The sequence below is a fragment of the Cellulophaga geojensis KL-A genome, assembly GCF_000568425.1.
In the GTDB taxonomy this organism is placed as follows: Bacteria; Bacteroidota; Bacteroidia; order Flavobacteriales; family Flavobacteriaceae; genus Cellulophaga; species Cellulophaga lytica.
The window spans coordinates 57,672-98,266 of the sequence record NZ_ARZX01000016.1 but is presented as its reverse complement, the minus strand read 5'-3'; the positions used below and the strand labels follow the sequence as shown (position 1 = coordinate 98,266).

The 40,595-nt window shown below is 32.4% G+C and carries 32 protein-coding genes (1 of these 32 only partly in view); 10 read left to right on the top strand and 22 right to left on the bottom strand.

Features of this window, described 5'->3' with window-relative positions:
• The 18 genes from KLA_RS12325 to cobA form a co-directional block, all read right to left on the bottom strand.
• Nucleotides 1-1,514: Dabb family protein (locus KLA_RS12325; protein WP_034646228.1), on the bottom strand; the 1,514-nt coding region annotated here is incomplete at its 3' end.
• A 1-nt stretch (nucleotide 1,515) separates the two neighbouring features.
• A complete protein-coding gene (locus KLA_RS12320; protein ID WP_034646227.1) occupies nucleotides 1,516-2,055 on the bottom strand; it encodes a GlcG/HbpS family heme-binding protein in 540 nt (179 codons plus the stop codon).
• An 82-nt stretch (nucleotides 2,056-2,137) separates the two neighbouring features.
• Nucleotides 2,138-2,713 carry a Crp/Fnr family transcriptional regulator gene (locus KLA_RS12315; protein ID WP_013620304.1) on the bottom strand — a complete coding sequence of 192 codons (576 nt, stop codon included), beginning with the start codon at nucleotides 2,711-2,713 and terminating at the stop codon, nucleotides 2,138-2,140.
• A 53-nt stretch (nucleotides 2,714-2,766) separates the two neighbouring features.
• Complete coding sequence (locus KLA_RS12310; protein WP_034646225.1) at nucleotides 2,767-4,251, bottom strand: cryptochrome/photolyase family protein; 1,485 nt, start codon at nucleotides 4,249-4,251, stop codon at nucleotides 2,767-2,769.
• The gene (locus tag KLA_RS17845; RefSeq protein ID WP_013620306.1) at nucleotides 4,248-4,376 is read right to left on the bottom strand and encodes a DUF2256 domain-containing protein; all 129 of its coding nucleotides are present in this window, start codon (nucleotides 4,374-4,376) and stop codon (nucleotides 4,248-4,250) included. The genes KLA_RS12310 and KLA_RS17845 overlap by 4 nt, the downstream gene beginning before the upstream one ends.
• A 77-nt stretch (nucleotides 4,377-4,453) precedes the next feature.
• Complete coding sequence (locus tag KLA_RS12305; RefSeq protein WP_034646223.1) at nucleotides 4,454-5,221, bottom strand: zinc-dependent peptidase; 768 nt, start codon at nucleotides 5,219-5,221, stop codon at nucleotides 4,454-4,456.
• A 27-nt stretch (nucleotides 5,222-5,248) separates the two neighbouring features.
• A complete protein-coding gene (locus KLA_RS12300; protein WP_034646221.1) occupies nucleotides 5,249-6,367 on the bottom strand; it encodes an FAD-binding domain-containing protein in 1,119 nt (372 codons plus the stop codon).
• 9 nt (nucleotides 6,368-6,376) lie between these two features.
• Nucleotides 6,377-6,781 carry a DUF2452 domain-containing protein gene (locus KLA_RS12295; RefSeq protein ID WP_013620309.1) on the bottom strand — a complete coding sequence of 135 codons (405 nt, stop codon included), beginning with the start codon at nucleotides 6,779-6,781 and terminating at the stop codon, nucleotides 6,377-6,379.
• Nucleotides 6,782-6,896: 115 nt separating this feature from the next.
• The gene (locus tag KLA_RS12290; protein ID WP_013620310.1) at nucleotides 6,897-8,333 is read right to left on the bottom strand and encodes a rubredoxin; all 1,437 of its coding nucleotides are present in this window, start codon (nucleotides 8,331-8,333) and stop codon (nucleotides 6,897-6,899) included.
• 10 nt (nucleotides 8,334-8,343) lie between these two features.
• Nucleotides 8,344-11,874: a nitrate reductase gene (locus tag KLA_RS12285; RefSeq protein ID WP_034646219.1), complete on the bottom strand. Its 3,531-nt coding sequence runs from the start codon at nucleotides 11,872-11,874 to the stop codon at nucleotides 8,344-8,346.
• A gap of 179 nt (nucleotides 11,875-12,053) precedes the next feature.
• Entirely contained in the window at nucleotides 12,054-12,722 is a 669-nt protein-coding gene (locus KLA_RS12280; RefSeq protein WP_034646217.1) for a response regulator transcription factor, read from the bottom strand.
• Between the two features lie 128 nt (nucleotides 12,723-12,850).
• Nucleotides 12,851-14,134 carry an alginate export family protein gene (locus KLA_RS12275; protein ID WP_034646215.1) on the bottom strand — a complete coding sequence of 428 codons (1,284 nt, stop codon included), beginning with the start codon at nucleotides 14,132-14,134 and terminating at the stop codon, nucleotides 12,851-12,853.
• A 41-nt stretch (nucleotides 14,135-14,175) separates the two neighbouring features.
• Nucleotides 14,176-15,003, bottom strand: coding sequence for an ABC transporter ATP-binding protein (locus tag KLA_RS12270; protein WP_034646213.1), 828 nt, complete (start codon nucleotides 15,001-15,003; stop codon nucleotides 14,176-14,178).
• A 12-nt stretch (nucleotides 15,004-15,015) separates the two neighbouring features.
• Complete coding sequence (locus KLA_RS12265) at nucleotides 15,016-15,861, bottom strand: ABC transporter ATP-binding protein (protein ID WP_034646211.1); 846 nt, start codon at nucleotides 15,859-15,861, stop codon at nucleotides 15,016-15,018.
• A gap of 18 nt (nucleotides 15,862-15,879) precedes the next feature.
• Nucleotides 15,880-16,980 carry an ABC transporter permease gene (locus KLA_RS12260; protein WP_013620316.1) on the bottom strand — a complete coding sequence of 367 codons (1,101 nt, stop codon included), beginning with the start codon at nucleotides 16,978-16,980 and terminating at the stop codon, nucleotides 15,880-15,882.
• Nucleotides 16,981-17,009: 29 nt separating this feature from the next.
• A complete protein-coding gene (locus tag KLA_RS12255; RefSeq protein WP_034646209.1) occupies nucleotides 17,010-18,383 on the bottom strand; it encodes a CmpA/NrtA family ABC transporter substrate-binding protein in 1,374 nt (457 codons plus the stop codon).
• Nucleotides 18,384-18,611: 228 nt separating this feature from the next.
• Complete coding sequence (locus tag KLA_RS12250) at nucleotides 18,612-19,337, bottom strand: Crp/Fnr family transcriptional regulator (RefSeq protein ID WP_013620318.1); 726 nt, start codon at nucleotides 19,335-19,337, stop codon at nucleotides 18,612-18,614.
• Nucleotides 19,338-19,395: 58 nt separating this feature from the next.
• Entirely contained in the window at nucleotides 19,396-20,166 is a 771-nt protein-coding gene (gene cobA / locus KLA_RS12245) for a uroporphyrinogen-III C-methyltransferase (RefSeq protein WP_013620319.1), read from the bottom strand.
• Nucleotides 20,167-20,296: 130 nt separating this feature from the next.
• On the opposite strand from cobA, the gene nirB reads away from it, so the two are divergent.
• The 5 genes from nirB to KLA_RS12220 are packed head-to-tail and all read left to right on the top strand — an operon-like array spanning nucleotide 20,297 to nucleotide 26,079.
• Nucleotides 20,297-22,810, top strand: a complete 2,514-nt coding sequence (gene nirB / locus KLA_RS12240) for a nitrite reductase large subunit NirB (protein ID WP_034646204.1) — start codon at nucleotides 20,297-20,299, stop codon at nucleotides 22,808-22,810.
• A gap of 29 nt (nucleotides 22,811-22,839) precedes the next feature.
• Complete coding sequence (gene nirD / locus KLA_RS12235; RefSeq protein ID WP_174258348.1) at nucleotides 22,840-23,220, top strand: nitrite reductase small subunit NirD; 381 nt, start codon at nucleotides 22,840-22,842, stop codon at nucleotides 23,218-23,220.
• Nucleotides 23,221-23,243: 23 nt separating this feature from the next.
• Nucleotides 23,244-23,831, top strand: coding sequence for a DUF4202 domain-containing protein (locus KLA_RS12230; RefSeq protein ID WP_034646202.1), 588 nt, complete (start codon nucleotides 23,244-23,246; stop codon nucleotides 23,829-23,831).
• A 27-nt stretch (nucleotides 23,832-23,858) separates the two neighbouring features.
• On the top strand, nucleotides 23,859-25,706 hold the full coding sequence (locus tag KLA_RS12225) for an ATP-binding protein (protein ID WP_034646200.1): 1,848 nt from the start codon (nucleotides 23,859-23,861) through the stop codon (nucleotides 25,704-25,706).
• Between the two features lie 10 nt (nucleotides 25,707-25,716).
• Nucleotides 25,717-26,079, top strand: coding sequence for a DUF7009 family protein (locus tag KLA_RS12220; protein WP_013620324.1), 363 nt, complete (start codon nucleotides 25,717-25,719; stop codon nucleotides 26,077-26,079).
• Between the two features lie 9 nt (nucleotides 26,080-26,088).
• Here KLA_RS12220 and KLA_RS12215 read toward each other — a convergent pair whose 3' ends face one another.
• Nucleotides 26,089-26,907: an N-acetylmuramic acid 6-phosphate etherase gene (locus KLA_RS12215; protein ID WP_013620325.1), complete on the bottom strand. Its 819-nt coding sequence runs from the start codon at nucleotides 26,905-26,907 to the stop codon at nucleotides 26,089-26,091.
• A gap of 72 nt (nucleotides 26,908-26,979) precedes the next feature.
• On the bottom strand, nucleotides 26,980-27,729 hold the full coding sequence (locus KLA_RS12210; protein WP_013620326.1) for a DeoR/GlpR family DNA-binding transcription regulator: 750 nt from the start codon (nucleotides 27,727-27,729) through the stop codon (nucleotides 26,980-26,982).
• Between the two features lie 280 nt (nucleotides 27,730-28,009).
• Between KLA_RS12210 and KLA_RS12205 the strand changes: the two genes are divergently transcribed.
• The 5 genes from KLA_RS12205 (at nucleotide 28,010) to KLA_RS12185 (ending at nucleotide 39,042) form a co-directional block, all read left to right on the top strand.
• Nucleotides 28,010-31,234 carry a SusC/RagA family TonB-linked outer membrane protein gene (locus tag KLA_RS12205; RefSeq protein ID WP_013620327.1) on the top strand — a complete coding sequence of 1,075 codons (3,225 nt, stop codon included), beginning with the start codon at nucleotides 28,010-28,012 and terminating at the stop codon, nucleotides 31,232-31,234.
• Between the two features lie 17 nt (nucleotides 31,235-31,251).
• Complete coding sequence (locus KLA_RS12200) at nucleotides 31,252-32,964, top strand: RagB/SusD family nutrient uptake outer membrane protein (protein WP_034646198.1); 1,713 nt, start codon at nucleotides 31,252-31,254, stop codon at nucleotides 32,962-32,964.
• A 116-nt stretch (nucleotides 32,965-33,080) separates the two neighbouring features.
• Nucleotides 33,081-34,634 (top strand): glycoside hydrolase family 10 protein, encoded by a 1,554-nt coding sequence (locus tag KLA_RS12195; protein WP_034646196.1) that lies wholly within the window; start codon nucleotides 33,081-33,083, stop codon nucleotides 34,632-34,634.
• A gap of 4 nt (nucleotides 34,635-34,638) precedes the next feature.
• Nucleotides 34,639-36,090, top strand: a complete 1,452-nt coding sequence (locus KLA_RS12190) for a sodium:solute symporter (protein WP_034646194.1) — start codon at nucleotides 34,639-34,641, stop codon at nucleotides 36,088-36,090.
• Between the two features lie 12 nt (nucleotides 36,091-36,102).
• Nucleotides 36,103-39,042: a glycoside hydrolase family 3 N-terminal domain-containing protein gene (locus KLA_RS12185; protein ID WP_034646192.1), complete on the top strand. Its 2,940-nt coding sequence runs from the start codon at nucleotides 36,103-36,105 to the stop codon at nucleotides 39,040-39,042.
• Between the two features lie 76 nt (nucleotides 39,043-39,118).
• Here KLA_RS12185 and KLA_RS12180 read toward each other — a convergent pair whose 3' ends face one another.
• Nucleotides 39,119-40,003 carry a hypothetical protein gene (locus KLA_RS12180; protein ID WP_034646190.1) on the bottom strand — a complete coding sequence of 295 codons (885 nt, stop codon included), beginning with the start codon at nucleotides 40,001-40,003 and terminating at the stop codon, nucleotides 39,119-39,121.
• 155 nt (nucleotides 40,004-40,158) lie between these two features.
• Nucleotides 40,159-40,595, bottom strand: the final stretch of a protein-coding gene (locus KLA_RS12175) for an ABC-F family ATP-binding cassette domain-containing protein (RefSeq protein WP_013620333.1). 1,474 nt of this gene lie beyond the right edge of the window; 437 of the gene's 1,911 nt are visible here — the last part of the coding sequence; the start codon falls outside the window, past its right edge; the stop codon is at nucleotides 40,159-40,161.

Here is a 40,595-nt window from a genome sequence, read left to right as displayed (position 1 = left end):
TAATAATCCATAACAAAAACATCATCTATTAACGAACCTATATCGTTAATAAGTGCTAAATGTTCTTTATGAACTAAATACACCTCTAGTGCTTTTTCATCTTTAAAAGTAAGCATAAAGCTATGGGTAAACCCTTTACTTTTTCCTTCTTTACTATTGTTAATTCCCCATTCAAAATCTATAATCTCAGGAATTTTATTTTTTAACGCTACAAAATTCTCTACTGCCCTATTTACCTCTTTTGGTGTAGCTGCATCTTTATATTTTAAATTTACAACATGTCTAAGTTTTTTGCCATTTTTTGGCTTAAAATTGACTTTATACGCAAACATCTTTTTTACTTTTGGATCTACAGAACCAGATAAAAAAAAGAAATTCTCTTTAATTTTTATTGATGTTAAACCGTAATAAATAGGGTAGTTAGTATCTAACACGCCAGAAGGTTTTAATACGCCATTTGCGTTTAACTTACATAATTGTATACTGTTATCATCACGTGTACCTATTGCTACTAATGCTTCAGAATCATCAATTTTTAATATTTCAATACGTGTTTGTCCTGCTAATTTTGTGGCAGCATTATTAACTAAAATAGAATGAGGAATAAGCTCTCCTGCCTCATTAACTTTAAAAACGCTTACACCATCACCGTGAAAAATAAAATCTTTCTTCTTTATAAAATTACCTCTTTTATAATATTTATGATGTCTATGCCCTACAACAATATAATGGTTACCTCCTAAAGTAACTCCGTTTACAGGATATGTACCTGTTAAGTAACGGTTGGTGGTATTGTCTGCAATGTTATTTATATTTTTAAAATTACCATTGTTAAAAACCTCAAAACTACTAATACCATTGTCTTGAAAACCACCTGTAATAAGATACGTTTTGCCATTTATTTTATGAGAATACATACCAATTATACCGTCTGTATGCATAAGATCGTCATCTGCAAGCGATTGTATATGACTAAGTTTTCCGTTCTTATGTATTTTAAAACAACTTAAACCAGGTGTGCTCTCTAACCCACCAACAAAAAGGTAAAAATTATTTTTTATATGAATAACCTTAAGGGTAATAACTGTGCCTAAATATGTTTCTGGCGTATCGTTTAAAACAAATGCCCTTTGTAAACTTCCATTATCCTCTATGCTATAAACTTCTACACTGTTGCCTCCTTTATTGCCAACAAACAAATAATCTGTTCCTTTAATATTATGGGCTACCAAACCTCTTGCTGGTCCTTTTTTATTCTGCAACTCATAAGCACCAACTGGCATTAATTCTCCGGTAGCGTTTAATTTAAATACATTTATAAATGCACCATCTCCCCCAGAAAACACGTAATTAACTCCGTTTTTCTTATAAGTAGTAGCTGTTACTGTGTTGTACTTAGTTGTTTTGTAATCTGTTTGTTCTAAAATGGTAAGGTTACCTTTTGTAAGTTGAGCGTAACCAAGCAGGCAATTACAACTTACAATAACAAAAAATATACTTTTAATCCAATTCATTTTATTTTGTTTTTTTCTCTGTTAATATAGATTTTGCTCCGTAAGTCGCTATTTTATGATCCTCTTCTATTGTACCACCACTTACTCCTATGGCTCCTATTATTTTTCCTTTATTGTTTTTGATAGGAACTCCTCCTGGAAAACTGACTAACCCATTATTAGAGAGTTCTATATTGTAAATAATACCACCTGGTTGGGTAAGTTTACCTAAATCTCCCGTAGCGATATTAAAATAACGAGAGGTTTTTGCCTTTTTTATAGCTACATCTATACTACCTAAAAAAGAATCGTCCATACGTATAAAGGCTTTTAAATTTGCTCCTGCATCTACCACTGCAATATTTACCAAAACTCCCATAGTCTCTGCTTTCTCTTTTGCTGCCAAAACAGCACTTAAAGCATCTTTATCTGTAACATCTGTTGTGTTTTGCGCCACTAAAAAAGGTGAGGTAAAAATTAGGAGTGCAAATAAAAGTCTACTGTGTTTTAAAGTTTTTTCTTTTGGTTTAGAGGCAATTTTATGGTTATAAAAATTCATCATTATTGGTTATTACAGTTACAATAAATGCAAATCTCCATAATGAAAATGAAAAAAAAGTTGAACAAGTTCAACTTTAAAAAAATTATTTTTCGCTTTTTTTAATTTTACTCAAAAACTCGTGTCTAATACCAAGGTAACCTGCTATTTGTTTATCTGTTAATTTTAAAGAAATATCTGGATATGTATTTATAAAATACAAATACCTTTCTTTAGCTGTTAGGGAATGGTTGCGTATTAACCTTCTTTGCCATGATACAATTGCTTTTTGAAACATTATTTTGAAAAGCTTTTCTACAATTGGGAGTGAGTTGCATAATGTCTGCTTGTCTTCTCTACTAATTAACAACACCTTACTATCTTCTAAAGCTTGTATATTTAATTCTGATGGAGACTGATTCATAAAACTATCTATATCCATCAACCACCAGTCTTTTGCTGCAAAATACAAGGTATTATCATTACCATTTTTATCTAATGAAAACACTCTAAAGCAACCTTGTACTACAAAACCTTCAAACTTACAAATGCTACCTTGAGTTAATAAAAACTCTTTTTTCTTTATTTCTTTAGTTGTAAAATAAGAACATATTTGTTCTAACTCTTTACTAGAAAGGTCTAAGTTTTGTTTTAAATTATCTTTTAATAATTGGTATGGCATCTTTCAAAAAAAATAGTTTTAATGCTTTTTTTATTCACAGCTAATTAAAGGTACTAATTTAAAGTAGCTAAATACTCTTCTGCATTAGTTAGGTGTGTATTTTGTTTCTCCTCATCCATTTTATCGTACATACGCACTAACATTCCTAATCTAGGATTAGACAAGAAAAAATCTCTGTGTGTATGCATAAATCTCCAAAAGAGTCCGTCCCATATATTTTGCCACTCTCCTTTTTTATAGTTACTCATTTTTACTACATAATTACTGCCACTTATATAGGGTTTGGTTGCCATTAATCCGCCATCTGCAAACTGACTCATACCATACACATTGGGTACCATAACCCAGTCATAAGAATCTATAAACAGTTCCATAAACCACTGGTAAACCTCATCTGGATTAAACTCGCACAACAACATAAAATTACTTAACACCATTAAACGTTCTATATGGTGGCAATAGCCTGTTTGTAGTAGTTTTTTAATAGTTTGGTCTATGGGTGGTATACCTGTTGTTCCGTTATAAAAAGATGCCGGTATTTTACGTGTAAACTTCCAATAGTTGGTAGTGCGCTCTTCTGCACCTCTTGTGATATACATACCTCTAATAAATTCTCGCCAACCTATAATTTGCCGTACAAAACCTTCTGTAGAGTTTATGGGTACATTATTAGTCTTGGCATAATCTAGTGCTTTGTCTATAATCTCTTTTGGTGTAATTAACCCCACATTTAACATAGGTGTTAATACACTGTGGTTAAGTATAGAGTTTTCTGCTACAATGGCATCTTCATACACACCAAACTCCATAAATCGTTGGTCAAAAAATTGTTGCAACCAATCTTCTGTTGCCTTAAAACTAGTTGGGTAAAGAGATTGCTCTGTTAGTTTTCCTAAGTTATCTGCAAAATTTTTATTTACATACTCTTTTGCTTCTTTATAATACTCATCTACATCTGGAAACTGAATTGATGGAGGCGTTTTTTTAGCTGGGTATTTTTTACGATTCTCGGCATCATACGTCCATTTATCACCTTCTGGCTCTCCGTTTTCATCAATAAGAATATCTAATTTTTTACGCTGCTCTTTGTAAAAAGTAGTTTGATGGTATTTTTTTTTGTCTGCTGTAAAAAACGATTCTAAACCATCTTCTGTATTTATAAATAAAGGCGATGTATGTACTGTGGTTTTTATTCCTGCTTTTTCAGCACTTTCTTCAATTCGTTTTTTTAACCAATTATCTGTTGGGTCTATATAATTTATATGCTCAACATTATTGTTTTGTAATTCTTGTATAAATACTCTTATATCAGATTTTTTTTTAATTGATTCTATATATGTTACATCACATTTATGCTTCTCAATTAAAAAATCTTTATACCTCATCATTGTTGCTCTATGAAAAGCAATTTTTTGTTTATGAAAAGAGTACTGTTTAAAAAATAAATATTCTTCTATTAAATAAATGGTTTCATCTTTACCTAATATGGGTGATTTTTTAAATAATTGATGCGGAAAAACAATACTTATACTTTTCATTTATTTCTTTTACAACGTTGACTACAATACTTAACCTCTTCCCAATTTTTCTCCCACTTTTTACGCCAAGTAAATGGACGTTCACAAACAATACATATTTTTTGTGGTAGGTGCTGTTTTTTCATTTTTATTATTTTTTCTTCCCAATTAGTAGTTTTACAACCCAATTAGGTAATGTAGCATTACACAACTATTTTTTTTATTAATTTTTTACACGAAAACAAACTTTAAGCATTTGGTATAAGTCTGGATGTTTTTTCTTCATTAGTTTGGGCTTTTCAAAAAAATATTCTGCAGCTACTGCTAAAAACTCAGCTTCATTGGTTCCTCCATAATTTCTAATATCAGACTTATTATCATTAATGGCTTCCATTTCTTTATGTATAATTTTTAACCAAGGTATAACATTAGGTTCTTGTATTAATCGTTCTGGCACACCATCAATAACACCATCTTGTTTGTCTATTAAATGTACAAACTCATGAATACCTGTGTTATGAACATGTGCTTTTTTTTGAAATCCTTGATGAAGTGCTTTTCTAGATAAAAGCATTTGATTTTTAAATTGCCCACTACCCACCATACCTGCAATATTTCTGTTTTTATCTTTTTGTGCAAAACCCAAATCTTTATTAAAATGGTCTGGGTAAACCAATACTGTACTCAAGTTTTTGTAATACCACTCATTAAAATTAAAAACAGGAATTACAGCACTAGATGCAATTAAAACCCTATCTACATCTTCTAATTTAAAACCTACACTTTCCACATTAACCTCACTTAAAAACAGCATTATACGTGCTTGAAAACGTTGTTGTTCTGCTACAGATAAGTTTTTATAAAACCGAACGTGTTTTAATAAAATAGTATGCCAATTGGCAGGAAAAGCTTGTGCCTTTTTCTTTCTGGTTAACATAAAACCATAAATAATAAAGGCTACTAACAGTAAAAATCCAATAGTATATATCATATTTATAAATTAGGTAAAAGTGCTCTATTAAACATACAGCTCTTTTTTACATTTTTTCCAAAAAGCAAAGAAAGAAGGGTAATAACCGGTAACTGTAAACATCCAATCTCTTGCATCTTGCTCTCCCTTATAGTGTGTTGCTGTTGGATGCTCTTTAAAGTAAATATTCTTGAGCTTATAAGTTGCGACTAAGTCTGCAAACTCCCCAACATAAATTTGTACATTACCTATATTATCTTCTGCTAATTTTAGCATAAAATCTATACTCTTTTTAGATACCGGATACTTTTTAAAGTGAGAAGGCTCTAATAACAAAACTCTATTTACAACTTCTTCTTTTCTCCAATTAGGATCTAGATTGTAAAAATTATAAATACAAGTTGGTAATTCTTCATTTAACTCTATTTGTAAAGGTTTAGGAAGTGCAATTGTTAAATCTATATCTATATTTTTTTCTAGCTCTTCAGGTATTTTTAAGGTCTCAAAAGCACTGTAAGGAATATCTAAAAAAGTATTATTCTGTTCTGTAAAACAGTACTTATTAATATTTTCTTGATTGGCATAATATTTTTTATTGGAATTTGAACCTGCCACCCATTGCCAACTTAAAGCGTTACTTGCCCAATCTGCATCTAACAAGTAATAGTACATCCATTTTGCAGGTAACAACCAATGGCTTTGCCCTATATTACACGCCAAAGATGCTGCATACATACGCAAATGGTTGTGCATATAGCCTGTTTGTTCTAATTTTCTTATTGCGTTATCTACAGCTATTATTCCTGTATTTGCCTCTACAATTGATTTTGGTATTTGTATATTAGATACAGGTGTTTGTGTGTGTTTTAAATCTGCATTAATTTCATCTCCTTTTGCTATCCAAACCTGCTGCCAATAATCTCTCCAAGCTAATTCCTGTATAAATTTTTCAATTTCTAAAGGTTTATGTCCTTGAGATAAAACTTCTTTTAATATATATTTAGTAGAAATTACACCTCTAGAAATATAGGGCGATAAATAGGTTACTGCTCCGTTAATATAATTTCTTGTAGAAGCATATTCAATAGGATTTATTTGATTTACTCGCTTGTAAATTTCATCAATAGTGGTTGAAAAAAAGGCAGATTCATCTTCAAATAACTTCATACTGCGCTGTTATTGTACTTTCTCCCAGATTAGCTCTGCGTTTAAATAAAAACTACCTATAAAATTAAAATTACATTCATTAGGCTTTATAATAGATAAGAAGGTTTCATTATTCTCTCTCTTGTATAAATGATAGGTCTGGCCTACAATAGGTTCAAAAGTAAACTTAGCATCAAAAATTAGTTTGTTATACTCGTATTGCTCTAGCATAGCATCATACTCAGCTTTAAGCTCTAAATACCTTGCCTCTAACTTGTGGTTTACTTTATTTATACTCCTATTTTTCCAGGCTATATTATCTGTAGTGGTAATAACTGGTGCACCAACAGATGTTGCATATGGCTTAAGTGCAGCATCATACTTTTGGTTTTCTACATTAAAAACTACATTATCAGGTTTTTTACTCTCCTTCATTTATAATAACTTGTTTATCAATAACTAAAAAAGAATTAAAAAAAGAAATCCTCTTTTACTTTATAAAGATAAGCATTGTATCATAATTAACAGAACTAAAAGTGAACGGGCGTTCTTACAAAACTGACAGTTCTACACTCTTGTAATTAGATTTTGGAGCATCACAAACCGAGCATTTATAATTTTCTGGCAAGTCTGTAAAAGCGGTATTAGGGGAGATTCCAAAAGTAGTATCTCCGTACTCTTCATCATAAACGGTAAAACAAGAAACACATTGGTGTACCGCTTTTACTAATTGCTCTGCCTTGTTACTATCCTCTACGGCAACAACATCTGTACGTCCTAATTGTTTAAAGTATTTTTTACTAAGTTCCATTAGCAAACCTGGCAGTTCTATTTTATCTACATCTAATGCATAAGCTTTATAAATATGTGTATTTGGGTCAAAATTTTTAAAGTGTAATACATTATACGTTGGCCTAATTACAAAATCTTTAGCTATTGTTGGTGTTGTATTTTTTTCTATAATTACAGATGCAAAATGCGATCTTTTACCAGATTCATTACTTAAGCCAAAGGTTAAACCGTAGGTGCTAATATCATTTTGGTTTAAACTTAATACCAAAAAGTTTTTTAAGTCTAAAGCCTCTATATCATCAACCGGTAAATGCCAATTCATTTCTAATTGAGAATGCCTAATATTTATACCTCTTTGCCCTAAAAAGCGTTCTAAACTTGGCCTACTTTGCTTTTTAATACCCTTTACAATAAGAGATTTCCAAGGAGTTATGCATATTTTACCAATACCATTGTCTAAACAAAAACCACAAAATTCTTTTAAAAAATTAAGGTCATATTTATTATTTCTCCAATACAAACCAAGCCAATATTGGTCTAGTCCCATACGGTTCATCCCCTCATAATACGGAAAAGTAAGGTAAGGCACTTCTAAGTCTTTCTCTATGGTTTTATTATTGGTGTCTAGTTTTTTACTAAGTACAAAAAATAATTCTTCAACACTTTCTACATCTTCATAAATATCTTCTATGGCTTTAGATATAATATTAATATCCCAACTATACACTAATACTGGGTAATAGTCTCCTTTTTCCCACTGTGGCAATTTTATATTTAAATACCAATAATCTTCGCTCTCTGATGCTATAAAATTTAAATTACCACTAAAAATAGGCACTAGACGCTGCTTTGGGTCTGTTATATTTATTTTTAATTTAGGCAGGTAATTAAATCGTTCTAAAATATATAAAAAGGTAGATCCTTTTAACCAAAAGGTCATATCAAAAATATCTGCACATACGTAAGACGACACTATATTTTGGTAAGCTCTTGTACCAATGATATCTGTATTATATTCAGAAATACGCTCTAACTGTTCTTCTTTGGTGTTTTCTAACGGAAACAACAAATCTTGCCTAGAACCAAAATAAACTTCTTTAAGGCCAGCTGCCTCTAACATTGTTATACTATCTTTTAATTCTCCTGGAGAAGTAACGCCACCTTTAATTAAAATTCTATGTAAATCATCATTCATAATAAAACTATTAATTTGCTAGTAAAAGCTGACTATTAAGTATTTCTTTAATTTCTGGCTTGCAGCTACCACAACCTAAACCTGCTCCTGTTTGTGAACACAGCTTGGCAAAATCTGTACAGCCGTCTTTAATTGCATCTGTAACATTACCTTTACCAACTTGACTACATGAACAAACTAATTTACCTTTTAAAGGTACAGAGTTAGAGGCACCTCTTAGCAGCTCATTTCGTTTTTCCGATAGTTCTATTTCCTCTTCAATTAAACGTTTAAATTCTGCAAATTCATTTTTATCTCCCATTAAAATGGCTCCTTTTAATGTATCATCTTTAACAATACATTTTTTATAAAAGCGCTTGCTTACATCCATTAAAATAATTTCTTCATAACTGTTATCACCTGCAGGAGAGTTTACCATACCAATGCTACATAAATCTAAGTTTTCAAACTTTAAAATATTCATTAAAACTGAGCCATTATAAATACTACTGTAATCTCCTAAAATATAATTTGCAGCAATATCTGCCTGTTGTTCTGCGGCAGATGTAATACCAAAAAGTGAGTTGTTAAATTCTGCAATTTCACCCAATGCAAAAATTGATGGATTACTGGTTTGCATATAAGAATTTACCACAACACCACGTCTAGTTTTTAGCCTTGTTTGTTTAGCCAACTCTATATTTGGCCTTGTACCAATAGCATAAACTATAGCGTTACATTTAATAGTTTTTCCTGTTTTTAGGTTTACCAAAATACTATGACTAGTTGTTTTTTCATCAAAAACAGTACTAACTTCATTATCAAAATATAAATTTATATCTCTTTCTAAAACATCTTGCGCTAATAACCTACTTGCAACATTATCTAATTGACGCTCCATTAACCTTGGAGCTCTTTGTATAATACTAATATTTACATTAATTTTTTTTAAAGCAGCTGCCAACTCCAAACCTAAAAGTCCGCCTCCTACTATAACCACGTGTTGTGCATTATTAGGCAAGCCTGTTTCATGCAAGTACTTTTTTAACTTATCTGCATCTCCACGTTCTCTCATAGTAAACCTACCTGGCAGGTTAATTGGCACATCACTAGGTACAAAAGCTCTACTACCAGTTGCCATTATTAGTAAATTGTAATTGTGGGTTACTCCATTAGCATCTGTAACTTGTTTTTTGTCATCGTTTATTTTAGAAACTCCAACTCCAGCATGTAGTTTAATATTTAATTTTTTTAGTTCTCCTTTTTTAAGTTTTTCTAAAGATTGCCATGAGAGCTCATTACTAACATACTCTGGCAATAATACTCTGTTATAAAAAGGATCTTTCTCTTTAGAAAAAACATGCAGTTCATCTACCGTATTTTTTTCTCTATAAGTTTGTATAAATCTATATGCTGCAGCACCCGCGCCAACAATTATAACTTTTTGTTTGGGTTTTACGTATTTTTCTACTTGTACGGCACAGTACTTAAAGTCGGGCTCTTTAGATACTGGGTCTACAATATCATTAGTTAAATTATTTGCCCTTCCAAAATCGTTATTTAATATTTTCCCCCAATGCATTGGTAAAAAAACCACCTGTTCTCTAATATCAAAATTAATAGTTACTTTAACCTGTACTTTACCTCTTTTACTTTTTACTACGGCAATATCTCCTTCTTTTAATTTTCTTAAAAAGGCATCTACCATATTCATTTCTAAATAAGGCATAGGTATGTGCGTAAGCAAACGTTTTACTTTACCCGTTTTTGTTCTGGTATGCCATTGGTCTCTTACTCTACCTGTGTTTAAAATTAATGGATAATCTACACTTGTTTCCTCAGACTGGTTATAGGTTTCTGATGGCGCATTAAAATGTGCTTTGCCATCTTGGGTATTAAAAGCAAAATTAGTAAACAGGCGCGGTGTTCCTAGATGGTTTTTATCTGGTACTGGCCACTGAAAACTTCCTTCGGTTTTTAGCCTATTGTATGATAAACCAGAAACATCTATACTTGTGCCTTTAGTAAGTAAACAGTACTCATCATACACCTCACTAGCATTGTTATAATTGAAGCCAGAGTATCCCATTTCTTGAGCAAAACGCCATAATATTTCTGCGTCTGGCAATGCTTCGCCTGGTGCATTAATAACTTTTGGCAAGTAACTAATTCGTCTTTCAGAATTTGTCATTGTGCCTTCTTTCTCTAACCAACCAGCAGCTGGCAAAAGTAAATCTGCAAATTTTGTGGTCTCAGAATTATGAGAAACATCTTGTACTACAACAAATTTTGCCTTTTTTAGTGCTTGCTCAATTTTAGTTGCGTTAGGCATACTTACCACAGGGTTTGTACAAATAATCCAAATAGCTTTTAAATCACCATTATCTAAAGCATTAAACATTTCTGTTGCGGTGTAGCCTGGTTTTGCTTGTACTTGTTTACCTCCCCAAAAATCCGATACTTCTTTTCTGTGTTCAGGATTATTTAAATCTTTGTGTACTGCCAACAAATTTGCCATACCACCAACCTCACGACCACCCATTGCATTTGGTTGCCCTGTTAAAGAAAACGGACCAGAACCTGGCTTACCAATTTGACCTGTAAGTAGTGATATGTTTAGCAATGCTACATTTTTAGAAACTCCAATTACACTTTGGTTAAGCCCCATTGTCCACATACTAATAAAGCCTTTTGCATTACCAATATATAGTGCTGCTTTTTTTATATCTTCTGCTTTTATACCACATTTTTTAGCAGCAGCATTTAACGTTAATTGAAAAGCACTTGCTTTGCATTCTTCAAAATTTATGGTATGTTTTTTTATAAAACTCTTGTCTATTTTCTTTTTCTCTATAAGCACACGCGCAATAGCATTAAAGAGAATAACATCTGTACCGGGTAAAATTTGTAAGTGCAAATCTGCAGAGGCACAAGTCTGTGTTTTTCTTGGGTCTACTACTATTATTTTTACATTAGGGTTTTCTTCTTTATGCTTCTCTAAACGTCTAAATAATATTGGGTGACACCAGGCAGGGTTTGCACCAGCAATTAAAAAACAATCTGCCAACTCTATATCTGCATATGCAATTGGTACAGAGTCCTCGCCCACTGTTTTTTTATAACCAACAACAGCAGAACTCATACATAAACGTGAGTTGGTATCTATATTATTACTACCAATAAACCCTTTTATTAATTTATTAGCCAAATAGTATTCTTCTGTTAAGCACTGACCAGACACATAAAAACCTACACTATCTGGCCCGTGCTTATCTATAATACTTTTAAAAACTGCTGCTCCTCTTTTAAAAGCATCATCCCAAGAAACTCTTTGTAAAGGGTGGTTTTTACTCCAACGCATTTCTGGATACAAAATACGATCTGTGGTGTCTTGAGCTACGTAGTTTAAATTTTTACCCTTAGAACACAACATACCTTTGTTTACCGGATAGTTTTTATTACCCGATACAGTTAGTACGTTTTTAGCATCTTTTTCTACAATTATTCCGCAACCTACACCGCAATAACAGCAAATAGTTTTATGTGTTGTATTTTTTTGCATAGTTCTAAATAACAGATGTGTAAACATCTTTTTAAACTATGGAAAGATACAGAATTACGTATAAATACGTAGTAACGATATGATAATAATAAGGGGATGAAATTGTTTAATTTACAAATAAACCCCTTAAAAATAGTAGGTTAACTATTGTTGCAGCTTGTTATACGCTGTTGGTAGTTTTAAACTAAATTATACTGTTGTGCTTTTTTAGATAAATCTATAAGGTTTTTAACTTCCATTTTACGCATTAAATTAAACCTATGCGTTTCTACAGTACGTTTACTATTTTGTAGTTTTTCTGAAATTTGTTTGTTAGTTAAACCTGTTAAAACCAATTCTAACACCTGTAATTCTTTACTTGTAAGATCAAAAGGATTACTATTATTTTTAGAAGTTTTTACTGTTTCTGATGCTGTTTTATTATGAAGTAAATTATTAACCAATACATTAGATATGTCTCCGCTAAAATACTTACCTCCTTGTTGCACAGTGTGTATTGCTTTTATAAACTCTACTTTACCTGTATCTTTTAATAAGTAACCGTTTGCACCTGCATCTACAGATTTAAGAATATATTCTTCTGAATCATGCATAGACAAAATAATGGTTTTAGTTGTAGATCCTTTTTTATTTAAAAACTCAACAGCATCTATACCATTCATTACTGGCATTCTAATATCTATAATTAAAAGGTCTGGTTTTTTTTCTTCAACAATATCAATGGCTTCTTTACCGTTAGACACCTCTGCTACTACAACCAAATCTTTTTCTTCTTCTAGTAAAGAACGTATTCCGTCTCTTACTAAAGAATGATCATCTGCCAATACAATACTTATAGTGCTACTCATTCATCAAAATATTTTTACAAATATAATTTAAAAATACGTAGTGACATACGTAATATACTTAGGCAATACTATAAAAAAAGTCGCCACATAATACTGTAGCGACTAGTGAACAGTTATTTAATTGATGATTATTTTGTTGTATTTAAAAATTTTGGTTTGATGGTTAACATTGCCCATGCCCAATTTTGACCTCCAGCAGAAGCATCTTTAGTTGTTTCTTTTAGCTCATACATACCATCATTTGCAAACATTTGAGAATACCCTATAGCCAAACCATACCCTTTAAACTTTTTTGAAAAAACTAGGTCTACCTCTGTACCTAAAGATTTGTCACCACTAGCTAACTCTTGTTCTGCACTAAAATTTAACGCTTTTACCATAAGGCTAGAGGTATCATTTAGTTTAAAATTAGCGCTAATGTGTACATCTAGTAAACCTACAGAATTAGCGTGGTTGCCTACATAAAAATAATCCATAAAGCCATTAAATTTATGATTGGTTCCGTAAAGTGGAAAAAAGGCGCCTGTTTCACCAGCATCTGCATCATTACCACTAATAAGCTCTAAGCCCGCACCTAAAGTAATTTTATCTGATGCTTTTAAGCTAAAATCTAAACTTGCCAAATAAGCTCCTTTTACATCTACTTCTCCTTGTCTTTTACCTGTTTGTAAAAATAGATTACTACTAACACCTAGTTTTCCTTTTTTGTATGCTAAATGTGTACCAAGTGTTAACAAACTACTTGTACCATCTGGTGTTGTTTCATCATCCTCATACTCCTGAAAACCATTATTTAAAAGTAAAAAGCTACCAGAAAAAGCGTCCCATTTTTGCTTTAGATACAAATATTGCATTGTTTTATAAGAGAAAAAACCTGTAGTGCTGTACGCTGTACCAACAGATGAAAAGCCCGATAAGTTTGCCTTATCTTGATTAAATGCCAAACCTACATCCAATAAAAATTTGTCTTTTTTATATTTTAACAATGCTGCATCATGGTTACGTGCTTGCTGTGCCCAACCTACAGAACCCAATATTCTTTGATCGTCATAATCTATTGTTTGCCTTCCTATTTTTGTAGAGAAACCTTCTCCTAAATTTAGCTCTCCCCAAGCTTCAAAAACTGCAAAAGAATTATTAGCATCCGCAGGTAAAAGTTGCCTGTTTTCTCCCCATGTCATTACATCTTGCAGGCTTACATACACCTTGTAAGATTGGTCTGCATAACCAAAATTTATACGTGCTCTAGTAGATATGCCAAAACCAGCATCTGTATCTTCAGAAATTATGTTTCCGTAGCCATGGCGGTACTCTGTTCTTGGCCTAAACTCGCCATCTATTGTAAACTGTGCTGATAAGTATTGCGTTATAAATAAAAAGAGTGCTATTGTTATATATTGATTTTTTTTCATAATCTATTTTTTTGGTGGTGTTATAGTGTTCTTAATTAATTTTAGTGTTCTAAAAAATCTATTAAATGCTTTCTGCAAGCGTAGTAATCCTTATGATCTAAAACAGATTTTCTTGTTCTAGGTCTTTCAAAATCTACAGTTAATACGTCCCCAATTTTTGCCCTTGGGCCACTTGTCATCATAACTACTCTGTCTGCTAAAAAAATAGCTTCATCTACATCATGAGTAATCATTACTGCTGTAATTTTCTCTTTGTTCCATATTTCTATTAAAATATCCTGAAGCTCTCCTCTTGTTAACGAATCTAACATTCCAAAAGGCTCATCTAACAACAATACCTTGGGTTTAATAGCAAAGGCTCTTGCAATACCAACTCTTTGTTGCATACCTTGCGATAGCTCTGTTGCTTTTTTATTAAAAGCCCCATCTAAACCAACCTTATGTAAATAATATTTGGCAATATCTACACGTTGTTTTTTAGGTATATGAGGAAAAACTTGATTTACCCCTAAAAGAACATTTTGTAAGGCTGTCATCCAAGGCATTAAACTTGGCGACTGAAAAATTACTCCTCTATCTGGACCTGGTCCTTTTACAGGATTACCCAAAACAGATATGTTTCCGCCAGAAATAGGATTTAAACCAGCTATCATAGAGAGCATTGTTGTTTTTCCACAACCAGAGTGACCTATAATTGTAACAAACTCCTCTTTCATTATTTGTAAATTTAGGTTCTCAAGAACCACATAATCTCCCTTTGGTGTTGGGTAAACCTTTTTTAAATTAATAAGGTCTAACATAACTTTTGATGGATAGAAAATTCCGTTTTCAAAGTTTGTATTATCTGTTTTTGATATGGTAGAATTCATTTTTCTATAGTTTTAAAATTGACCAACAAAGCTTTTTGGTGTTACATCTGGCAATACATACTCTGTGTTAGAAACGGACTTTCTGTTTTCTCCTATAGCCATTAAATAGGCTATAATTTTATTTCTTGTTTCTATATAATTTATATTATCATTTAATTTGGTTTTGTCCCTTGGACGTTCAATATCAATAGTAAATTCTGGGCCCAATGTAGCTTTAGGTCCTGGTTTTAAAGGAATAATCCTATCTGCCATATAAATTCCCTCATCCACGTCATTTGTAATTAGCAATGCGGTTCTTTTATCTTTACTCCAAATGTTTAATATTTCATCTTGTAAATTACCTCTGGTTAATGCATCTAAAGCTCCTAAAGGCTCATCCATAATTATCATCTCTGGTTTCATAGCCAATGCCCTAGCTACAGAAACTCTCTGTCTCATTCCGCCAGACAATTCTTTTGGCCTTTTATCAATTGCATGAGATAAGCCTACCATTTTTATAAAACTAACAACCCTTTCCCTAATCTCTGTTTTACTTTCCTTTGGAAAAGCCTCCTTAACAGCCATTGCAACATTCTGATATACTGTTAACCAAGGTAGTAGTGAGTAATTTTGAAAAATAACACCACGTTTGTGACTTGTACCAACTACAGGTTCTCCCTTAAAAAGCACCTCTCCACTGGTTGGTTTTATTAAGCCATTAATTAAATTTACTAGTGTAGTTTTTCCACTTCCAGTAAAACCTACAATGGCAACAAATTCTCCTTCTTCAATTTTTAAATTGATGTTAGAAAGTACCTCTGTACTATTGTTACCCTGCCCATATGTTTTACATACATTCTTTAACTCTAAATATGCCATAGTGCTTGTTTTTATAAATTAAATGCCCTCGTTTTTATTAAAAGACACCATTTGTTGTATGGTTAACATTAACCTATCTAACAAAAAGCCTATAATCCCAATAACAAACATTGCCACTATAATTTTGGCATTAGAATCGTTTGCTCCATTCTGAAATTCTTCCCAAACAAACAATCCTAAACCTGGACTTTGAGCCAGTAACTCTATGGCAATAAGAACCATCCAAGCAACAGAAAGTGTAATTCTAAGCCCCGTAAATATTAATGGTAAAGAAGAAGGTAAAATAACTTTAAATACTTTTTGAAAAGTTCCTAACTTTAAAACTTTAGCAACATTTATATAATCTTTATCTACAGAAGAAACACCCATTGCTGTGTTTACTAAAGTTGCCCACATTGCACACAAACCAACACTAACAAAAGAAATTACAAATGCATTATCTGAGCTGGCTCCTATGTATAATGTTTTTACAATCATAAAAACTAACAAGTACCATACTACTGGAGACACAGGTTTAAATATCTGAATAAACCAATTAAATGCACTTCTAAGAGACGGACTTAATCCTATAATAACACCTATAGGAACTGCTATAATAAGCGCAAGCAAAAAACCTGCAAAAACCGTTTTTATACTAGTTAAAACAATGTCTATAAAAGATGCTCTTCCTGTGTAAACAATTGCCTTTTTTCCTTGTGCAATTAACTTTGTATTAGTTGCTTCCATTTTTAAATTAAAAGCCTCTTTTTTAGCCTGTATTAATTGATGATCTGCAATTAAAGACATAAACGATGCCCAAACCTGTGTTGGTGATGGTAGTGTATTTGGCTGACACCTACTTTCGCCAGAAGCTATACAAGCCTTTTCTGCATCTGCAGCAGCTTGGCCTTGTTCTACCAATGCTTTTTCTATTCTGTATGCGGCCTCTTTATTATACAACGCCTTAGAACCAAGATGCCACAACCCTAAAAATAAAAGGATAGAAACAATGGTTATAGCTGTTTTTTTTAGTGATTTTGATACCGCCTCTTTTTCAAATTTAGATTTAACAATTGAAGCTATTTGCTTAAAAAAAGCAAAACCAGAGTGCTGTTTCTTTAATGTAATTTCTTGTTTCATCGTATATTCTTTTTGGGTTGTAGTGGTAGTTAATCTTTATTACCTATTGAAAAACTGTTTATATAACCAATAGGATCTTTTGCATCATAAAGAGTACCATCTATAAAATCTGTTGTTGCTGGCTTATAACCATCTGTATCTGGTATATCTTGTTTTGGTATTTTGCCTTCGGCAACCAATAAGTCTGCAGCTTTTCTCCAAACATCTGGGCGGTAAATTTCTTTTATAGTTTCCTTGTACCAAGCGGCAGGTTTTGCTTCTGAAATTTGCCCCCATCTTCTCATTTGTGTTAAAAACCAAATTCCGTCAGAATAAAAAGGGTAAGTAGCATTGTATTTGTAAAACACATTAAAATCTGGCATAGAACGTTTGTCTCCTTTTTCAAACTCAAAAGTACCCGTCATAGAATTTGCTAAAACTTCTTCTGGCGCTCCTACATACTGTGACATAGACAATATTTTAACGGCCTCTTTTCTGTTGTTAGGATTATCTAACCACTTACCAGCTCTTATTAAAGCTTTTGTAACCGCTACTGCTGTGTTTGGGTTTTCATCTACAAACTTTTTTGTCATTACAAATACTTTCTCAGGGTTATTTTTCCAGATATCATAATTTGTAACAACTGGTACACCTATACCTTTAAAAACTGCTTGCTGGTTCCATGGTTCACCTACACAATAGCCATATATTGTGCCCGACTCTAGTGTTGCTGGCATTTGTGGTGGTGGCGTTACAGATAATAAAACTTCTGCATCAATTTGTCCTTGCACATTGTCTGCTGTGTACATCCCTGGGTGTATGCCTGCTGCTGCTAACCAATATCTTATTTCATAATTGTGGGTAGATACCGGAAAAACCATTCCCATTTTAAATGGTTTTCCGCTGTTTTTATACTCAGCTACTACTGGTTTTAAAGCATCTGCCTTTATTGGATGTATTGTTTTTCCGTTATCATCTAAAGGCACATTTGGTTTCATTTTTGCCCAAACATCATTAGATACTGTTATTCCGTTTCCATTTAAATCCATTGAAAACGGAGTAACTAATTTTGCACGTCTACCAAACCCTACTCCTGCTGCTATTGGTTGTCCTGCTAGCATATGAGAACCATCTAACTGGCCATCTATAACGCGGTCTAAAACATTTTTCCAATTAGACTGTGCCTCAACAGAAACAAAAAGCCCTTCTTCTTCAAAAAAACCTTTTTCCTTTGCTATAGCTAAAGGAGCCATATCTGTTAACTTTATAAAGCCAAAAGTTAATTGTGGTTTTTCAATTTCAAATGCTGACCCTGTTAGTTCTTCTGTTGTAGTAGTACTTGCTTTTTTATCTTTTTCACCACAGGCCGATAGAAAAGCTAGAGCTATTAAATAAAGAAGTACATTGTTTACTGTATTTTTCATAGTTAATTATTTAGTGTGTTCTACGTATTAATACTTAATAAAACAAAAGTATACGTATACTTTGTAAAATTTTATGAAATTACACAGAACAAAACATCCTTTTACACCATTAAAAAACCTGTCTTAAAACATAAAAAAAGCATAATCAACTATTAACAAGCACTTTATAAAAAAACAAAAGCCACGTATAAATACGCAGCTTTTGTTTTTTGTGAATTTTAAATTTATTTATAAATCTAAATAATAATTATGTTCAGATATTTCTTTTTTAAGTAAGGTTATGTTAGTTATTCCTATTTTTTTTCCTTTAGTAAAAATTAAACTTTCCTTTTTTAGGGCAGAAAAAACTCTTATTACTTGTTCTTCTGTAGTACCTGCATAATCTGCATATTCCCTTCTACTTAGTTGCAAGTTTAAAAAACCATTATAGTCTTTAAATTTTCTATGTATGTAAAGTAACGAATCTACCACACGCTCTCTAACCGTCATTTGTGAAATGGTTTTTAATTTTGCTTCACTCCTATTTAGTTCGTTTGCATAAAATAGCATCATATCATAGGTAAAAGTTGCATTACTTTTAAGTTTTTGCTGTAAACTATTCTTAGAATAATAGCATAAAACAGTATCTTCTAGTGCTATAGCTCCTATAGAATAATACTCTTCGGTTCCAAAACCACGGTGACCTATTATTTCTCCTTCTTTAGCAAATCTTACAATTTGCTCTTTTCCATTTATTCCTGTTCTATAAACTTTTACTTTGCCTTTTAGTATAAAAAAGAGACCGTTTACTGGCGCTCCTTCTATTATAAACTGCTGTCCTTTTTTACAACTAATCTCAGTTTTTAATGAAGAAAAAAAATCATCTTGTTCTGTTAAAACACTTCTTTTTACCAAACACTCTGTATTAACACAGTTTTTACAAGAAGTAGCTAAAAATGTATACTTGCCAGACATAATATTTGGTTTAAATTTTTAAATAAAATATGAAAACTACTTTTTAAATTGACTTTACTTATAAGCCAGACTGAAGTACTCGTTGCAATTCTTCTTCAAAAAAGGAGGGGTGTTCTGCAACAACATCACCAATAACTATAACACCAGGAAGCGCAGTATTAATATCCTTTTTAACTGTTTTATAATTTAATAAAGTACCTGTTATACAGGTTTCTTTATCTAAAGTTCCGTTTTGAATTATAGCAAAAGGTGTTGTTTTATTTCTTTGTTTTGCAACTTCTTGCACAATTTCTTCAAACTTACGTATACCCATTAATATTACTAATGTTGCAGAAGATTTTGCTGCTAAAGTTAAATCTCCAGAAAAAGAACCATCTTTTTTTGTAGCTGTCATTACCCAAAAACTACTACTAATTCCTCTGCGTGTAACAGGTATACCTTGACTAGCTGGTACAGAAATAGCACTGCTTACACCTGGCACAACAGTTACAGGTATACCAAAAGACTCTACATACTCTATTTCTTCACTAGCCCTACCAAACACAAAAGGATCTCCGCCTTTTAAACGTACAACGTGTCCGTATGCATACGCATTTTTAACAATCAACTTATTAATATCATTTTGAGTAAAAGAATGTTCTCCACATCGTTTCCCTACGTATATTTTTGGTATTTCTATATCTATTTCATTTAGTAATTCTTTACTTACCAGTGCATCATACAAAACTACAGATGCCTGCTGCAAGACCTTAAACCCTCTACGTGTAATAAGGTCTACACTACCGGGACCTGCACCTACTAAACTAACTTTTGGAGTACTTGCTAACATCATAATATATAATTATTAAAGTCAAAAATTATTAATAACACAACAAAACTACGTATTTATTTTGATAAAAACAGATAAAATATACGTAATAATACGTATGTTTGCTAAGTAATCTGATAAACTCCTACGTATGAAAACCGTAATTGTAATAGGAAATGGAATGGTTGGTTATAAATTTTGCGAAAAGTTTGTAGCCCAAAAAGAATATAGAAATTTTAAGCTATTAGTTTTTGGTGATGAACCAAGACCTGCTTATGACCGCGTACATTTAAGTGAGTTTTTTGAAAACCAAAATGCAAAAGCGTTAGAAATGGCCTCTGAAGATTGGTATACAAAAAACGGAATTGAACTAATGATAAATGAGCGTGTTGCAGACATTAACAGAGATAACAAAACAATTACAACAGCTAACAATCGTAATTTTTCTTATGATTATCTAGTACTAGCAACTGGTTCTTCTGCTTTTGTACCTCCAATAAAAGGGGTAGAAAAAGAAGGTGTTTTTGTATACCGTACTATTGAAGATTTAGAAAGTATGTTGGCCTATGCAGCTAAATTAAAATCTACTAAACCTAAAGCAAAAGCTGCGGTTTTAGGAGGCGGACTATTAGGTCTTGAAGCTGGTAAAGCCGTAATGGATATGGGCTTAGAACCTCATATAGTTGAGTTTGCACCAAAACTAATGCCAAGACAATTAGATAGTAGAAGCAGCCAAGTATTACAATTAAAATTAGAATCTATTGGTTTACATATACACCTTAGCAAAGCTACCAACCAAATACTAGGAGATAAATTTATTACCGGAATGGAGTTTGGAGAAGATGATATTTTAGGTGTAGATATGCTTATAATATCTGCTGGTATTAGACCAAGAGACGAGTTAGGAAAAGCTTGTGGGTTAGAAATTGGTGTACGTGGCGGCATTGTAGTTAACAACAAAATGCAAACCTCTGATGAATATATTTATGCTATTGGAGAAATTGCTCTTTACAACCAAATGATATATGGTTTGGTAGCTCCTGGATATGAAATGGCATCTGTTGCCGTTGACCAAATTATAGGCAATGCAAACAACATTATGTCTGAAAGTATAGATATGTCTACCAAATTAAAATTAATTGGTGTAGATGTGGCAAGCTTTGGAAACCCTTTTATGCCAGCAACTAAAGGACATTCTGTAATATTTGAAAACAAAACACAACATTTATACAAAAGAATTAATGTAAGTCTTGATGGTAAAAAATTACTTGGCGGAATATTAGTTGGCGATGCTACTGATTATAGTATGCTACATCAAATATATTTAAATGGTATGCCTATTCCATCAGATCCATCACAGTTAATACTACCTGCTGGTGATGGTGCAGCTTCTTTTGGTAGCGTTATAGATTTACCAGATGCTGCTGTTGTTTGTTCTTGTGAAGCCGTAACTAAAGCACAAGTTCGTTGTGCTGTAAAAGATAATGGTAAAGAGACAGTAAAAGATATTGCAAAGACAACCAAAGCAACTACTGGCTGTGGTGGCTGTAAACCAATGGTAACAGATTTAATAAACGAAACTTTAAAATCTTTAGGCAAGGTTGTAAAAGAACGTATTTGCGAACATTTTGATTACTCTAGACAAGAGTTATATGATATTGTAAAAATGAAAAACATTAAAGATTATGATGAGCTACTAGATACCCACGGAAAAGGCAATGGTTGCGAAGTTTGTAAGCCTTTAGCTGCATCATTATTTGCAAGTATTTATAATGAAACCGCTAATAGACAAGACACCATACAAGACTCTAATGACAGGTATTTAGCTAACATTCAGCGTAACGGAACCTACTCTGTTGTGCCACGTGTTGCTGGCGGAGAAATATCTCCAAAACAAATGATTGCGATGGGCAGAATTGCTCAAAAATATGATTTATACACCAAAATTACAGGCGGACAACGTATAGATATGTTTGGAGCAAAACTACATGAACTTCCACTTATTTGGGAAGAATTAATTGCTGAAGGTTTTGAAACCGGACAAGCCTACGGAAAATCTTTACGTACCGTAAAAAGCTGTGTTGGATCTACTTGGTGCAGATATGGTATGGATGAAAGTGTAAGTTTTGCCATTGAAATAGAAAACAGATACAAAGGCATACGTTCTCCTCATAAATTTAAAGGTGGCGTATCTGGCTGTATTAGGGAATGTGCAGAAGCTCGTGGAAAAGATTTTGGTTTTATTGCTGTTGAAGGCGGCTGGAATATTTATATCTGCGGTAACGGTGGCGCTACTCCTAAGCACGCTGTTTTATTGGCAGAAAAAGTAGATAAAGAAACTGCTATTAAATATGTAGACAGGTTTTTAATGTACTACATACAAACAGCACAGCCACTAATGCGTACTGCCGCCTGGTTAGAGAAGTTAGAAGGTGGTATAGACTATGTTAAAGATGTAGTAATTAATGATTGCCTAGGCATTGTAGACCAGTTAGACAAGGATATGCAACATTTGGTAGAAACTTACAAATGCGAATGGAAAGAAGCCATAGAAACCCCTGAAATAAGAGCCAAATACACACATTTTGTAAACTCTACAGAAGAGGATGAAAACATTGAATTTGTAGCACTAAGAGACCAAAAAATGCCAACTCCTTGGGTGTAACCATAAAAACAGAACTAAAATATATAACGATGATAACATCAATTTTAAAAGAGTATTCGCCTACTGCATTAGACGATGTAACTACGTGGTTTAAAGCTGCAGAAATAACTAAATTTCCAAAAAACGGTGGGGCCTGTGTAAAATATAAAAACAAACAAATTGCTGTTTTTAATTTTACACGAGAAAACAAATGGTATGCTTGCCAAAACTTATGTCCGCATAAAATGGAAATGGTACTTTCTCGCGGAATGATTGGCGAAGATATGGGCACACCTAAAGTGGCTTGTCCCCTGCATAAAAATACGTTTTCGTTAGAAACCGGAGAAAATTTAAATGGCACCTTAGATGCTATTGCAACATATCCTGTAAAAATTGAAGATGGTTTTGTGTATATTGGGTTTTCTGAATAGCTTTGAAACAAACCTTACCACATATGGCAACAGTAAATAAACTAAAACAAGCTTTTGATCTTTTTGATAAAGCAAACGAACAAGACCCTAATAAAGAAACATACCAAGGTAAAACGTATGCTAAAGAGGTTTTGTATGCTATGCGTATGACAAAAAAATTAAACTCTTTTGCTCCTAATGCTTCAGAAACACTAAAATTAACTGCACGTTGCCAGCATATATGCCGATGGGAAATACCTAGAGATTCTTATGAAATGAACAGAACAGGGTATTTGAAATGGAGACAAGACCTAAAAAAATATCACGCTAAAAAAGCAAGTGAAATTTTAACCGCTGTTGGATACGACCAAAATATCATTGAAAAAGTTGCTTTTTTACTTGAAAAAAAACAATTAAAAAAAAATGAAGAAACACAGACACTAGAAGATGTTATCTGCTTAGTGTTTTTAGAGTATTATTTTGAACCTTTTGCTAAAAAATACTCAGAAGAAAAACTTATTGATATTTTACAAAAAACGTGGCGTAAAATGTCTAAAGAAGGTCAAGATGCTGCTTTAAAATTACCACTATCTAAATCGTCTTTAGAACTTGTAGGTAAGGCATTATCTTAATTACTTTTCCTTTTACAAGACCAATTTATGAGTTATAATAAACTTGAGAAATCTTTAGACAACACCACCTTTTTAAGAATTAGAAAGTGGTACTTATTGGCTTTGTTAGCCATTGCTTTTTCTATAGTATTTTCTCAGGTATTAATACAAATGCATTTGAACTCACAACTAAACGACTCTAGAGTAATAAATGTTGCTGGTAGACAACGTGCTTACAGTCAAAAATTAGTAAAAGACATTTTATTACTAGACAGAACCAATTTAAAAAAAGAAAAAAATCTGGTTTTAAAAAACACAAAAAATACTTTAGACGTTTGGCGTATTTCTCACAAGGCATTACAATTTGGTAATGATTCTATGGGCATACCCAAAGAAGATAATAAAGATATATTAGCATTACTACAAAAAATTACACCACACCACAATGCTATGATTAATGCTGCAGAACGCATTATTACACTTAAAACTAACGCTACAGCAGAAGACACTTTAAGCTTAAGGAAAAACATAGATATCATTTTAAAAAATGAGAAAATATTTTTAGAAGCAATGGATGCTATTGTAAACAAATATGATAGTATTAGTAAAACTCAACTTGAAAAATTAAAGCAAAAAGAGCACATACTTGTTGCTTTCTCATTAGTAATTCTTCTATTAGAAATTCTATTTATTTTTAGACCCTTATCTATACAGATTAGAAACACAATAACGAAACTATTAAAAAGTAAAATTGAATCTGAAGAAAACACTTTAAAAATAGAGCAGTTATATCAAGAAAAAGAGCGCTCTTTACAAGAGTTGCAAGAGTTGAATTTTGTTATAGATAATGCTGCCCTGTTTGCGAGTATTAAAAATAACGAAAGTGTTGTTTTTATTAGTAAAAAATTTCAAGAACTATTGGGCTGTAACACTCAGGATTTAGCCAAGCCATTGTCTGAAATACTCACAACAAATGAAGGCCAACAACAATATCTAAAAGAAGTTTTTAAAAGCAATAGAAAAAATATTAGAAACGAGGAGATAAAAATAAAAACAAAAAAAGAGGAAGATATTTGGTTAGATATGTCCATAATTCCTCTTCATAAATCTTCAAAACAACAAAGCATTTTAATTTTATGTTCTGATATTACAGAGCGTATAGAAAACCAGCAAAAACTAGAACTGCTAACCAAACAAAGTTTTGAAGACAAAATACTACAAAGAAAACTACAAGCTAGCCTAATTGTAGAAGGCCAAGAAGAAGAGCGCAAACGTATTGCAAAAGACATACATGATGGTATTGGACAAATGTTAACTGCGCTAAAATTTAACATAGAATCTATTAACCTTGAGAACACAGATAAAACAGAAGAAAAAATAGCGTACTTAAAATCGTTATGCACAGACTTAATAAAAGGTGTGCGTACAGCTACTTTTAACCTTACACCGCCAGAACTTAAAGACCACGGCATACTACCTGCATTGCAAAAAATGACCGTAGAACTGTCTAAACTCACCGGAAAAAACATACTTTTTGAGAACAAAACAGAAAAAAACATTAGGTTTAGTTCCTTAGCAGAAACTAATATTTATAGGGTTGCACAAGAAGCAATAAACAATGCTATTAAATATGCTGATGCTAATTATATTTTACTAAGTATAAACTACAACCAAAATACATTAAGTGTTTTAATTGATGATGATGGTAAAGGGTTTGATAATTCTATTTTAAAAAAAACACCTCAAAATAATAGTGAAGGTGGTATGGGATTATTTTATATGAAAGAACGTATAAACTATATAAATGGCAGGCTATTTATTAACTCTACACCTGGTAAAGGAACAAGGGTAACTATAAATTACAAACCAGAAAAAACTACTAAGCAACAACCGTAAAACCAATATTATGAAAATACGAATTAGAGGAAATTCTATTAGGTACAGACTTACTAAAAGTGAAGTAGAAGCATTTTGTAAAACTGGTTATTTTGCTCAAAAAACGGAGTTTAACACAACGCTATTCTGTTATGAAATAAAAATAAAAAAAAATATAAACAGTCTACAAACAGACTTTGCCAACAATACAATAACTATTTACGTCCCTAACAGTTACACCAAAGACTGGGCTACTAACTCTGTAGTTGGTTTTAATAACAATTACATTACACCACAAGGTAAAACGCTTTTTATTTTAGTAGAAAAAGATTTTGTTTGTATGGATGAAACTGTAGAAGACCAGTCTGACAATTACCCAAACCCTAATGCTTAGCAGTATTTTTTAAACATTTTTTTTAAATGCTTCTATAGCCTTTTTTACCGAGCCATACTTTTCTAGTATTGCTTTTGCCTCATTATAATTAATTTGCAATTCTTGTACTAAATAACGCGTACCTCTGTCTACCAACTTAATATTGCTTAGCTGCATATTAACCATTTTGTTGCCTTCTACCCTACCAGCTTTAATCATTAAAGCTGTAGAAATCATATTTAACACCATTTTTTGCGATGTACCACTTTTCATTCTTGTGCTACCCGTAACAAACTCTGGCCCTACATTTATTTCTAAAGGAATAGCAACAGATTTTGCTAAAGGAGAACCTGGGTTATTAGTAATGCAAGCTGTTAACAATCCTTTTTCATTTGCCATAGTAACACCTCCTATAACATATGGCGTTGTGCCAGATGCTGCAATCCCTACTACAACATCATTATTTGTAATATTAAATTCTTCTAAATCTCTCCATGCTTGCTGTAAATTATCTTCTGCGTTTTCTACCGCATTTCTTATGGCTTTATCACCACCAGCAATTATACCTATTACCCTGTCTATAACACCAAATGTTGGCGGAATTTCTGAAGCATCTAAAATTCCTAATCTACCACTAGTACCTGCACCTATATAAAATAATCTTCCTCCTTTTTTATAGCGCTCCACAATACTATCTACCAATTTTGTTATTGAAGGTATTATGTACTTAACAGCTTCTGCTATTTTTTGATCTTCGTTATTAATACCCAACAAAAGATCTTTACTACTCATTGTTTCCAATGCATTATAGTTTGATGGCTGTTCTGTAATTTTAATATAATCTGACATAAAATCTTATTATTATTTTTTTGGTTGATAAGGCTGCAGAATTATATTAAATGCATAAAAACACATTAAAAACTACAACACTTCTATATTTTTATTTTTAAATTCTACTAGTTTTTCATTGGTAGAGTCTAGTTCTGTAACTAGCATATCTATTTGTTGAATATCACAAATTTTGTAACGTTGCTTTGTATTTAATTTTTCAGAAATAACAGGTGCTATAACCTTTCTTGAAGACTGCATCATAGCTTTTTTCATTTGCACAATCTCCCAGTCAAACTCTGTTAACCCTTCATCTAAATCTATAGAGTGTGTTCCTAAAAAACAGATGTCTACTTTTATGCTATTTAACATATTAACAGCAGCAGAACCCATTGTTATTTGTGCATCTTTAGAAACCTTACCCCCTATAAAAATTACCTCTACATTTGGCTTAGACATTAATTGATTAGCAACTGGTAAACTTGGCGTAAAACAGGTTAATGATAAATTTGTAGGCAGCATTCTTGCCAGTTCCATATTGGTTGTTCCGCCAGTTAATAACAGTACTTGCCCGTTACGCAAAAGGTTTATGCATTTTACTGCAATCTTTGACTTTTTTTCTAAAGAATATACTTCATTAAACTGAAAACTATAGTTATTAAAGCCTAAAGAGATAGCACCACCGTGCACTTTTTTTAACTTTTTCTCTTTATGAAGCTCTTTAATATCTCTTCTAATTGTATCCATAGATACTTTTAAAAGGTCTGCCATATCTGTTAAGAGCACTCTATTGTGCACTCTTACCTCGTTTAAAATAAACTGTTGTCTTTCTTCTTTTAACATATTAGGCAAATATATGCAATAAAAATATTGCTAATAACTGCAAAGAAAAAACAATATTACATACAAAACAGCATAAAATTGCAAAAATTATTATCGATAATGCAATTATTTGCATTTTTTTGCATAAGTTTGAAAAGATTAACAATGAGTTAACTTAAAGTTTAAAACTATTAACATAAGATTTTTAAAGACTATTAATTTATAAGCATAGTAAAATATTAAACCCTAGAATTTACCTACTAACTAAAACCAAAAAAGTAATTTAAAACAAACTCTAATTATGAAAAAAGGATTTCAAAAATCAATCTTATTTTTTCTGTTTTTATGCTCCTTACAAATGTTTGGACAGTCTAAAACAGTTACGGGTGAAGTAAAAGACCCAGAAGGAGTGCCCATTCCTGGAGTTAGTGTTTTTGCAAAAAACACAAGCAACGGAACTGAAACTGATTTTGATGGAAAATTTACCATTGATTTATCAGATAGTGAAAACACAATTCTTGTTTTTTCTTATTTAGGATATGCAAAACAAGAAATACCGGTAGGCAACCAAAGCTTTTTTAATATTACACTTTTAACTGACGTACAAGGGTTAGATGAAGTTGTGTTGGTTGGTTACGGTAACCAAAAGAAGAGAAGTGTAACAGGATCTGTAGCTTCTGTAGACACAGACGTACTTGCATCTAGACCTATTACAGATGTTGCACGTGGTTTACAAGGGGTTACACCTGGTTTAACAATTACTACTCCAAGCGGACAAATAGGTACTAACCCAACTATTAAGCTTAGAGGTAATGTTGGCACATTAGGTACTGGTGGCGGTGCACAACCTTTAATATTGGTTGATAATGTTGAAATTCCAAGTTTACAATCTATTAACCCTGAAGATATTGATGAAATATCTGTTTTAAAAGATGCTGCATCTACTTCTATTTATGGTGCAAGAGGTGCTTGGGGTGTAATTTTAATTACTACTAAAAAAGGGCGTAGAAACCAGGCTCCTTCTATAAGTTACTCCAATAACTTTTCTTGGGCAACACCTACAAACACTCCAAAAGTAGCTCCTGCTGCCGAAGGTGCAGAAATGGCATTTGCTGCTGTTAACCGCAGAATACCATCATTACAATCTTACGGTGTTGTAGGTATGCGTATAGACCAACTTGCTATTGAAAAAATGAGAGAATGGGAAGAGCTATACGGAGGCCAAAACTTAGGCAATGAAATGGTAGAGGGCCGTGACTATGAAATTAGAGATGGTAGCTTGTTCTTTTACAGATCTTGGGATCCTAGAGAACAATTTGTAGAAAAATGGGCTCCACAACAAAAACACGATTTTTCTTTATCTGGTGGTAGTGAAAAAACCAACTATTATTTAGGTCTTGGTTATTTAGACCAAGGTGGTGTATACAAAACCAATCCTGATAAATACCAACGTTACAATGTAAATTTAAGTGTAAACTCTACTATTAACGACTGGGTAGATGTTAGAGCCAAAGTTTTACATAGCAACTCTAAAACTACAGAACCTTTTAAATTTGGTTCTGCTACTTATGATGCTTGGTTCTACACTACCAGATGGCCAGCTTTTTACCCATACGGAACTGTAGATGGCAAACCTTTTAGAAACCATATTTCTGAAGTAGAGCAAGCAAAAATGAATGAAACTAATTACTCTTTATCTAGAATAAACTTAGGTACTACTTTAACACCTATTAAAGATTTAGCTATAAACTTTGACTTTACACATGACAGAGTAGAAGAACATGAAAAGCAAGTGGGAGGCACTCTTTATGCGTATAATTTTTGGGGACAAGGAGCAGATTTCTCATATGTACCTTATAGTAGTTCTGCATATGACCGCGTACAATACAACTCGGACTGGAGCAGAAGAAATACCGCTAAAGCTTATTTAAATTATGATAAAGAATTTAACAATCATAAGTTCAAATTTACTTTTGGTGGTGATATGGAAGAATATGAATATTGGTTTCACTATTCTCAAAGAAGAGAGTTACTAAACCCAGACCAGGGTGAACTAGCTTTAGCAACAGGAGACCAATTTGTAGGAGGAGATAGAAACAAATGGACAACCTTAGGTTTCTTTGGTCGTGTTAACTATTCATATAAAGACAAATTATTACTAGAGGTTAATGCTCGTTATGATGGTTCTTCTAGATTATCATCAGATAAAAAATGGGGCTATTTTCCATCTGTATCTGCAGGTTATGTAATGACAGAAGAAGATTTTATGAAAAACTTAGATCCTGCTTTATCATTTTTAAAGTTTAGAGGTTCTTACGGTTCTGTTGGTAACCAAAACACGTACTTATCTAGTATTTATAGAATCATGTCCTCTACATCATCTAGTTGGTTAATTGACGGACAAAACCAATTAACCGTTGGCACACCTGGTGCACTACCTTCTTCATTAACGTGGGAGACTGTAACAACTTTAGATTTTGGTTTAGATGCTAAATTTATAAATAACAAACTAGGTTTAACTTTTGATTGGTACAGAAGAACGGTAAGTGATATGCATAGCTCTGGTGTAACGTTACCTAACACTTTTGGCACCTCTTCTCCAAGAAGAAACTTTGGTGAAATGCAAACTAATGGTTGGGAGCTTGCTTTAGATTTTAATCATCAATTTGATAATGATTTACGCATTAATGCAACAGCAACTTTATCAGACTTTAAAGAAAAAATTACAAAGTACGCTAATGACACCAAAAGCATTTACTCTAATTACGAAGGAAAAGTAATTGGTGAAATTTGGGGTTATGAAACAGATAGATTTTTTACTGAGGATGATTTTAATGCAGACGGATCTTACGCTGCAGGTGTTCCTAGTCAAGAATTGTACGAAACTAACGGGTGGTTTAAATATGGTCCTGGAGATATTAAATACAAAGATATTAATGGTGATGGTGTTATTGACTATGGCTCTAACACTGTTGGAGACTCAGGAGATATGAAAGTGATTGGTAACACCACACCAAGATATCAGTACAGCATACAACTTGGTGCAGATTGGAAAGGTTTTGACCTTAATATGTTTATGCAAGGTGTTGGTAAAAGAGATTTTTGGGCAAACGGACCTGTATTTATCCCTGGTTACCGCTATGCAGAGGCTTGGTATGACCATCAGTTAGACTACTGGACGCCAGAAAATACTAATGCATATTACCCAAGACCTAATGACCAACAACAAAGTAATTCTCAAATGAATTTTTTACCGCAAACAAAGTACTTACTTAATATGTCTTACTTACGCATGAAAAACATAACTCTTGGTTATTCTTTACCAGAGTCTATCACCAATAAGCTTAAAGTAAACAAATTTAGATTATATGTAAGTGGAGAAAACTTATTTGAAATAAGCGGTGTAGAAATTCCTGTAGACCCAGAAGTAGACTACACAAACGCTGGTACTAATGACACATCTACATTTGGTAGAGTTTATCCTTTTAGAAGAAGTTATTCTTTTGGACTTCAAATATCTCTATAAATTTTAAAACTAAAAAAATGAAAGTAACAAATAAATTAATACTGCTTTTTCTTTGCATTGTTGCATTTGTAGGGTGTGAAGATGACTACCTTGATGTTCCCCCACAAGATTTACTTACAGATGAAACATACTGGACTAGTGAAGGCAATGTAAAGGCTTTTGCTTTTGGCTTCTATAATGGATATTTTAGAGGATACGGATCTAGCTATAGCTGGGGAAATTATTTTTCTGGACAATCTTTAAATGATGATTTTGCTTCTACAAACCCGTCTAGATTTACACAACAAGTACCTACCTCTGGTGGCGGCTGGGGCTTTAGTTGGGTACGTAAAGCAAACATTTTTATAAATCGTGTACAAACAGTTCCTATGGAGCAAGAAGCTATTAACCACTGGACTGGTATTGGTAGATTTTTTAGAGCTTTAGAATACCACGATTTAACAAGTAGATTTGGAGATGTTCCTTATTTTGACACTGAGCTATCTGAAAATGATAATGAACAATTATACAAAAAAAGAGATGAGCGCACTTTTGTAATGGATAAAGTACTTGAAGACTTACAATATGCAGCAGACAATGTTAGAGCTTCTGTAGATGACAATGGTTTAGAAGTAAATAAATATGTTGTACTAGCTTATATGTCTCGTATTATGTTGTATGAAGGTACTTGGCAAAAATATCATGAAGGGAACACAACAAAAGCTTTAGAGTACTTAACTGCTGCAAAATGGGCTGCTAATGAAGTTATAAGTTCTGGCAACTATAGTTTAGGCAATTATAGAGAAGTATTTAATTCTTTAAGCTTATCTGGAAATCCTGAGGTTATCTTATACAAAGAATACCAAGAAGGACTAATAACACACGCCTTAAACAGCTATAATAACAAAGAGCCACAAGTTGGTGTCTCTAGAAATGCTATTAATGCATATTTAGCCAATGACGGTTTACCTATAACAGTTTCGTCTGAATACCAAGGAGACCAAGGCATAGATAATGTTATGGCAAACAGAGATCCAAGAATTTATGAAACATTTGTTTCTTATGAATTACGTTTAAACGGCATCGCATCTAACCACTCATCATCTGGTTTTGCTACTCACAAATTTTTAAATGAGTCTATAAAAGATGATCCAATAGGTAGCTCTAACTTAAACCCTACAGACGCTCCAATTATTAGGTATGGAGAAGTTTTAATGAATTACGCAGAAGCTGCTGCAGAAATAGGAACTGTTGGTGGTGCTGCTATAACACAAGCAGATGTAGATAAATCTATCAATGTTTTAAGAGACAGACCTGGTGTTGAAATTCCACATTTAGAAGTTGCTGGAGATTTACCAGCGGTTGGTGGTGTAACTTATGATGACCCTAATAGAGATGCATCTGTACCAGCTTTATTATGGGAAATTAGAAGAGAAAGAAGAGTTGAGTTAATGATGGAAGGCTTTAGACTTGACGATCTTAAAAGATGGAAAAAACTTGAGTATGTAGATATGGTTGATAATCCTGAAATTAACCAAGGTGCATATATTGTTAAGGCAGATTATCCAGATAACAACTTAGATGAAATTACATTAACAAATGGAGATGAAGGATACATAGTTCCGGCCTCTGCGGCAGAATCTTTACGTGTTTTTGACAACCCAAGAGTTTACTTAAGCCCTATTCCTTTAGATCAAATTACGCTGTATAAAGATCAAGGTGTAGAGCTAGAGCAAAATCCTGGCTGGTAACTAAATAATTATAGTTTTTTAGTTTTTCAAAAAAAGTTCTTCAGGTTTATTTCTGAAGGACTTTTTTAATACCTAGTAGCATTTTTCAAAAAAAAAAAAAACATAAATCACATCGTATGAAAATTTATTCTTTTAGATATTTTTTTATAGCAACTATAGCGTTACTGTTTGTTAGTTGCAAATCTTCAAAAGAACTATCATTTTTTAATAAAACCCCTTTAGGAAAAACTAAAAAAACCACAAAATGGGATCCAAAAACACCTTATAATATTGAAGAATTTAGGGCTGCTTGGGTTGCTACTGTTGCTAATATTAATTGGCCCAGTAAACCAGGCTTATCTATTTATGAACAACAAAAAGAAGCTTTAGCTCTTTTAGATTATTTAAAAGATCATAATTTTAATGCTGTAATTTTTCAGGTTAGGCCTCAAGCAGACGCTCTTTACCAAAGCAGTATAGAACCCTGGTCTTATTACTTAACAGGTGAACAAGGCAAAGCTCCGGAACCATTTTATGATCCTTTAAAGTTTTGGATTTATGCTGCGCACGAAAGAGGCTTGGAGCTACACGCATGGCTAAACCCATACAGAGCACACCATACACAAGGAGGTAATATTAAAAGTACATCTGTTGTAAAAACCAATCCAGAATTAGTTGTTGGTTTAGAAAATGGAATGTATTGGATGAATCCTTCTTTACAAGAAACCCAAGACCGTTCTTTAGCCGTTGTTATGGACATTGTTAACAGGTACGAAGTAGACGGAATACATTTTGATGATTATTTTTATCCTTACGATTCTTACAACAACGGCAAAGATTTTCCAGATAACAAAAGTTGGAGCGCATACATTAGTAATGGAGGAAAACTAAGCAAATCTAACTGGAGAAGACAAAGTGTGAATACTTTTATTAAAAATGTATATACAGAAATTAAAAAAAGTAAACCTCACGTAAAATTTGGTTTAAGTCCGTTTGGAATATGGAGACCTGGCTACCCAGAATCTGTTGTAGGTTATGATCAGTATGAAAAACTATATGCAGATGCCAAATTATGGATAAACAATGGGTGGGTAGATTATTTTACACCTCAACTTTATTGGACAACAAACAAAATAGGACAAAGTTTTCCTGAACTATTAGGCTGGTGGCAAACAGAAAACAGCAAACAAATGCACTTATGGCCAGGTATAAAAGTAGATTTAGGCGGTACTAAAGAAAACCTAGATGAGGTTTTTAATCAGATTATGATTACTAGAGGTATGCTACCAAAAAGCAAAGGCACTGTACATTGGAGCATTGGTCCGCTAATTAAATATGATACATTATCTAAGGGATTGTTAGCCAAACCATACAAAAACAAAACCTTAGTACCACCATCTCCTTGGTTAGATAATACTCCGCCACTACAACCAATAGTGAAAACCACAAAAAAAGGAAACACCGTACAAATTAGTTGGGAACATAACAATACTACAGATGTGTTTAGATGGGTGCTTTATTTTAAAAGAAATGGCAAAAAATGGCAACACACTATTTTAAATCGTAGAAATAGAAATTACAACATTCCTCTTACACTTAAAAACAACACAAATACCTTAAATAAAATTGGCTTAACAGCTGTAGATAGAACTGGAAACCAAAGTGAATTTTTTGAACTTATAATTAATTAAAAATATGACTCCGATTATAGTTTTTAGTGTAATTACAGGTTATTTTGGATTGTTAATGCTTATTAGCTACTTAACCTCCAGAAAATCTGACAATGACACTTTTTTTACAGGAAACAGAAAATCTCCTTGGTACCTAGTTGCCTATGGTATGGTTGGTGCTTCTTTATCTGGTGTTACTTTTATTTCTGTACCTGGTGAGGTGGCTAATACTGGCTGGACCTATTTACAATTTGTACTTGGTAATATTGTAGGTTACGTAATAATAGCATTTGTATTAATTCCTTTATTCTACAAACTAAACCTAATTTCAATTTACGAATATTTAAAAGACCGTTTTGGATTAAAATCTTATAGAACTGGAGCATCATTCTTTTTAATTTCTCAAACAATTGGCGCTTCTTTTAGGCTATTTTTAGCTGCTATTGTTTTACAAATTGCTTTTTTTGATTCCTTTGGTATTCCGTTTTGGGTAACCGTCTTAGTTACTATTTCCTTAATATGGTTGTACACTTTTAGAGGTGGAATAAAAACTATTGTATGGACAGATACTATACAGACAACTTTTTTACTTTTAGCTGTAACCATTAGCATTATTGTAATTCTTAGTCAACTAAACCTATCTTTTGATGATGCCATTAAATTAGTTACTACAAGTCCTAAATCTAAATTATTTGAGTGGGATTGGTTATCTGACCGTAATTTTTTTAAAACCTTTACTGCTGGTATATTTATTACCATTGCAATGAATGGTTTAGACCAAAATGTGATGCAAAAAAACCTAACATGCAAAAACGTAAAAGATGCTCAAAAAAACATCCTATGGTTTTCTATTACCTTTTTAATATCAACTCTTTTATTTTTAATTCTTGGTGTATTACTTTATCAATATGCTTTAACCAACAATATTCCAATTCCAGAACGTACAGATGATTTGTACCCATTACTTGCTTTAAACTATTTTGGGCTCCTTGCCGGAATTGTTTTTTTACTTGGGATAATTGCAGCTGCATTTTCTAGTGCAGACTCTGCCTTAACTGCATTAACCACTTCTTTTTGTATTGATATTTTAAACATCAGAAAAACAAAAACGGTGCAGAAAAAAACTAGACTTTACGTACACATAGGGTTTACAATGCTAATGTTTTTAGTAATTATTGTATTTAACTCTTTTAACGATGCTAGCGTTGTTAGTGCTGTTTTTAAGGTTGCAGGCTTTACCTATGGCCCAATTTTAGGTTTGTATTCTTTTGGTTTAATAACACGCAAAAAAGTAAAAGATAAACTTGTACCTTTAATTTGCATTATTGCCCCTATACTATCTATCATTTTAAATTACAATTCAGAAAAATGGTTTAACGGCTTTAAATTTGGCTTTGAGATTTTAATAGTAAATGCAATTTTAACTATGCTGGGCCTATGGCTAATAACTATAAAACCTAAAACTTCTTTGAACTAAACACCTATACAAATGAAAACAAAAATAGTAACCACTTTTTTACTTACCCTACTTTTAGGCATAGCCGTAAAAGGACAAGAAAAAGTTACCTCACCAGAGTTTTTAAAATATACAAATAGCAAATGGGTAGACTCTGTAATGAAAAGTTTAACTCCAAAGGAAAGAATTGGTCAACTAATGTTTGTTGCTGCCTACTCTAACAAGGGAATTGAACATGAGAAAGAAATTTTAGAAACAATACAAAAATGGAATATTGGAGGTTTGGTATTTTTTCAAGGAGATCCTGTTACTCAAGTTAAACAAATGAATAGCTACCAAAAACAAGCTAAAACTCCTTTACTAGGAGCTATTGATGCAGAATGGGGTTTGGGTATGCGTTTAGATAGCACAATTAGTTACCCTTATCAAATGGCTCTTGGCGCTATACAAAACAACAACTTAATTTACAAAATGGGTACTGAGGTTGCGAGGCAAATAAAAAATACCGGTTTACATTTAAATTTTGCTCCTGTTGCAGACGTTAACAATAATCCAGATAATCCTGTAATTAACTACCGCTCTTTTGGTGAAGATAAATACAAAGTGGCTCAAAAAAGTATTGCTTATATGCAAGGTATGCAAAATGCAGGCCTGTTAACTACAGCTAAACACTTTCCTGGACACGGAGATACTAATACCGACTCTCATTACAAATTACCACAAATTAACCACTCATTAGAACGCTTAAATAATTTAGAACTTTACCCTTTTAAAGAACTAATAAATGCAGGATTAAATGGTGTTATGGTTGCTCATTTAAATATTCCTGCACTAGATGCATCTGAAAAACCTTCTACTCTTTCTAAAGCAATAGTAACAGACTTATTACAAAACAAACTAGGTTTTAGTGGTTTAATTATTACCGATGCAATGCGTATGAAAGGTGTTACTAACAACAACAAACCTGGTATTGTAGATAAAGAAGCAGTACAAGCGGGTAATGATGTATTAGAACTTACACAAAATGTTGCTAAAGCAATTACAGAGATAGAAAATGCAGTTAAAAACAATAGTATTTTACAAGCCGATATTGACAATAGAGTTCGTAAAATATTAGCCGCAAAACAATGGGCCGGACTCCATAACTACAAACCCACTCCTAACAATAATTTAGTACATAACTTAAATAATGCTAATGCTAAATTGTTAAAAAGACAATTGGTAGAAGCTTCTTTAACGGTACTTAAAAATGACGACGACGTAGTGCCATTACAAAAATTAGACACTTTAAATATTATGTCTATTTCTATTGGTGACTCTTTAACTACAAAGTTTCAAAAAACTCTAGGTTTATATAACAATGTAAAACATTTTAATATTGGCAATGATATCAACCCTGCTACAATAGACAAATTAAAAAAGGCTATTAACAACCATAATCTAATTTTGTTAGGTGTACACGACTCTAGCGCTTTTCCAAAAAATAAAATTAGTTTTTCTAATACACTATTAAAGTTTATTGAAGGCTTACCCTTTAATAAAACAGTGGTTACTTACTTTAAAAATCCATATTCAATAGCCAAAATTAAAAATATAGAAAATGCCAAGAGCTTAATACTAACCTACCAAGATAGTAAAACTACACAAGACATTGCTGCCCAACTTATATTTGGAGGAGCCTCTGCAAACGGCAAACTACCTGTTAGTATAGGATCAAAATTTAAAGCAGGAGCAGGATTAACAACAGCTAAAAAAATTAGATTTAAATACACATTACCAGAAGATGCTGGTTTAAACTCCAAAACATTAAACTCTAGGATAGACTCTTTAATACAACAAGCCATATCTAACAAAGCAATTCCTGGCGCACAAGTGCTTATTGCAAAAAATGGTAAAGTTGTTTTACACAAAGCTTACGGCACCCACACGTATAGTGACACAACTAAGGTTAAATTATCTAATGTATATGATATTGCCTCAGTTACAAAAATATCATCTGCCCTGCCTGCGCTAATGCATTTACAAGATGCTAACAAGTTTAGTACAGAAAAAACTATTGATGATTATTTACCTTATTTTAAAGGCTCTAACAAAGCAGGTATTCCTTTTAGAGAAATACTAACACACCAAGCTGGTTTTTCTCCTTGGATCCCGTATTGGCAAAACACTTTACGCAAAAACGGGAGTTACAAATGGCACACTATTAAAAGAGATTCATCTGCTCGTTTCCCTATAAAAATAACATCTAATATGTGGTTAAATCGCAACTACAAAAAGAAGGTTTTTAAAGCTATTAAAAAATCACCTGTAAGTGATGTAAAAAAATACAAATACTCTGGATTAGTCTTTTACTTGCTACCTACTATTGTTGAAGAAATAACAAGTACAAATTTTGTAGACTATATTAACGCTAATTTTTATGATAAATTAGGTGCCACAACACTAACATACAACCCAGAACAAAAATTTAGTCATAGCAAAATTATACCTACTGAAAATGATTTTTTGTTTAGGCACAGTACAATACACGGAACAGTACATGATGAAGGAGCCGCTATGATGGGAGGTATATCTGCAAACGCGGGCTTGTTTTCTAATGCAAACGACCTTGCAAAATTAATGCAAATGTATTTAGATATGGGAACTTATGGTAATGAAGAGTTTATTTCTAAAAACACATTAAAACAATATACTAGTGTACAATTTCCAGACAATAATAACCATAGAGGCATTGGGTTTGACAAACCATACTTAATTTACAAAGGGGAAAACAGTAACACTGCCAAAGACGCAAGTAAAGAAAGTTTTGGACATACTGGGTTTACCGGCACAATGGTATGGATGGACCCTAAAGAAAATGTATTGTTTGTTTTTTTATCTAACAGGGTAACTCCTACTAGAGAAAACAGAACACTTTACAAATTAAACACCAGAACTAAAATACAACAAGTTATTTATGATGCTATTAAATAGCATTATCACTAAAACAAAAAAAGAGTGCCTAAAAGGCACTCTTTTTAACTAACCAACTAAATACTTAATATAGTAATTAATTTTCTTTATCTTCTTCAAACTCAGTTTCTGCAACACCAGTTTTTGCTGTGTTTAAGTCTCTAAACTGTAAGCTTGGTTTTTTTCCGTCAAAATCAAAAACTAAAATCTCTTTAGACTGCATAAAGTCTAAACTTTTAAAGCTATTAAATTTATTATTTTGTAATTGTAATACTTTAAGGTTAACCAATTGTCCAAATTCTTGAGGTATATCTCCCATTAATTGGTTATTGGCAATTACCAACTCTTTTAACTCTACTAGATTACCCAACTCTCTTGGCACAAAACCAACTAAAGTATTTTCAAAAAGTCCTAGGCTTTCTAACTTAGTTAAACTTCCTAACTCATCAGGAATTATACCTGTTAACTTATTGCTAGAAACATTTAACTCTTTCAATTTTTTTAATTTTCCTATGCTTTTAGGAATCTCGCCTTTTATTAGGTTATTAAATAAAATTAGATTTTCTAAATTGGCTAAGTCTCCCAGTTTAGTAGGTAACTCACCAGTTAACAAGTTCATTTCTAAATGAAGTGTTTTTAACTCCTTTAACTTAGTAATTGTTTCTGGTATTTCTCCGTTTATTTTATTAAACGCTAAATTTAAATCTTGTAAGTTTTTTAGCTTACATATTGTTTTTGGTAAAGTTCCATCTAAATTATTTCTAAACAAATTTATACCAACAACTTTATTATCTTCTACTTTAATTCCTTTCCAAGTAGAAACCGGTTTATTTAAATCCCACTTAGTTGTCCATTCACTACCATTTGTAGCGTTGTACAAATCTATTAACACCGCTTTCTCTTTTGAAGAAATTTGTGCTGTAACTGCCTGTAACGTAATGGCTACAAAAGCTATAATTGTGTAAGTAAAATTCTTTTTCATTTGTATACTAGTTTGCAAGTATTGTGATACAAATAGAAACTAATTATAGACAACTGGCAAAATTATTAGATGAAATACAGGCACTTAGCTCATTTTTGTTGTGAAATGCGCTTTTTTTGTGGTTTAGCAAATCTACTTACAAATACTTATTTTACTTACATATCTTCTAGACTAAGGGTTAAATCTTCCCAAGTAGCCATTAATTCTTTTAATTTTTTCTTTTTGGCTTCATATTTATCAAAAAAATCTGGCTCAGCAATGGTAGCTTCATACTCCAATAAAAGTTTTTCATCTATCTTTTTAATAGTACTTTCTAAGGTAGAAATTTCACTTTCTACATTACTAAGTTTATTTTTTAATGATTTTATTTTTTTCTGATCTTTATAATCTACTTTTTTATTCTCCTCTTTTTTTACTTCTTGCTTTACCTTGGTCTTTTTTTCTATAGCCCTAAAATTTTCTGCTTTACGTTGTTCTAAATAATAATCTATATCTCCTAAATACTCGCGTATTTTTTGATCTTTAAACTCATATACTTTATTGGTTAAGCCTTGTAAAAAATCTCTATCATGAGATACAAGTATTAATGTGC

What these genes read in the sequence shown, in the direction of transcription:
- KLA_RS12320 (WP_034646227.1), bottom strand. Translation starts at nt 2,055, where the DNA reads ATGATGAATTTTTATAACCATAAAATTGCCTCTAAACCAAAAGAAAAA.
- KLA_RS12315 (WP_013620304.1), bottom strand. Translation starts at nt 2,713, where the DNA reads ATGCCATACCAATTATTAAAAGATAATTTAAAACAAAACTTAGACCTT.
- KLA_RS12310 (WP_034646225.1), bottom strand. Translation starts at nt 4,251, where the DNA reads ATGAAAAGTATAAGTATTGTTTTTCCGCATCAATTATTTAAAAAATCA.
- KLA_RS17845 (WP_013620306.1), bottom strand. Translation starts at nt 4,376, where the DNA reads ATGAAAAAACAGCACCTACCACAAAAAATATGTATTGTTTGTGAACGT.
- KLA_RS12305 (WP_034646223.1), bottom strand. Translation starts at nt 5,221, where the DNA reads ATGATATATACTATTGGATTTTTACTGTTAGTAGCCTTTATTATTTAT.
- KLA_RS12300 (WP_034646221.1), bottom strand. Translation starts at nt 6,367, where the DNA reads ATGAAGTTATTTGAAGATGAATCTGCCTTTTTTTCAACCACTATTGAT.
- KLA_RS12295 (WP_013620309.1), bottom strand. Translation starts at nt 6,781, where the DNA reads ATGAAGGAGAGTAAAAAACCTGATAATGTAGTTTTTAATGTAGAAAAC.
- KLA_RS12290 (WP_013620310.1), bottom strand. Translation starts at nt 8,333, where the DNA reads ATGAATGATGATTTACATAGAATTTTAATTAAAGGTGGCGTTACTTCT.
- KLA_RS12285 (WP_034646219.1), bottom strand. Translation starts at nt 11,874, where the DNA reads ATGCAAAAAAATACAACACATAAAACTATTTGCTGTTATTGCGGTGTA.
- KLA_RS12280 (WP_034646217.1), bottom strand. Translation starts at nt 12,722, where the DNA reads ATGAGTAGCACTATAAGTATTGTATTGGCAGATGATCATTCTTTAGTA.
- KLA_RS12275 (WP_034646215.1), bottom strand. Translation starts at nt 14,134, where the DNA reads ATGAAAAAAAATCAATATATAACAATAGCACTCTTTTTATTTATAACG.
- KLA_RS12270 (WP_034646213.1), bottom strand. Translation starts at nt 15,003, where the DNA reads ATGAATTCTACCATATCAAAAACAGATAATACAAACTTTGAAAACGGA.
- KLA_RS12265 (WP_034646211.1), bottom strand. Translation starts at nt 15,861, where the DNA reads ATGGCATATTTAGAGTTAAAGAATGTATGTAAAACATATGGGCAGGGT.
- KLA_RS12260 (WP_013620316.1), bottom strand. Translation starts at nt 16,980, where the DNA reads ATGAAACAAGAAATTACATTAAAGAAACAGCACTCTGGTTTTGCTTTT.
- KLA_RS12255 (WP_034646209.1), bottom strand. Translation starts at nt 18,383, where the DNA reads ATGAAAAATACAGTAAACAATGTACTTCTTTATTTAATAGCTCTAGCT.
- KLA_RS12250 (WP_013620318.1), bottom strand. Translation starts at nt 19,337, where the DNA reads ATGTCTGGCAAGTATACATTTTTAGCTACTTCTTGTAAAAACTGTGTT.
- cobA (WP_013620319.1), bottom strand. Translation starts at nt 20,166, where the DNA reads ATGTTAGCAAGTACTCCAAAAGTTAGTTTAGTAGGTGCAGGTCCCGGT.
- nirB (WP_034646204.1), top strand. Translation starts at nt 20,297, where the DNA reads ATGAAAACCGTAATTGTAATAGGAAATGGAATGGTTGGTTATAAATTT.
- nirD (WP_174258348.1), top strand. Translation starts at nt 22,840, where the DNA reads ATGATAACATCAATTTTAAAAGAGTATTCGCCTACTGCATTAGACGAT.
- KLA_RS12230 (WP_034646202.1), top strand. Translation starts at nt 23,244, where the DNA reads ATGGCAACAGTAAATAAACTAAAACAAGCTTTTGATCTTTTTGATAAA.
- KLA_RS12225 (WP_034646200.1), top strand. Translation starts at nt 23,859, where the DNA reads ATGAGTTATAATAAACTTGAGAAATCTTTAGACAACACCACCTTTTTA.
- KLA_RS12220 (WP_013620324.1), top strand. Translation starts at nt 25,717, where the DNA reads ATGAAAATACGAATTAGAGGAAATTCTATTAGGTACAGACTTACTAAA.
- KLA_RS12215 (WP_013620325.1), bottom strand. Translation starts at nt 26,907, where the DNA reads ATGTCAGATTATATTAAAATTACAGAACAGCCATCAAACTATAATGCA.
- KLA_RS12210 (WP_013620326.1), bottom strand. Translation starts at nt 27,729, where the DNA reads ATGTTAAAAGAAGAAAGACAACAGTTTATTTTAAACGAGGTAAGAGTG.
- KLA_RS12205 (WP_013620327.1), top strand. Translation starts at nt 28,010, where the DNA reads ATGAAAAAAGGATTTCAAAAATCAATCTTATTTTTTCTGTTTTTATGC.
- KLA_RS12200 (WP_034646198.1), top strand. Translation starts at nt 31,252, where the DNA reads ATGAAAGTAACAAATAAATTAATACTGCTTTTTCTTTGCATTGTTGCA.
- KLA_RS12195 (WP_034646196.1), top strand. Translation starts at nt 33,081, where the DNA reads ATGAAAATTTATTCTTTTAGATATTTTTTTATAGCAACTATAGCGTTA.
- KLA_RS12190 (WP_034646194.1), top strand. Translation starts at nt 34,639, where the DNA reads ATGACTCCGATTATAGTTTTTAGTGTAATTACAGGTTATTTTGGATTG.
- KLA_RS12185 (WP_034646192.1), top strand. Translation starts at nt 36,103, where the DNA reads ATGAAAACAAAAATAGTAACCACTTTTTTACTTACCCTACTTTTAGGC.
- KLA_RS12180 (WP_034646190.1), bottom strand. Translation starts at nt 40,003, where the DNA reads ATGAAAAAGAATTTTACTTACACAATTATAGCTTTTGTAGCCATTACG.